Source organism: Ruegeria sp. AP11, assembly GCF_056535865.1.
Genome location: NZ_JBQFJB010000001.1, coordinates 1,596,396 through 1,652,920 on the forward strand (window position 1 = coordinate 1,596,396; position 56,525 = coordinate 1,652,920).

A 56,525-nucleotide genomic window follows, 5' to 3' on the forward strand; every position below is an offset into this window, starting at 1 on the left:
GAGCGGGGCCAATCTGCTTGCAGGGGCCGCACCATTCGGCCCAGAAATCCACCACAACGGGGATGTCAGAGTTCTTGACTTCGGCGTCAAAGGTATCGTCGGTGACGGCAACGGTCGACATATTCTGTCTCCTGAATGGGGAATGCTTGGGAACAGAACCTAGGTGCGGTGTTCGGTGAGGTCAAGATATCGGGTGGTGGGTCAGCGCATCCGTCACAAGATCGTGTGGCAGCCACATCAACTGCGCCGTGCGGGTCCACAGGATCGCAGTTCGGATGCTGTGATTCGGGTAGATCTGCGCCAGCGCATGCGCATAGGCCCCCATCTGCCGCAACAGGCCGTCCGGGCAGGTTTCGGGGGTTTCCGGGACGGTTGCATTCGATTTGAAATCAACGACATGGACCTCGGTATCCGAGACGATCAGCCGGTCGATGACGCCATGCAGTCTTGTGCCGTTCAGATCGGCCGAGACGGGAACCTCGGCCAATGCCTCAGGCGCGAAGACCGGTTTCAGGTGATCTGCGGTCAGCACTGTTTCTGCTTCGCGCAGTATGTTCTGCCTTTCGACGTCATGCATATCCGGCAACAACCGGACGCAAAGCTGCGGCCATTGGCCTCGGTCAACGGCGGGCAGATGTTCAAGCAGCAGGTGCAGACGTGTTCCGCGCAGCTTGGCGGCCTCTTCGTCCTGCCCCGCATCGCCGGGCAACGCCTTTGCGCCGCCCAGATCGGACGGGCTGAGCGTTTCTGCGGGCGCAGGCGGTTCTTTCGCATCTTGGTTGAACATCTCAGGCAGGTTTAGTGGCTCGGGTGCATCGGCGTGGCGTTCGACCAGGGGCAATGCGTCCCAATCACCATGCGCCAGCCTTTGGGTGTGCGTTCCGGGTATCTGCGTTGCTCCGGCGCGGGCCATTGCGGCCTCAACCATCTGATACCAGCTGTTGCCGTCCTTTCCGACATCCCCCGCCGCCGCGACGATCAACCACTTTTCTGCTCGTGTTAGAGCCACATATAGCAGGCGAAGCCGTTCATTTTCTTCCCTCTGGCGCGCCTCTTCCCGCGCCGCCGCAACCAGGGCGGGCGATGCGTCGGCGGACACTTTCCACAGCGGCGTCTCTCCGGCCATCATGATCTCGGCATCGCGCTGCGGCTGCCGTTTGCCTGTGTCTGGCAGAATCACGATCGGCGCTTCCAACCCTTTCGAGCCATGCACGGTCATCACCCGGATCATGTTGCCGACACCGCTCATCTGCCGCTTGATCTCCAGATCATCGGTCTGCATCCAGACGAGGAAGCCGGTCAGGCTGGGAATATCCGTGCGCTCATAAGCCAGTGCCTGCGACAGCAATGCGTTGATCCCGTCCTCGGCCTCCGCCCCCAGCCGGCCCAGCAGTTTCCGGCGCCCGTCGTGCCGGGTCAGAATCCGTTCGATCAGATCGTAAGGACGCAGAAAGTCGGTTTGCCCGCGCAGATCGTTCAAAATCGCGAGCGTATCGGGGAATTCCTCGGCCCGGTTGCGCAGCGCCGCCCACAGGAACCCCTCTTTCCGCCGGTGCGCCAGATCGAACAGTTGCTGTTCCGACCAGCCGAACAGAGGGGACTTGAGAACCGTCGCCAGCGACAGGCTGTCTTCGGGTGTGGCAAGGAAGCCGAGCAATGCGGCCAGATCCTTGACCGCCAGCTCTGCGCCCACCTTCAGACGGTCGGCCCCGGCAATCGGCAGATTGGCCGCCTTGCAGGCGCGGATGATTTCGGCAAACAGGTCCGAGCGGCGCTGGACCAGAATCAGGAAATCCCCCGGTTGCACCGTTCGACGCACGAATGCACCGGGCGTGTCGCCGTCTTCCGGGATGGTCTCGCCCCGCTCGATCATGTCCTTGATCGAATGCGCCACCTGCTCGGCCAGAACGACGGTGTGGTGCCGTGCTCCGGGCCGGTCCACGGGGTCGGTCCAGTCGCCCTCTTCGTTGTCTTCAACCTTCTCGACCACCGGCCACAGATCGACACGGCCCGGAAGATCGGCCTTGAATGCCCGGTGCAGCGCTTCCTTGTGGAACCCGGCATCCGTGCGGTTTTCGAACAGGATATCGACCAACCCGAGGATCGCGCTAGAGGATCGGAATGAATATTCCAACGTTGAATCCCACAGTTTAGAGCCTGATTCCTCCAATTTCCGCCCAAATTCCAACTGCATCCGATCAAAGGCCTGGGGGTCGGCGCCTTGGAAGGAATAGATCGACTGTTTCTTGTCTCCGACCACGAAGATCGTGCGCTCGACCTCAGATCGCGCCCCTTCTCCGCTGGTGAACTCCTGCGCCAGTTTTTCGATTACGTCCCACTGATCCGGGCTGGTATCCTGCGCCTCGTCCACCAGAATATGGTCGATGCCGCCATCCAGCCGGTACAGCACCCATTCCGCCACCGCCGGATCGTTCAGCACCTGACGCGCTCGCAGGATCAGGTCATCGAAATCGAGCCAGCCACGCAGTTGTTTGCACCGTTCGTATTCCGGCAGGAAGGCCGTGGCAAATCGGTGTAATACATGCGTTTTCTGCGCTGCAACCAGCGCCAGCCGCTGTTCCCGTGCAGCTTCGACACGCAGCATCAGCGCTTCGAGTTGGGGTATTCGATCCGCCAGCGCGCCTTCGCGCAGGGCTTTGGTGGGAAAGCCATTGATCTTGGCAGTGAACGGCTCTCTCGCACCTTTTCCGGTCAGGAGTACGCTTTCCAACAGCGGTAGATGGCCAAGCCGCGCTTCGGTGAACGCCGCCAGTTTGTCGGCAGCCTTGGCGTTGTTGCCGCCGCTTTCGATCAGGACGGGCAGCATGGATTGGATCAGTTCAACCTCGCCGCCCAGAAAAACCCGTTCCAGTAGTGCGCTTTCGTTAAAACCTGCGGGCAGTTCAAACAAGTGCAGCAGATCATCCCATTGCAAGGACTGCGTAAAATGGCTGCGTTTCTGGGTGATAGCGGCGGTCAGTTTTTCGAATCCGGTATCGGTGACGAAGCGGGCGACATCCTCGACCAAAGCGGCCTGCATGCCTTCGGCAAAATCCTCGACAATCTCTTCGCGCAGCAGCGCGGCAGCGCGGTCCTCCATTTCAGCGAATTGAGGGCTGACCCCCGCTTCAAGCGGGAACCGCCGCAGCAGCGCGGCGCAGAACGAGTGGATCGTCTGGATTTTCAACCCGCCCGGCGTTTCGATCGCGCGGGCAAACAATGTTCTTGCTTGTGCCAGACGGTCGGCACTGATGAGGCCTTCGACCCCCAGATCAGTGAGCTGCGCCAACAATGGCGCGTCGGCCAGCATGGCCCATTGTCCCAATCGCTTGAACAACCGGTTCTGCATCTCGCTGGCGGCGGCTTTGGTATAGGTCAGACACAGAATGTGTTGCGGCTGCACTCCATCCAGCAGCAGCCGCGCCACCCGGTCAGTCAGAACTCGCGTCTTTCCCGAACCCGCATTCGCCGCCAGCCAGGTCGAGGCATCCGGGCGCGCCGCCTGCACCTGTCGTTCGGTGGCGTCATTGCGCAGGCTCATCTCAGGTCCTCCGGTACGGTTTCGGCGGAACGGTCCCATTCGCCGAACCGGGCCAGATGGTCATAATCGCCAATATCCGTATCCTTGTGCAGCATCCGGCGGGATGAGAAGCCCTGATCAGGCTCTAAATAAGCGGAAATGAGTTGTTTGAGTTCGTCCATAACCTTGTCCGCCGGTTCCTTCGCCAGCGGCGCGCCGACCTCTTTATAGCTGCCGCCCATACCGATGAAGACGGCCTGTGCGACAGGCAACGGGTCGAAGCCTTCGATCCCGCCCTGTTCGGCAATGGCGGCTTCGATCAGCAGTTGTTTGTCGAACTTGGCCTGCTGACTTTCGGTTGGGGGCGCTCCGGTCTTGTAGTCGATGATCCGCATCGCGCCCCGGCTGTTCAGGTCGATCCGGTCCGCGCGGCCCGAGATGGTGAAGTCCAGCGGCGCAAGCACCAGTTTCATCATCACTTCGAAGGCCACGGGCCCTCCATCGGCGCGGCGCTGGATTTCGGCGGACAGAAAGCTGTCGGTGATCCGTTCCAGCCGCGCCAGCCAGAGTTTTCGTGCCGTGGGCCATGCGACATGCTCCTCCAGCAGCGCCTCGGCCCGTTTCAGGAAATTTTCGCGGGTCAACAGGGCCGGGTCCAGCACGCTGTCACGCACGAACTGCTCCAGCACTTCGTGAATAACGATCCCGCGCAGCAACGCGTCCGGCGCGTGGACCAGAGGGTCCAGCGGTTTCAGGCGCAGAACGTAGCGGGCATAGATGGAGTAAGGATCGCGGATCAGGCGCTTGATCTCGGTGACGGACAAGCGCCGGGGTCGGGAGGCCACAGGCGGCCGCGGCGAGGGGCGATGCGCGGCGTCAATCCGGGGGGCGTGTTCCAGCGCCTCTGCCCAACCCAACAACCTGGACCCGCGCGCGCGCATCGTTGCAAGCGCATCGGTGCCGCCCTGATCCGGCAAGCCTTGCAGCAGGTTTGTCAGGCGGTTTAACCACCGTGACGGCACGGTTTCCGCGTCATCCGAGCGGGTGGCCCGGGAAAGAACGACCTCGGTCGCTCCCACCGCTTGTTGAAAGTCATGGGCAGACAGACCAATGCGGCGTTCGGGCAGCAGCAGCCCGGCAGCATTGCGCATCTGCCGATTCAGCCACGGATCAGGCGCGGGGGCCTCGGGCCAGCTGCCTTCATTGAGGCCGCCGAGGATCAGCAGATCAGCGCCCTGAACCCGCGCCTCAAGCGTACCCCAGATCATCAGGTGCGGATGGGGTGCATCGCGGTCGCGCACCTCTTCACCGGCCAGCAATGCACCCAGCAGATCTGCGAAGTCATGCGCCGTCATCGCGCCGCCATTCTGCGCCTCGGCTTCCAGAGCGGTCATGACCGCCAGTGCTTTTTGACCGGCGTTCTTGTCCCAAAGCGTACCGGGCGCACCGGTTGATCCGGCCGATATCGCCTCGGCCAGCGCGCGCAATTGTGCGACCCAATCGGCCAGAGGGCGCTCCGCGGGGCTGTGTTGATCGCAGAAAGACCGGATCACCCAGCGAACCCAATCCTCGGGCGCTTCAGAGCGGATGGCAAAAGCAGTCAGGCTGGCGCTGTCGGGGAAGGGCGGGCCGTGGCGGCGCAGGTCGAGTTCCAGATCACGGGTATGCAGCAGATGCGCCCCGCGATCCGCGCCGTCATGGCAGAGCGGGTGCTTGAGCAGGGTCAGCAGCGCCTCGGCATCCAGACGGCGGGCAAACAGGCCAGCCACATGGCGCAGAAACCGCCCCGGAGGCGACAGTTGCAGCGGCAGGCCGGCGCTGTCATCGGGCAGGATGTTCCAGCGATCCAGCGCGGCGCTGACCTGACGGGTCAGCATCCGGTCAGGCGTGATCAGCGCGGCGGTCTGGCCGGTCTCGGCGGCCTGACGCAGACGCAACGCAATCGCCAAGGCCTCGGACCGGGGCGAGGAGGCCTCGATCAGCGTCACGTCTTTGGTTGCGCCTTGCAGATCGGTCAGGTTTGGCCCTTCGGACATCCACGCATCGGTGACCGGCGCAGGGCGTAAAGCTAGCGAAATCAGTTTGTTGCGTGCGGGCGAGGGGGGGTGATCCTCTGTCCACGGCAGAATCTGGTCTGGTGTCAGATCAAGTTCGTACATCAGCTTGCGAAAGCGATACTGCGGATGATCTTCCGAGGTCAGGGCATCATCGAGGCTGTGCCAGACGTGCTGAGGCTGGTCGAAATCGTAGCCGGGCAGAACCAGCGCCCCCTGCGGCAGGCGCGCGACGGCTCGCATCAGCATCATCGTCGTGCCGCGCGATCCGGTAGACCCGGCAAGGATGATCGGGTGCGGCGGCGGGGCCTCGTGCCAGCGTGTGATAAGGTTTTCGATCACGCGCCGCTGCCGCGCCTGCGGGTCCATCGCGTCGGGGCCGGTTTGCATGAAATGATCGGCGATCCCGATAAAGGCCTGCGCCCGCGCCCAGTGGCCCGATAAATCGCTGACATCCAGATTGCGGATCGCATCAGGTGAGACGCCTTCGCCCTGCATCTCGTCAATCAGCGCCGCCAGACTGTCGGACAAATCGAACAGAGACGACCGTGCGGCCAGATCGGGTTGCTGATCCAGCAGCTTGGCGATCAGTTGGGTCAGTTCCAGCCGTCGTCGCAGCGGTGGAATTGCGGGCGGCACCTGTGCCAGATCAGCGCCTTCGCCCAGATCGGTGACCAGCGACAGCTGCGGCAGCAGGCAGGGCGGTCCCTGATCAAACAGCTCGCGAACACGGCGTGCCATGCGGCGGGTGTTGACCACCAGCTGAACCCGCGCCAGCGCCTCGGGCGGCTGGTTTGCAAATCGATTCCGCAGCCCGTTGACCAACACTTGCGGAAAGTCCGCGCCCGGTGGAACGGCAAAGACCCGGGGCTGGGGGCTGGGCTCAAACATCCGCGATCAGTCCTTCGGCCAGAGCGATCCCCTCGGGACGTCCGACATCACACCAGCGACCGGGATACGAAAGCGCGAACAGGCGTTTTTCCTGCAGTATTCGATCCCACAGAACGTTCAGCGAGAACGCATCCTCGGCGATGTCATGCAGGCCACCGGTCTTCAGGATTTGCGCACCGCCATAGATCAGACCAGCACCACGAGTGATCCGGCCGGAGTCGTCCTGCGTGAAATCACCCGATCCCGTGTGCCCAAGCGTCTGACCTGTCGGGATGCACATCAGCAACGCATCCATCTGGCCGGGGTCCCAATGATCTTGCAGCATTTGCAACGGGTTGGGCCCAGCCCAGATCGCGTCGCTGTTGAGGGTGAACACCGGATCCGATCCAAGCATCGGCAGCGCGGCCTTTAGCCCGCCTCCGGTTTCCAGAATCTTTGGGGACTCATGTGACAGCAGCACGCCTTTCGGGGTCAGATGTCTGGCCATTTGATCCGCATGATAATGGGTGTTGGCGACGATGCGTGAGGGTTGCAGCGGCGCGGCAAGATCCAGCGCGTGGTCGATCAGAGGCCGCCCGGCCACTTCGATCAGCGGCTTGGGGCGATCCTTGGTCAGGGCACCCATGCGCGTGCCGAAACCGGCAGCGAACAGCATCACGGCCTGTGGCGTACCGGTCATTGCGGCCTCAGCTTGTTAAGGTTTTCGGGGCTGGGGGCAGGCAGGGCCTCGCGCAGCAGATCGGCCACCGGGACAAGCGCCGGATGTTCCAAATCGCGCATCAGATGGGCCCAGGCGGCCGGGATCAGATCAACGTAGTGCGGCTTGCCGTAATCCGTCGCCAGCCGCGCGAAACCGCCCAGAATACGCAGGTTCCGCTGCGCACCCAACACCGCATAGGCGGTGCGGAAATCGTGGCCGTCCACGCCGGTGGCCGAGATATAACGGTCGATCATCCGCATCTCGATCCCGGCGGGTACGTTGCGGCGCACATCCTGCAGAAGGGACATCAGATCATAGGCGGGATGACCCAGCATCGCGCTTTGAAAATCCAGCAAGCCAACCCGCGCCAATCCTTCGCGATCAGGCAGCCAGATCAGGTTTTCGGCGTGATAGTCGCGTTGCACCACCACCCGTGTACCGCCGGTTTCCCGGTGCAGGATATCGGCAAAACGCTGCTCGAACCGGCCGCGTGCCTCGGTGTCATGAGACCCGAGAATGCCCTGCGCATATTTGGTGAAAGACAGCGCTGCATATTCGGTCATCAGGGCAGGGTCATAGCTGTCGAGTGACAGGGTTGCAGCCTGGTGAAGATGCACAAGAACATCCGTCGCCGCGTCATAAAGCGTTCGTTCTTGCGAGGGGTCATCGCGCAGAACGCGGGCAAACAGCGCATCGCCAAGATCTTCAAGCAGCAGGAATCCGAATTCGGTGTCTTCGGCATAAATCTCCGGCGCGCTCAGGCCCAGCGACCGCAGATAGTTCGCCATGCGCACAAAGGACCCGATGTCTTCGCCCTTGTCGGGTGGGGCATCCATCAGCACGGCGGTTTGGCCCGTCGCGGGATCGGTCAGCCGCTCGTACCTGCGGTTCGAGGCATCGCCGGCCAGAGGCGCGTGCTGTGCGTCACACCACGGCGTCCGGGCAATCAGGGCTTCGGCCAGAACGGCGCGGTTTGTCATCTAAGTCCCTCCAGTCTGGGGTTCCATTTCGGGTCTGTCCAGCCGAATTCCAGATGCCTTGTGTCCTGGCTGTCTGTGTCGGTCGAGAACCGGATCAACAGGGCCGATTGCGGTGTCAGCGCGTCCAGCTTCCCGGGCCACTCGATCAGACAGATGCTGGTCTCAAACGCTTCGGTCAGCCCCAGCTCTTCGATCTCTTCAACCGACGAAAGACGGTAGAGATCAGAGTGCCAGACCTCGCCAATTCGGGTGTCATAGACCTGCACAAGTGTAAACGTGGGTGAGGGGACGTCCTCGGGCATGGCCAGAACGGATTGTATCAGTGACCGTGCGAAATGGGTTTTGCCGCTGCCGATCGTGCCCTCCAGCAAAATGGTGTCACCCGGCTGCAGCGCGCCTCCCAGATGGGCGGCGAATGAGGCTGTTTCTTCGGGGGAATTCACGGTCAGAGTCAACGGCGCAGTCATGGCGCCACAATGAACCCGCGCCCGGTCGGCTGCAACCCGGTTCAGGCGCTGATTTTTTCAGGCACCAAACGGTTTTCGAACAGATCGGGGGCGCTGAACCGAACGATGGTCGCGCCGTTTTGCATCGGGTCGACCGTGCAGGTCATTTTGGTGCCGTTTTTCAGGGTCAGCTCAGCTGACCAGTCGGCGCGATTTTCGCGTGAATGCACGAAATCTCGAATTTCGCCCAGAACCGGAGTGGCGGTGCAATGTTCCTGCCATTTACGTGTCACCTCCAGCACGGTTGCGGACTCAAGCCCGGCCTCGCCCGTGTCGCCCCAGAGCATCTGATAGGCGTAGTTTGTGAATGCGAGCGTTCCGTCATCCGCAAAAACCGCGATTCCATCGGCGAGTTTGTCGAGGATGGATTGCATCAGGTCCATCTCGGACCGGAACCGCCGGGTCAGAGTGATTTCGGCGGTAATGTCTTCGAACAAAAACGCAACCGCGCCGTCCGGGTGCGGGCGGCCGCTGACGGAATATACAGACCCCGAAGGCAGCGACCATGTTTCCTGATAATTCCCGTCCTGCGCGGCTTCGATCAGGTCATTCATCTGCCGCCGCCAACTGCGATAGTTCTTGGGTTCGGGCATCATGTGCTGATCGCGAAGCCGGTCAAAGAAACTGGACAGGCTGGGCCGGCAACTCAGGAAGTCGGGTGGCAAAGTTGTCAGATCGATCAGCGCGGGATTGAACAGGGCGAGCTGCCGGTTGCGGTCGAAGATGGCCAACCCCGTCGACAGCTGGGCAAAGGTTTTGGTCATGGTCTGAACGAATTTGCGTTGGGCGGTTTCGGCCTCGACAATCGCATTGATATCGACCGCATAGCACAGATGCCCTTCCTCACGGATCACACGGGTCAGATCGAACCAGAGCCGCGCATCACTGTCCTTCACCACCACAGAGACACGGGATTTGCGGCCCAGCTGCGCTTCATCTCCCAGCGTGGGGATAAGCGGCTCAGTCAGGTCAGCGTCGGGGCCGCCGACCTTGCGCACCAGCGCGACATAGGCCGCATTGCACCAGCTTACCTGATTGGACGCATCCAGCAGCCAAACCGGGTAGGGTGCCTGATCCATCGCCAGTCGGATCGGATCATTCACGTCCCGGCGCAGGCCCGGCGCTTGCCCGGTCAGGTCGCGCAGCTCGACCCGAATGACCCCGTCGATCCATTCGCACCGAACCTCGCGATCAACGGTGCAATCAATCGCCGAAACCACGAGGCTGCGCTTGGCGCGGACCAGATCCGGGGTTTCGGGAAAGGCCGGGAAATCCCGTTGCAGCAAGCGCCTGAGATCGCCCCAGGTGTTGACGGTTTCGAAGCCGTTCAGAGCGATGTCAGAGTGACTGATCAGACGGCTGCCATCGAACAGAAACACCGCGTAGGACAGTGCGCCGGGGCAGCACAACTCATAATCCTTGGGCACCGAGACACGGCTGGGTGTCAGCCAGCGAATCGCAAAACCCGCCGAAACCAGGCTGATTGCAGCCAGTATTATCCAGTCGGCCATCGGTTCATTGCCTCAGTTGCCTCATCCGGACCTGTATGCCGGGCAAGTGTTAACGGGTTGTTAACTCAGATCTGAAACGGCTGGTTGGCCCCTGAGGGAACCGGGGTGTCGCCGATTTGTGCGTCGATCAGTTTGCGCGGCCAGACCACCTTGACGATCGCTCCGATCCTTTCGGACTGATCGGTCAGCGTCTGATAGGGATCTGCACCATTGGCAAAGTAAAGCTGCGCTCCGCTGCGTTCGAGCAGGGTCTTGGCGATAAACAGACCCAGTCCCATACCTTCGTATTCCGGTCGGCTGCTGCGATCCACGCGCCGTCGGCGCATGAACGGATCACCAATCCGCCCGATCATATGCGACGGATATCCGCGCCCGTCATCCATGATCAAGACGATGATCTGGTCTGTGGTCCATTCGGCCTCGACCCAGACCGTGTGGCGGGCGAAATCCACCGCGTTCTGGATCAGGTTGCGCAGCCCGTGAATGATCTCGGGCTTGCGCAGGATTGAGGGTTGTTGCACGTCGCCGTCCAGTACCGGGCCTTCGGCAAAATATACCTCTTTGCCGCGGTTGATATGAGGTTCCGCCGCTTCATGTATGACCGTCGACAGCGGTGCCTGACGCAGATGCAGGTCGTCTTTGCCCGCCCGGCCCATATCGCGCAGGATATCCCGGCAACGATCGGCCTGTTCGCGGATCAGAGCGGCATCTTCTTTCAGGTCCGGCCGATCCTCTAGCTCTTCGATCAGTTCGGAACTGGCCAGTTTGATCGTGGCCAAAGGTGTTCCCAGCTCATGCGCCGCAGCGGCCACCACGCCACCCAGATCGGTCAGTTTCTGTTCGCGCGCCAGGGCCATATGCGTGGCCGACAGCGCTTCGGACATGGATTGAACCTCGGAACTGATGCGATGGGAATAGGCGCCGATGAACACGATGGCGATGATTATCGCGGCCCAGTTGCCGAACAGCAGGATGGCCGGGATATCCAGAACCAGCCCCAGATTGGTGCGCAGCGGCAGATGAAACTGCGCCAGCAGCGTGGTCAGGATCACCGCGACTGCACCGATAATCAGGGTCGAGCGTGTGCTCATGACGCTGGCAGAGATCGTCACCGGGCCAACCAGCAGCAGCGCGAAGGGGTTGTTCAGCCCGCCGGTCAGATACAGCAGGATCGACAGCTGCAGCAGATCGAACAGCACCATCAGGAAGTTCTCGAACTCCGACAGGCGCTTGTTTTCCGGAAACAGAAGAATCGCCGTCAGGTTGCCCATCACCGAAACACCGATGGCGAAGTAGCAAAGCCCAAGTTCCAGCTGCACATGATAATATTGCTGGGCAACGGTAATGGCGGTGAACTGACCGATGATGGCGACCCAGCGCAGCAAGATCAGGGTGCGCAGCCTGATCCAGGTGCTGCGTTCCTGTCCGCGCCAGAGGCTGATATTGGAATCCGTCATCTGTCGATTATGTCCTATTGCGTCCGCCCATCATGTTGATAGGAGTGCGGGCCGAACCGATCAACATCCTTCATGTGGGGAAAACCGCCATGATCCGCCTTTATGCCGTCCTCGCAACCGTTGTTCTGGCCATTGGTCTGGGTGCTATGTGGCTGCTGACGCGTGGCGGGTCGGGCGACAAGTTCGCGCAATGCCGGTCTAGCCAGATCGCTGGCGGTGCTGCTGCCATTGGCGGGCCGTTCGAACTGGTCAACGGCAAGGGCGAGACCGTGACCGACAAGGATGTGATCACGGAACCGACGCTGGTTTACTTCGGCTATACGTTCTGCCCCGATATCTGCCCCTTCGACATGTCCCGCAACGCCGAAGCCGTCGACATTCTGGCCGAGCGCGGCCAGTCCGTGACGCCCGTGTTCATCTCGATCGACCCGGACCGCGACACCCCCGAGGTGGTGGATGACTATGCTTTCAACCTGCATGAACGCATGATCGCGCTGACCGGTTCACCCGAGCAGGTCAAGGCGGCCAGCAAGGCTTACAAGACCTATCACAAGGCCCAGGACAAAAGCGACGAGTATTATCTGGTCGATCATTCCACCTTCACCTATCTGGTCACGCCCGAGGATGGATTCCTTGAGTTTTTCAAACGCGATGACACGGCTGAACAGATGGCGGACAAGGTTGGCTGCTTCCTCGATCAGGTCTGAGAGGCAACGGGTTGTTTGACCTTTGGAATGGCGCTGCTATTACTCATGCTCAAGCCAAAGGCATGAAATAGCGGAAAGACCAACATATGGCAGACAGTTCCCAGCTTGATATCGGCCCTGATAAATCCCTGCTTCTGGTGGATGATGACGAGCCGTTCCTGAGACGTCTGGCCAAGGCCATGGAAAAGCGCGGGTTCGAGGTTGAAACCGCAGGCTCCGTCGCTGCAGGCCGCGCCATTTCCACCGCCCGCCCGCCGGCCTATGCGGTGGTCGATCTGCGGCTTGAGGATGGCAACGGGCTGGACGTGGTCGAAGTGCTGCGTGAAAAACGCCCCGACAGCCGGGTTGTGGTTCTGACCGGCTACGGCGCGATTGCCACCGCCGTGGCCGCGGTCAAGATCGGCGCAACGGACTATCTGTCGAAACCGGCGGATGCCACCGACATCACCAACGCTCTGCTGGCCAAGGGCGACGAACTGCCCCCACCGCCGGAAAACCCCATGAGTGCGGACCGCGTGCGCTGGGAGCATATCCAGCGGGTCTATGAGCTGTGTGATCGGAATGTTTCTGAGACGGCGCGGCGCCTGAACATGCACCGCCGGACTTTGCAGCGGATCTTGGCGAAGCGTAGTCCGCGGTAAGAAACCGCATATAAGCGATGCACTAAAACTCAAAGCAAGTTAGGAAAAATCAGCAAGGTCCGCTGAGCGGACAAAACTGCCATTGCCACGTTGGATCAGATTAAAAAGTTTACAGTGCCGAGCTCTAATCAGAACAGATGCCCATACGTGCGAATTGCATGCTGCCTGTTCTGCAATTCAAGTTTTGCGTAGATTTTACTTGTATGGTTTCGAACGGTTTTCTCACTCATTTGGAGACTGTTAGCAATTTCTTTACTACTCTTTGCCTGGCAGACGAGTCTCAGCACGTCCTGCTCGCGCTTTGTCAAATCGCTAAAGTCCGTCGTTTGACCGGAAGATGTAAACTCAAGCAAGCTCTTGGAAAAAGCGCGCCAAGCAGGTTCATCGCGTTGGATAATGTGATTTTTTCCCTCTAAAGCAGACATTGTCGCTCCAGGAATTTTCTGAGCGAGACGTTGCCCTTCTTCAAACGGAATAACCTGATCGTCCCTTGAATGGATCACCAGTGTTGGAACTGAAACCTTTGGCAATAGACTTTCAACATTCACGTCGGCTCGCGCCATAAGCAGGTCGGCCCCTGTCTCAGGCAAAACGGTCTTTTGGCAAAGATCTGTAAACCAAGAGCGCTGCTCGACTGGCGCACCAGGAAGAAATCTTGATGTAAATACATCTTGGAACGCTGGGTTGTCATTCTCCCAACCCAGGCGAAATACATCGATAACAGTCTTGTAGTTTTTGGCGGCAACCGATCCGCGGTGGTTACTGCCCCTTGCATAGCCGCCAACTAGTATCATCCCTGCGACTCTGCCGGGATGCCTCAGCGAATACGTGATAGAAGTCGCAGCACCCTGAGAAATACCCAGAAGATAAAATGGATCATCTATTTCAGCGGCGTCGATTACAGCTTCGAGATCGTCAACCCAGTAATCAATACTCAGATTCTCAACTCGCTTGTCAGATAATCCGCAGCCTCGCTCATCATAGCGAACAAGGGTGAATTGGCTTTCCAGCATTTCGATCCAGTGAGACCAAATTGGACTGTCGAGATCATAACTGAGATGCGTAAGCCAGTTAGCCGCCTTTACCATGGGCAGGCCGTTTCCGGATTTGCTCCACGCCAGCGACGTACCATCGCTTGAGGAAGTGTATCTAACGGTTCGCATGTCTTTTTTTAGTCAATTTGGGGCAAATGTCCCATCAATTTCCCGTCGTTTTGAGTCTAGCTGGGACATGTGTCCGATAGGTTGAGGGCCAGATGAGTGACACCATTGTGAAATTAAGATTGGAGGTCCTCACATGGATAAGCAATTTGACGCATCACTACACGCTTCGCCGTCCCGGTCCCAAATTTCGCCCGCTCCCTGCGTGGGGCTACATTGTTCTGGTGCTGACGGAAGCCAGTGGCGCACTCTATTTGCCCGGATGAGCAATGGAACCAAAACCTTAGCGCCCGACCTAATAGGAACCGAGTCTCGGGATCATAAAATCCCGGACGGGCCGTTCACATTGGAACACGAAGCTGCTTCGATTATCACCGAGATTGAGAAGCTTGGCAGGCCCGCTCACTTGATTGGACACTCCTATGGAGGAGCGTTGGCATTGCATATCGCCAGAGCTCGACCCGACCTTGTTCGATCACTCTGTCTCTATGAACCAACTTTGTTCAGCCTACTGAAAGCCGGAGGTGCGACTGACGGATCATTGTATTCCGAAATTGTAAGCCTCACAAACGCAATACGAACTGGCATAGAAGAGGGATGCGAAGAGTTCAGCGCACAGGTTTTTACTGATTTTTGGGGAGGACTTGGCGCGTGGCAGGCCCTAAGTCGTGAACGCAGATGCGCAATGATTGATTGGGTTTACAAAGCACCAAGCGATTTCGATGCGCTTCTGAATGAACCTGATCCAGAAAACATTCTTTCTGAGGGAATTCCCTCCACGATCATGCTCGGATCGCAGACTCATGCGCACACGAAGCGCATCGCAGAAATTCTGGCAACCCAAAGTAAGCTTGTTGATCTAAAGGTTCTGAAAGGTGCCGGCCATTTGGGGCCCTTTACCTTCAAGGAAAGTTTCGAGATGGAGGTGCTATCGCATATTAGAATTGTGGACCGTTGTGACATGGTTTCAATGGAAATCAAACGATCAGTAGATCGTGAGCCAGGGACACTGGGAACCCAGGATAAACGACCGACCACTTTGGGCTCAGAGCCGACATTGGAAGAAACTGGTTTTCTATATCAGAGTTAACAACGCTTCGTGCCGCGCTAAATACGCCTCTCGAACTTCAACCGGAGGGCGTAGCGTGATCGTCAAACCCTCTATTACCGCCTTGTCCGGACGCCCAAAAAACTTCGTCGCCTCAGCCTCCGAAAACCCCGCGATCTGCGTTGCCTCCATCCAGGCGCTGATCTTGTCGGCCTTTTTGATCTGACGTTTCACCGTTTTCGGCACATCGGCGGGCAATCCGAACCGGATGTGAATGGCGGCGGCAAGCCGATCATCCAATGCGCCGTAATCCGGGCCAACGGCGGATTTGACGGGGGATATCATATCTCCGATCACATATTCCGGCGCGTCGTGTAACAGGGCCGCCAGCCGCCATTTCACCAGTGCTTTCGGCGCAATCCGGCCAAAAAGCTCTTCGACCAGCAGCGAATGTTCGGCCACGGAATAGGCGAAATCGCCCGCTGTCTGCCCGTTCCAGCGCGCCACAAAGGCCAGACCATGGGCGATATCTTCGATCTCGATATCCACCGGCGTCGGGTCCAGCAGGTCCAGCCTGCGGCCTGACAGCATCCTTTGCCACGCTCTGGGTTGTGTTGCCATTCTGCCATACCTTGTGAAGTTGAACACATTAAAAACTAAATTTTGTGCTAGGATGTACCTGTCAGGATCACCAGCTGCCAACGTTTTCTTGAGCATTCGTGCTTTGAAACAGAACCGATCGATCCCGACATCAAGGACTGAGGGGGGTGCTGACTCCTTTCAGTTGCGCCCCTCTCGAAACGAAACACGTATCGAAAGGAGCTTGCTATGTTCAAGCGTTTGTTTGCAATCGCCCTGACCTTTGGAATGGCTGCCACTGCGCCGCCCGCCTTTGCTCAGAATAACTGTGCCGAACGAGAGCACCTGATTTCCAAACTGCAGGATAACTATGCCGAGGAATTGGCCTTTGGCGGCCTGCAGAAATCTCGGGGTGCGCAGTCTGTGATGGAGGTCTGGACCTCAGAGGAAACGGGAAGTTACACCGTTCTGGTCACGCAAGCCAACGGCATCAGCTGTATTGTCGCCGTTGGTACGGATTTTTTCCAAGCGATCCCGAAGATCAAGGTTGAAGGTACGCCAAGCTGATTTTTAAGGCGTAGATTCCCGTTTCCGGCCATCCACATTGCCACCTGCCCAAAGGAATGCTAGGGGCAGCCCGGATCAAGATTTACCGGAATGGAGCACCTGATGGCCGGGGACTATATCGTTAAGGACATTTCGCTGGCCGGGTTCGGCCGCAAGGAACTGGATATCGCAGAAACGGAAATGCCGGGCCTGATGGCCCTGCGCGCCGAATACGGCGAAGCTAAGCCGTTGAAAGGCGCGCGCATTGTCGGTTCGCTGCATATGACCATCCAGACAGCCGTTCTGATCGAAACGCTGGTCGCGCTTGGCGCGGATGTGCGCTGGGCGTCGTGCAACATCTTCTCGACCCAGGATCACGCCGCGGCGGCGATTGCCGAGGCCGGCATTCCGGTCTTCGCCATCAAAGGCCAGACGCTGGAAGAGCACTGGGATTACCTGGACAAGTCCTTCCTGTTCGACGAAGGCCCGAACATGATCCTGGACGATGGCGGCGACGCCACCCTGTATATCCTGCTGGGTGCTCGTGCCGAAGCGGGTGAGGACATCATCCCCGTTCCCGGTTCGGAAGAGGAAGAGGTGATCAAGGCCCAAATCGCCAAGCGCATGGAAGCGAGCCCCGGCTGGTTCACCAAGATGCGTGACCAGATTCAGGGCGTGTCCGAGGAAACCACCACCGGTGTGAACCGCCTGTATCAGCTGGTGAAAGACGGCCACCTGCCGTTCCCGGCGATCAACGTGAATGACTCGGTCACCAAGTCGAAATTCGACAACAAATACGGTTGTAAGGAATCGCTGGTCGACGGTATCCGCCGCGCCACCGACACCATGATGGCCGGTAAGGTCGCTGTGGTTTGCGGCTATGGTGACGTGGGCAAAGGCTCGGCGGCCTCGCTGCGCGGCGCAGGTGCCCGTGTGAAAGTCACCGAAGTTGACCCGATCTGCGCGCTGCAGGCGGCCATGGACGGGTTCGAAGTCACCCTGCTGGAAGACGAAGTTGCCAGCGCCGATATCTTCATCACCACCACCGGCAACAAGGACGTGATCCGCATCGAGCATATGCGCGAGATGAAGGACATGGCCATCGTTGGTAATATCGGTCACTTCGACAACGAAATTCAGGTGGCCAGCCTGAAAAACCACAAGTGGACCAACATCAAGGAACAGGTTGATATGATCGAGATGCCCTCGGGCAATCGTCTGATCTTGCTGTCCGAAGGCCGCCTGCTGAACCTCGGCAACGCCACCGGGCACCCTTCGTTCGTGATGTCGGCATCCTTCACCAACCAGGTTCTGGCGCAGATCGAGCTGTTCACCAAGGGCGATGAATACGAGAACGAAGTCTACATCCTGCCCAAGCATCTGGACGAAAAAGTCGCTCGTCTGCATCTGGACCGGATCGGCGTGAAGCTGACCCAGATGGACAGCGAACAGGCGGCCTATATCGGGGTGAAACCCGAAGGCCCCTATAAGCCCGAGCACTACCGCTACTGATCGCGGAACCGGGTATGACCGAACCCTCTGGACGCCGCCGGTTTTCGCAGCTGGCGGCGTCCTTTTTTTCGCTTCTTGTTTTTCTGTTTGTCGTTGGCGCTGGTGGCTACTGGCTGTTGGCGCATCCGCAATCCCCGGTGCCGGCGCACTGGAATCCGTTGCGCGACCTGCGCGTGACGGCCCCGGTGACACCGGTGACTGCACTCCAGTTGAACCGAGCGCTGGCGGATGAAGCACAGTGTCGGGCAGCTTTGTCCGGCGCGGGGGTCGGGTTCACTGAATTGGAGGATATGGTCGTCGACCAGAACTGCGGTATCGCCGGTCGGGGTGTGCTGACTGGACTGGTGACTGCCAATATTCGACGGGTCGAGACCCGCTGCACCACCTCTCTGCGTCTGGCCATGTGGGAACACCATGTGGTGCAGCCTGCCGCACGGGATATTCTGGGCACCGACGTGCGGTCGTTGCGGCACATCGGCAGTTATAACTGCCGACGAATGCGTACCGCACAGGGCGCGCGCAACGGCTGGAGCAGCCATGCCACCGCAGATTCGATCGACATTGTGGGGGTGGAACTGGGGGATGGGCGGAGCCTTATGCTGATTGATGACTGGTCCACGCCCGGCCCCGAAGCAGAGTTTCTGCACCGGATCGGGCAGGGTGCCTGTGACTGGTTCCGTGTGGTGCTTGGCCCTAACTTCAACCGCCTGCATGCCGATCACTTCCACCTGCAGGGCCCCGGCTGGGGCTATTGCCGGTAACAATCAGCCAACGGCCAAATCCGCTTACGGGGAATGTACGGGATTTTTCCCTTTGTCCGCTGTCTTCATATGGCTAGGCTGCGGGCACCTGTTTCAAGGATTTGAACATAACGCCGCAACATCTGTTTTTACGGGAGACTGCTTAATGGGAAAACGCGACGAACTGATCGCCAAATATGCCGAGGATCTGAAATCCAAATGCGGCATCGATGCTGATATGGACCTGCTGACCAAGGTCACCATCGGCTGCGGTCCGGCCATCTATGATGCCGACGCATCGACAGTGGCAGCCAGCCAGGAAGGTGAGCTTGAGACGGTCAAGAACAACTTCCTGATCAAAAAGCTGGGCCTGTCCGACGGTCCGGAACTGATGGAGGCGATCAACAAGGCCATGGAAACCTATGGCATGTCCGAGCGTAACAAGTACCGCGCCGTCGTTTATTACATGCTGACCAAGCATTTCGGCAAAGAATCCGTCTACGGTTGAGCCCGGCACCAGATTTGGAGCGCCCGTCGAACCCGGCGGGCGTTTTGTATTTGAGACGTAATTTAAGGACTTGGCGTTTGAAACGCAGGTCGAAATTCGGCTAGGGTGAACCTGTGACCAGGACGGTCAGAACCAGAGAATTCTATACACGTGTGGTGAGTTGGGAGCACGTGGGGTAGGGAGGGTTCTGCACTGTCAGGGCCTTCCCCTTTATCTGCTGCTTTCCTAGTCCGCCGCAGTTTCGCCCATGGCGCAGATCAACGCCCATTCCGCATCACTGACGGGCTGCACCGAAAGGCGCGAGTTTTTGACCAGCACCATCTCATCCAATCGCCCTTCGGCCTTGATCTGATCCAGCGAGACGGGCATGGTGAACGGGCGCACCGCCTTGATATCCACGCATTCCCAGCGTTCATCATCGGTGGTGCTGTCGGGATGTGCCGCGGCACAGACTTCGACAATGCCGACAATCGCCTTGTCTTTCTGCGAATGGTAAAAGAACCCGCGATCCCCGACCTGCATCTGACGCATGAAATTGCGCGCCTGATAGTTGCGGACGCCATCCCATTCCTCACCCGCATCGCCCTTGGCAACCTGCTGGTCCCAGCTCCAGGTCGAGGGTTCGGATTTGAACAGCCAGTACGCCATCAGCCTATGACCTTCTTCCACGGGATCAGCTCAACCGATTGGAACAGCCCCGCCTTGGCATAGGGATCATTGTCGGCCCAGCCCTGCGCAGCGGCCAGATCTTCGACCTCGAGAATGACCAGAGAGCCGATCATGGCATCGCCATCCAGCAGCGGCCCGGCCTGCGCCACAACGCCGGTTTCCTCGATATAGGCCAGATGAGCGGCGCGATTGTCCAGCCGGGTCTGCAACGCACCGGGTTTATCTCGGGCGATCAGGGCGATGAGCATTTTATTCCTCCTTGAGTGGGCGACCCAGCAGGGCCTGAATCGCGTCGGTCACACTGTAGGCGCCGCTGCTGAGTTTCGCCACTGTCGTACTGATAGGCATATCCAACCCCTCAGAGGCGGCGATGTCTGACATGGCTTGCGCGGTGGCGACACCTTCGACGGTGGTCGCAGTGTCAAAGGGCTGATTTAGACCCAAAGACAGGCCAAAACGGTAATTTCTGGACAATTCGGATGAGCATGTCAGGACCAGATCACCCAATCCGGACAGCCCCATCAACGTCTCCGGCTGGGCACCGCGCAGGGCCGCAAAGCGCTGCATTTCAGCAAATCCGCGTGTAATCAGGGCGGCCCGGGCGCTGTCGCCAAGGCCCGCCCCAATTGCGGCCCCGCATCCGATCGCCATGACGTTCTTCAACGCGCCGCCAAGCTCGGCCCCAACCGTGTCGGAGGTGCGATAGAGGCGCAGATTGGCGGTTGTCAGCTCTTGCTGAAGGGAAGCGCCCAATGCGACATCCGCACAGGCAAGCGTCAAGGCAGTCGGCAGCCCCCGGGCGATATCGTCGGCAAAACTGGGGCCGGTCAACAACGCCGGATGCGCATCCGGGATTGTCTGGGTGATCACCGAGATTGGCCCAAGCCCCGAGGATTGCTCGATCCCCTTGCAACAAGCCACAAGAGTCTTGCCCGAGAGTGTATCGGTGTGACCTTGCAGCGCCGCGCGCAGCTTTTGCATCGGAACGGCCATGAGCAGAACGTCACTCTGCGCGGCGTCCTGCATGTCAGATGTCACGCGGATCGCATCCGGCAGAGGGACGCCCGGCAGCCGCGCCCTGTTCTCGCGATTCGCAGCCATCGCTTGTGCATGTTCCGTGTCGCGGGCCCACAGGGTGACGGGTCCGTTGCCGGCAAGCGAGATTGCCAGAGCCGTGCCAAACGCCCCCGATCCCAGAACAGAAACGCTCATGCCTTGGCCCCTTTTTTGCCACTGCCCAGCATCGCCGGGCTGGTCTGGTCCAGTGGCCAGCGGGGCCGGGCGGTCAGGTCCAGCCCATCCCGCGCGCCGGTGCGAAACCGCTCGATCCCTGCATAAGCGATCATCGCGGCGTTATCGGTGCACAAGGCTAGAGGCGGGGCCGTAAATCGGGCTCCGTTTTCTGACGAAACAGTCTCTAACGCAGCACGAATCGCGGTATTGGCCGCCACGCCTCCGGCCACGGCAATGACCGGATCTGAAGGGGCCTGCTCAAGATAAAGCGCAATCGCGCGTCGGGTTTTCTCGGCCAGGGTATCCACGATGGCCTGCTGAAATCCTGCGCACAGATCGGCCCGGTCTTGCCGGGTCAGGCCGCCCTTCTCAGTCACGATCTGGTCCCGCATCCGCATCAGCGCGGTCTTGAGCCCGGAAAACGACAGATCGCAACCGGGGCGATCCAGCAGAGGCCGTGGGAAGCGAATCCGCTTTGGATCTCCGGTTCGGGCTTCGGCCTCGACGGATGGTCCACCCGGCTGAGGCAGACCCAACAGGCGCGCCGTTTTGTCGAACGCCTCGCCGGGTGCATCATCGATGGTGCCGCCCAATCGCGTGAAGTGGTCCGGGCCATGAGCGATCAGGTATTGGCAATGCCCGCCTGACACCAGCAGCATGAGATAGGGAAATGCAATGCCGTCGGTCAGGCGCGGGGTCAAAGCGTGACCTGCCAGATGGTTCACACCGACCAGCGGCAGGCCGGTTGCGGCGCTCAGACCTTTGGCACACATGACGCCCGACATCACCCCCCCGATCAGGCCGGGCCCGGCGGTGACGGCGACAGCGTCCAGATCACCAAGGTCAATATTAGCCTGTGTTAGAGCCTGTATAACGCAGATATCCAGCTTTTCCGCATGTGCCCGCGCCGCGATCTCAGGAACCACACCTCCATAGGCGCTGTGCAGGTCGGTCTGCCCATGCACGACCGAAGACAGGATCTGAGGCAGCGCACCCCGGCTCTGGCGCACGACTGCTGCGGCTGTATCGTCGCAGCTGCTTTCCAGTCCCAGGACTGTAAGTGTTTGCACCATTGGTCCGATCCGTTGCATCATGATTGGCAAGCGGGGTATCACCCTGCGCAGATGCAAACAATCCCAAGGCCGAAGGCGCCGATAGTTGTATTTGTTGATGATCCGCCCTCGCGCCGCCTCTGACAGGTTTGTCGCGCAACTGCCGGACCGCGTCAGATCGCGGGTCACGCCCCTCATTTCACCGTTGTTGGAGATCAAACCCCTGGCGGTTCCGGTTGAAACCCACGATGTCGGAGGCTTGATCTTTACCTCGGCCAACGGTGTCAACGCAGCAGCGGCACTGAATGTGGATCGGGATTTGCCTGCCTGGTGCGTGGGCCCGGCGACAACCGAAACCGCCAGCTCCGCCGGTTGGAGGGCCCAAATGGCAGGCGCAACCGCCGAGGAACTGATCGCCAGCCTGCTGCGTCTCAGGCCGCGCAGCCCGCTGCTGCATCTGCGCGGAGAACACAGTCGCGGCAATATTGCCGAACGGCTGACCGGCTCGGGCCTGACCACCCGCGAACAACCGGTTTACCAGCAGCACCTGCTGCCGTTGAGCGATGAGGCATCTTTGGCCGCCGAGGGGGACCAACCGGTCATAGCGCCGCTTTTCTCGCCCCGCTCGGCGCGACATTTTGCCGATGTCTGGGCAGGATCAGCCCCCCTTTGGCTGGCGGCGATCAGCGAGGCAGCGGCGGAACCCCTTAAATCCTTGGCTTTCGAACGGTTGAAGATTGCAAGTGAACCGAACCCGGACAAAATGCAGAAAGCCGTTAAAAAACTTGTGAAACATGCGATGCGGGTTGAGGGCGCGCCGGGTGCGGATTAACTTGGGTGGGTCTGTTGTTCATGTGTATTTGGAATCGATAAGGGGAATAAGGCGGTGGCTGATAAGAAAAAACCCGATCAGGAACCGGTCGAAGACCCCAGTGTCGAAGAAGTGGCAGAGGCCACCGATGCCGAGAGCACGGCTGTTTCGGATGACAATCCCGTTGACGCCGAGAGCCCAGCAGACGAGGTGACTTCCGAAGCCGAAGCCGAAGCCGAAGCCGAAGCCGAAGCCGAAGCCGAAGCCGAAGCCGAAGCCGAAGCCGAAGCCGAAGCCGAAGCCGAAGCCGAAGCCGAAGCCGAAGCCGAAGCCGAAGCCGAAGCCGAAGCCGAAGCCGAAGCCGAAGCCGAAGCCGAAGCCGTCGAAGAGAAAGTGATCGAGCGCACCGTCGAAAAACGCGGCGGGTTTATTCCCGCTCTGATCGGTGGAGTTGTGGCTGCGGGGATCGGGTTTGTCGTGGGCAATGGCGGGCTTTCGCCAAAGGGGACGGACAGCTCAGATGCTATTGCCGCGCTTGAGGCCAAGCTGACGGATCAATCGGACCAGATTGCCAAACTGGCCAAATCCCTGAGCGACAGCCCGGATATCTCGGGTCTGACGGATCAGATCAAGGCGCTTTCGGACAAGCTTTCGCCTGTTGAAAACGAACTGAGCACGGTCAAATCCAGCGTCGATTCGCTGTCCGGTCAGGTCGGACCGTTGGGCGACCGGCTCTCGGCACTTGAAGCGAATCCGATCGAGGCTGGCGTTTCGCCTGAAACCGCCGCCGCCTTTGAGGCTGAACTGAAAAAACTTCAGGACTCGCTGGCGGCACAGCGCAGCGAAGTAGAAAAGATGGTTGCAGATGCACAGGCGCTTGAGGCCAAAGCCTCGGCCGAGGCGCGTGCGGCGACCAATGCCGCAATCCTGTCGCGGTTGCATGGCCAGTTGGACGCAGGCCAGCCCTATTCAGAACTGGTCAGCGAGCTGAAAGCAGGTGGCGTTGAAATACCTGAGGCGCTGGCCGCAGCTGCCGATAACGGGGTTGAAACGCTCTCGGCCCTGCGGGCCTCTTTCGCGCCGGCTGCGCGCTCGGCGTTGGCGGATGCCCGCGATGCGGATAAGGGCACAGGACTGGTTGCGTTCCTGCAGCGCCAGACCGGCGCCCGCTCGGTGACACCGCAAGAGGGCGACGACCCGGATGCCATCTTGTCGCGTGCCCAGGCGGCGCTTGCGGATGGTGATCTGTCCAAAGCGCTGAGCGATTTGAACTCTTTGCCCGAAGCGGCGCAGACCGCGTTGGCGGATTGGACGCAGGCGGCACAAACGCGGCTTTCGGCTGTTGAAGCTGCGAATACGCTGGCGTCTAGCCTGAACTCGAACTGAAGGACCTGCCATGCTGTGGTCATTGTTAAAGATCCTTGTTTTTGTTGCGATTATCGGCCTGCTGGCCATAGGCGCCGGGTATCTGATGGAAACCAGCGGCGGGGTGCAGATCACCGTCGCGGGCACCGAATACACGCTGGGGCCGCTGCAATCGGTGATCGCGCTGGGCGTGCTGGTGTTTGCGGTCTGGCTGTTCTTCAAGCTGCTGACGCTGCTGGTGGCGACGCTGAAATTCCTCAACGGCGATGAAACCGCCCTGTCGCGATATTTCGACCGCAGCCGCGAGCGGCGCGGCTATCAGGCGCTGGCTGATGGGCTGATGGCGCTGGCCTCGGGCGAAGGGCGTGTGGCGATGACCAAGGCCAGCAAGGCCGAGAAGCTGTTGAACAAGCCCGAATTGACCAACCTTCTGGTGGCGCAGGCCGCCGAGATGACCGGCGACACCAAGAAGGCGGAAGAGACCTACAAGAAACTGGTGACCAACAACGCAACCCGGTTCGTGGGTGTGCGCGGGATCATGAAGCAAAAGCTCGCCTCAGGTGATGACGACACCGCGCGCAAGCTGGCCGAAAAGGCGCTGGCGCTGAAACCCCGCCATGAAGAGACGCAGGATATCCTGTTGAACCTGCAGACCAAGGCGCAGGATTGGGCCGGCGCGCGCTCGACTTTGACCTCGAAGCTGAAAGCGGGCCATTTGCCGCGCGATGTGTTCAAACGGCGTGATGCGGTTCTGGCGCTGTCGGAGGCCAAGGAGATTCTGGCAGAAGGTGCTACTGTCGAACAGCAAGAGCACGCGATCGAAGCCAACCGCTTGTCACCTGATCTGGTGCCTGCCGCGGCGATGGCGGCACGGGCCTATATCGAAAAGGGTAAGGCGCGTGCGGCGACCAAGATCCTGAAGAAAGCGTGGGAGGTGCAGCCGCATCCTGATCTGGCCCATGCCTTTGCCGAGATTGCGCCCGAGGAATCGCCGGAGCAGCGGATCAAGCGTTTCACAGCGCTGACGCGCATTCACCCGGAAAACATGGAAACCCGCCTGATCGTGGCAGAACTGAACATCGTGGCCGAAGACTTCCCCGAGGCGCGTCGTGCGCTGGGCGATGTGGTTGAAACGCAGGGCGATGCACGTGCCTATACGTTGATGGCGGCGATTGAACGGGGCGAAGGTGCCTCGGACGCGGTGGTGCAGGGATGGCTGGCCAAGGCGCTGAACGCGCCGCGCGGGCCGCAATGGGTTTGTGACAATTGTCATGACATTCAGCCCGAATGGGGTCCGGTCTGTCAGAACTGTGGCAGCTTCGATACGCTCAGCTGGCAAACGCCGCAGACACCTGAAATCGCCAGCGCGACGGGTGTGCATATGTTGCCGTTGATTGTCGGCGCGCTTGAGGATCAGTCTGAAGTCGAAGAAGAACCGGGAGACGCCGAAGAGCCGGAGGCGGAAGAGGTGATCGAGGTGCAGGCTGAGCCGGTTGAGGTTGAGGACGAGAAGCGGGCTTAACACGCCACGACAGCCTCACTCATATAATTCCCTCATGTTTCAGGACATCGATATCGGCGTCCGACAAGCCAAGCTCGGACCAGATCGCCGCATTGTCGGCTCCGAGCGGGGGTGGGGCGGTCTGTGGCATCCTGCGCGCACCATCCATGACCACCGGACTACCCGTAAGACGCATGTCTTCACCGTGCACGGAAAGGGCACCAATCAGTCCCCGCCCGGCCAGTTGCGCGTCCGACAAAGCCTGTGGTACCGTCAACACCGGCCCTGTTGGAACGCCAAGCGCGTTCAGTTCACGGACCCAGTCAGCGGAGGGACGGGTGGTCAGCGTGCGCTCAAGCTCGTGCCTCAGGGCATGACGGTTTTGCTTGCGATCTTCGCGGGTTTCATAGTCGGGATGGGTCAGCAAATCGGCGCGGCCCAGATGTTTTGCCAAAGCTTGCCATTGCTCATCCCGATTGGCCGCAATGTTGATTGGGCTGTCAGATGTGGCAAAGGTTCCCGAAGGGGCCGAGGTGGTGTTTTCGTTGCCATGGGCACCCGGCAGAACATCCCCCAGAAGATAGTTCGACACGACCCATCCCATGGTCGAGACAACGGCTTCGGTCATGGCAATGTCCAGAAATGCTCCGCGCGGATTGGCGTTCAGCGCCGCGCTGATCGCAAAGGCTGCAGTCAACCCGCCAACCGTATCGGCCAGAGGATAGCCAACCCGGTAAGGTGCCGTATCGGGCGCGCCAGTGATCGACATAGCGCCGCTTAGGCCCTGAACAATCTGGTCATAAGCCGGATCGTCGCGGCGCGGCCCGGTCTGACCGAAGCCGCTGATCGCGCAATAGATCAGGTTGGGGTTTTTATCGCGCAATGCCTCATAACCCAGCCCCAGCCGTTCCATCACGCCGGGGCGAAAGTTCTCGACCAGAACGTCGGCAGTTCGCACCAGCTTTTTGAGCAGCTCCTTGCCCTGCGCGGCCTTCAGGTTCAGAGTGACCGAATTCTTGTCGGCATTCTGCGCTAGAAAGCTGATACCCATTCCGGCCTTGTTGCGCTTGGGGTCCGCGCCCAGCACACGGGCCAGATCACCGCTGCCGGGGCGTTCGACCTTAATGACTTCGGCGCCCATCAGCGCCAGTTGATAGCAACAATAGGGGCCCGCCAGAACATTGGTCAGGTCAAGGACGCGGACCCCTGAAAGTGGCTCAGTCGCCATCTGCGATCCCGGTCGCCCGTGCCCGTGCGCGACGTGCGCGGTAGCTTGGCAGCAGAACCAGCAGCACTGCAATGACCAGCAGGCCCAGCGTCATCGGACGTTCCCAGATAAACGCGATACCGTCATAAAGCTGCATGGAGCGCGCGAAATTGTCCTCCATCATGCCGCCAAGGATAAAACCGATCAGCAAGGGGGCGAGCGGGTAATCCGCGAATTTCAGCGCCGTCGCACAGACCCCGAAGCCGACCAGTATCAACAGTTCGGTGGCGTTGTTCTGGCCGATATAGGCCCCCATCAGGGTGAAGAACAGGATGAACGGGATCAGATAGTTGCGCGGAACGGCCAGCACTTTGGCGATGTAGGGGATCAGCGGCAGGTTCAGGATCAGCAGAACCAGGTTGCCTATGAACATCGACATGATGACTGCCCAGAAAATCTGCGGCTCATCAATCATCAGGCGCGGGCCCGGTGTGACGTTCAGAGCGATCAGCGCACCAAGCAGGATGGCGGTGGTGCCGGAACCGGGAATACCCAGAGTCAGCAGAGGCACAAAAGACCCGGTACAGGCCGCGTTATTCGCAGCCTCAGGCGCGGCAAGGCCTTTGATCGACCCCTTGCCGAACTCTTCTTGCTCTTCTTTTGGGGCAATGTTGCGCTCGACCGCATAACCGAGAAAGCTGGCGATGGTCGCGCCGGCACCCGGCAGGACGCCGATGAAGAAGCCCTGCGTTGACTGGCGTCCTATGACCGGCGCGATGGCTTTCGCCTCTTCTTTCGTGATGCGCAGGTCTTTGATTTCACCGTCATCCCCCTGCAGGTCCTTGGGCTTAAGGACAAGGAACAGCGCCTCGGGCAGGGCGAACATTGCCATCGCCAGTGTGATGAAGCCAAAACCGGATTGCAGGTCCATGATGCCCATGGTGAAGCGCGGCAGGTTGAACAGCGCACCCTCGCCAACGGTGGCCATGATCAGGCCGAGGATGGTCATGATCAGCGCCTTGGCCACCTGACCCGAACCCGCGAAGGCGGCGATGGCAGACAGGCCGACAACCATCAGCGCGAAATATTCGGCGGAATGGAACAACAGCGCGACCGAGGACAGGGCGGGGGCGAATACCATCAAAAGGATCGCACCCAGCGTACCACCGGCGAAACTGGCAATTGCGGCAATGGTCAGCGCCTTACCGGCCTTACCTTGCCGCGCCATCGGATAGCCGTCAAAGCTTGAGGCCACAGTACCTGCGACCCCCGGCGCGTTCAGCAGGATGGACGAGGTCGACCCCCCGAAAATCGCGCCGTAATAAACCCCGGCCAACAGGATCAGCGCCGCCGAGGGGTCGCCCATCGAAATCGCCACCGGGATCATGATCGCGATAATCGACATCGGACCCAGTCCGGGCAACATGCCGATAAACGTGCCGATCAGGCAGCCCGCTACCACCATCAGTAGGTTTTGGAGTGAGAATGCCGTTTGCAGGCCAATCAGAAGTCCTTCGAGCATGTCAGCCTCCGAAAATGCCCGGCAGGGGGCGCATGTAAATTCCAAGAACTTGCTGAACCAGATACCAGACTGATCCGGTCGCGATCAGGGCGACGGGCAGCATGATATGCCACTTGCGCTCACCCAGAATGTAGGACCCGATGATCAGGAAGGCCGAGGTTGCGATCAGAAAGCCGACCGGGCGCAGGCACAAGGCGTAGACGACCATCAATACAAGCAGCGAAACCGCCTGGCCCAGATGGTATTCGCCCAGACGTCGGTAATCGATCTCTGCCTCTTTCAACTCGCTCTTCTCAAAGCCCAGCAGGATGATTGTTGTGGCGATGATCCCCAGAATGGACAGAACCTTGGGGAAGGTGCTGGGCCATATCGGGTTTCGTTGCATGAAAGGGGGCAGGCTGCCGTCCATGGTGAACCAGGCCGCATAGCCATAGGTCAGACAAATCCCCAGCAGAACAAGCGCGATCCAGCGATCCAGCGCCATGGCGTCCCCTCCCATATTGTGGTTGTTTGTGGGGGCAGAGCGGTTGTCCGCTCTGCCAAAGCCGCCTTTAGAGGAAGCCCAGTTTCTTCATCAGATCGCTGATCTGCTTTTCCTGATCTTCGAGGAAAGCCTCAAAATCAGCGCCCGAGTTGTGGATGTTCACCCAACCATTGCGGGCGCGCACCTCTTCCCATTCGGGCGTGTCGTACATCTTGGTGATGGCGTCCTGATATGCGGCCAGCTTGTCTTCGGGCAGTCCGGGGGCGGCGAAGAACCCGCGCCAGTTGACGAAGGTGGTGTCGATCCCCTGTTCCTTCATGGTCTGGGCATCGGGTGCTGCATCCACACGCTCTTCGGCGGTGACGCCGATGATCTTCACCTCACCCTGATTGGCCAGATCGACCGCCTCCGAGAAACCGGTCGACAGGGCCGCGATTTCGCCGGACAGCAGCGCCGCCATGGCTTTTCCGCCCGCATCATAGGGGATGTATTTGACGCCCAGCGCGTCCTTGCCAGCCGCTTCCATCACCATGGCCGCAACTAGATGGTCCATGCCGCCCGGGACCGAGCCGCCGCCGATTGCGGTGGCACCCGGATCCGCGTCATAAGCTGCCAGCAGATCTGCCATCGAGTTGATCGAGCTGTCCTTGCCAACTACGATGGCCGCATAGTCGCCGATGGTGCCCGACACCAGGGTCAGGTCGCGGAAGTTATGCGGGAACACGCCTGTCAGCGACCGGATCACGATGGGCGTTGAGTTCACCATCAGGGTTCCATGGTTGCTGTCGGCGTTTTCGATCAGATAGCCGATGGCCTTACCGCCACCGCCGCCTGACATGTTCTCGTAAGAAGCGGTGCCGACCAGCCCTGCGTTGGTCAGGGCCTCTCCGGTGCCGCGCGCGGTGCCGTCCCAGCCGCCGCCAGCGCCGCCGGGGATCAGAAAGTGGATGCTGTCCATCACCTGATCCTGCGCCAGTGCAGGTCCGGTCAGGCCAATAGCAGCCACCGCTGCGATCAGGGCGCGACGGCCCAGTGTGAATGTAGTCATGATGTCCTCCCATTTGACATCCGGCCGCGGGGCGGCTCAGATTACTCCGAAGTTTAAACACACGAACCTGACATCAACCTGTCACGCGTTAGGATACGCCCCGGCCCTCATGAAATTCCTTTTGGTCGAAGATAACCTGGATCTTGCAAACGCCATGTGTACACGTATGCGTCAGGACGGCCATGTTGTTGATCACGCAGCGAAATTGGACGATGCGACGGCTTATGCCGATATCGAAGAATATGATCTGATCCTGCTGGACATCATGCTGCCCGATGGCGACGGGCGGGACTTTCTGCAACGTCACCGGGCCCGTGATCCAGACACTCCGGTCATCGTTCTGACCGCGCGCAGTCAGGTTTCGGATCGAATCGGATCGCTGGATCTGGGGGCGGATGATTATGTGACCAAACCCTTTGATCACGCCGAGCTTGAGGCCCGCTGCCGCGCTGTCCTGCGCCGCAAATCCGGTATCGCCAGGTCACGGATCGAGGTTGGCGGGATCGTGTTCGACCCGGTGGCCGGTCATCTGAGCGTCCGGGGCGAAACGATATCCCTGCGCAATCGCGAGCTGCGGATGATGGAGCTTTTTATCAACGCCCCCGGTCAGGTCTTTTCGAAACAGAAGCTGGCCGACAGGTTGTTTTCTTACGACGACAACGTCTCGGACAACGCGATCGAGGTCTATGTGGGCCGGTTGCGCAAGCACCTTGAAAAGTCCGAGTTGAAAATCACCACCCTGCGCGGGTTGGGCTACAGGCTGGACCATGACGGTTAGCCCGGCAGTTTCAGGATCGCTCAGAAATCGTCTGGTGCTGGCACTGATCAGCGGCGCGGCGCTGCTGGCCGTTCTATTGTTCTTCGCGGTCCGAAATTATGCAGCACAAGTGGCGCAGCAGGGGCAGGACAACATCCTTGGTGCCTCGGCGGCGTCGATCCTCGACGCGGCGGCGCTGCGCGACGGGCAGTTGGAGATCGATATCCCTTATGCCGCATTTTCCATGCTGGCGACCCCATCGGATGACCGGGTTTTCTATGCGATCTTTCAGGATGGCGCGTTCATATCGGGATATGAGGACCTTCAGCATGCTCAAGACGCAAACGATGGCAACTGGACCTTTGGCGCCGGCGAGCTGCGGGGCGAGCGCATTCGTCAGGTTAACGCCAGCCGCACTCTGGTCGGTCTGGGCCGTCAGACAGAGATCGAGGTTGCGCTTGCGCAGACGCAGGATGCGCTGGCGGAAACGCTGGATCAGATTTCGCGCAATGCGGCGTTTCTTGGGATCGGGTTTTTTGTGCTGACAGCAGCCCTGTCTTTCTGGGTCACAACCGCAACCATCGGGCAGCTAAACAAGCTGACGACATCGGTGACCCGTCGCGGTCCGCAGGACCTGAGCCCATTCCGAAAACCGGTGCCCAAGGAAATGGCACCTTTGGTGTCTTCGCTGAATTCCCTGATGGGGCGGCTTGATCAGTCGCTCAGCCAGTCCGAGGATTTCATCGCCGAGGCGGCGCACCGGGTGCGGACACCTCTGGCAACCGTCCGGTCCTATGCCGAGGCGACCCTGCAGCGGGTCGAACGCAAGGAAAACCGCGAAGCTTTGCGTGCGATGGTACGAGCCATCGACGAAAGTTCTCGTGCGGCGGGGCAATTGCTGGATCATGCCATGATCACCTTCCGGGCTGATCATCTGGAACGAGAGGAACTTGACCTTATCGCCCTGACCCAAGAGCTTGTGCAGCGCCTGACGCCCATCGCCGAGATGAAAGACCTGTCACTGTCTCTGACGGGCGATGCCTCTGTGCGGTATTCGGGCGACCCGATCCTGCTGCAGAATGCGGTGCGCAACATGGTCGACAACGCGTTGAAATACGCACCCCCCGACAGCACGGTCGAGATCAATGTCTCGGCGAACCCTCAGATTCAGATCAGCGTCATGGACTCGGGCCCCGGGTTTCCGCCCGATGAGATTGGCATGCTGACCCGCCGGTTTGAGCGCGGCCAGAACGCCGCTGGGACCATCGGCTCGGGCCTTGGGCTGACCATCGTGCAGGACGTGGCAACCGCGCATGGCGGTGCGCTTGTTCTGACCAACCAACCAGAGGGCGGCGCATGCGTTATCTTATCGCTCTGATCCTGTTGCTGCTGCCGCATGTGGGAACAGCCGAGGACTGGGAGGATCGTCAACTGTTCAATGACAGTGCCGATGGCGTACCGTTGCGCGTCATTTCCAGCACCGACACCATTCTGTTCGCGCCGTTCATCGAAGCATTTATCGTAGAGAATCCCCAGATTAGTGTCGAATATTTGGTGTCTGGCACTGCAGATATCTATGAACGCGTGCGCGCAACACCCCAAGAGTTCGATGTCGTCATCTCAAGCGCGATGGATCTGCAGTTGAAACTGGCCAATGACGGTTACGCGCTGCCGCTGGACGGTATGCCCGTCCCCGCATGGGCGCAGTGGCACGACAGCCTGTTCGCCTTCACCTCTGAACCTGCCACCATTGTGGTCAATCGGGCCGCCTTTGCGGATCAGCCTGTTCCGCAAACACGTCAGGGCCTGATCGAAGCGCTGCGCGAACGGCCCGAGACGTTTCGTGGCAAGGTCGGAACCTATGATGTGCGCCAATCCGGACTGGGTTATCTGTTCGCCACGCAAGATGCCCGCGCGTCAGAAACCTATTGGCGCCTGATGGAGGTGATGGGCAGTCTGGGTGTCCGGTTGTATTGCTGTTCCGGCGACATGATCCGCGACCTCGCAGACGGGACAATACTGGTCGCCTATAACGTGCTGGGCAGCTATGCGGCGGTTCAGGCCGAAGGCAAGGACACGCTTGAGATCGTATTACCGTCTGATTTTCAAACCACGATGATGCGCACCGTCATGGCCCTTGATGCCACGCAGCAACCCGATGTTGCTGAGTTGTTTGTTCGCTCCCTGATAACCGGTATGGCGCAATCCCCCAAGACGACGCCGCTGCCTGTACTTTCGCAATCGGGTGAGGGCGAGCAGGAGGCGATCGGCCTGAACCCGGCTTTGCTGACCTATCTGGATGATCTCAAACGCAGAAAGTTCATCTCGGCCTGGGAAAATGCGGTTATCCAATAGTGATGTCTGCCCTGATTGTCCCGTGCGAACCGGTTTTCTGACGTGCGACGTGTCAGAGCACCTGGTCCTGTTCGGGCGGGTTGGGGATGGCGAGGTATCGAGCTTTGGGTATGCGCACGATCCCGCACAGCCCCAGCGCCGTCCGGTCTGGCGGCTCCAGTTGATCAATCGCAGATTGGACCGCAGCAAAGATGGCGACTGCGTCGTTTCGCTGCGATGTGATCAGGGGAAGCCCGGGTGTGGGATTGGTCCAGTCCAGCACGCGCAGGCCTGCTGCCCAATCCTCATGCGCGCAGATCAAACGCCAAGATACCGCATCCAGCGCAGCGATGTCGGCCCGGCCCTCGGCAACTGCGCGGGCCGAGTTCAGATGGCCTTCGGTCTGCAGGCGGTTGCTGAACCAGAACCCGTGCGGGGCAAGGTGCCAATAGGGCGCAGCATAGCCTGATTGCGAGAAAGTTTGATTGTAGGCGAACTTTGCGTCCCGAAACGCAGTCAGATCGTCGCGCGGATCATCTGCGCGCACGACCAAAGCGCTTCGGTAATAGCCGGGCGAGCATCCTTCAAGGCCGTAATCCGGTGTGCCGATAAGCTGCACCTTGTCATGCAGCCACAAGCGATAGGGCATGCCACAGGTCTGGCTGAGCACCAGATCGGGGTGCCGCCACACAGAAAATTCATCGGCCTGTTGTGACAGGTGCTGGGGGCTGTCGATGCCGGCATGGCTCAGGTTATTGCGGATCAGGGTCCAATACCGCTCATGCGCGCCTTCAAGCTGCGGGCGGGCATACATCATCAGGTTGGCGATCATTGCATATGCCCGAACAACTCATAAAGCTCGATGGTGGTTTTTACCCCGACCTTCTGCTGAATACGTCCACGATGTATCTCGACCGTGCGCGGGCTGATGCCCAGTTCGGCGGCGATCTCTTTGCTTGAGGTGCGGGCAGGATGGGTCAGGATATGCTGCAGCACTTCCTCTTCCCGTTCGGTTAGCAGGCCGCGCTTGTCCTCCAGCGCCTGCCGCCGCGCCTTTTCCGCACGCAGGTCTTTGCCTACCTCCCAGGCGGCTTCGATGCGTTCGATCAGCACGCTCAGGTCAAACGGCTTGACCAGAAAATCAATCGCCCCTGCTTTGGTGGCGCGCACCGATTCAGGAATTCCACCGTGCCCCGAGATAAAGATGATCGGAAGGGTCGAGTTCTGCCGGACCAGATGATCCTGCAACTCCAGTCCGTCCATCCCAGGCATACCATAGTCCAGGATCAGGCAGCCCGCAGCATCTTCGTCAACCTGATCCAGAAAGGACTGAGCGTCGGGGAAATGCGCCACCTTCATGCCGCGCTTACCAAGCGAGCGGGACAGGGCGATGCGCACATCGTCATCGTCGTCCACAATGAAAACGATAAGAGGTTCTGCTGTCATGACATGCCGTCCTCGGCCCGGTCGCTGCGACGCAGGGTAAAACAGAACCGCGCACCGCTGCCTTCGGTCGGGTCGTGCCAGATACGGCCACCATTGGCTTTGACGATGGTTCGGCAGATCGACAGGCCCAATCCCATCCCGTCGGTTTTTTGGGTATCAAACATATTGAACAGGGTTACATCCTCGTTAACACCAGGCCCGTTGTCCTGGACCCGGACCTCGACACATTCTTCGCTGACCAGCGTGGAGATTGTGATCCGGCCCGCCCCACCCGGAACACGGGCCAGCGCATCGATAGCATTTCGCAGCAGATTGACCAGTACCTGCGCGATCTGGGTCCGGTTGCCGATGACCTGAGGCAGGGCGGTTTCGGCGTAGGTCAGTCTGATGTCGTGCAGCTTGGCCTCAGCCTCCATCAGCGTGACAGTTTGCCGGATCAGCCCGCCCAGCTCGAATGCGGTCTGCCGACCGCGATCTTTACGCACCACCTCGCGCAGTGCACGGATAATGTCGCCCGCGCGGCGCGACTGGCGGTCTATATCGGACAGGATCTCGTTCAACTCGGGATCAGGGTCACCGATTTCATCGAGCGTGATCTTCGCCGCATCGACATTGTAGGAAATCGCGCTGAGCGGCTGGTTCAGCTCATGCGCCAGCCCCGAGGCCATCTCGCCCATCAGATTGACCCGCGCCACATGGGACAGGTCGCGGCTGAGACGGCTGGCTTCGTCCTCGGCCTGCTTGCGGTCGCTGACATTGTCGATGATGGCAACCGCGTGATCCGGCACACCGTTTTCATCGCGGATCAGGATTGCATTCACGCGCAGCCATATGGTCGATCCGTCTTTGCGGATGAACTGGTTTTCCGCGATGAACTCGGAATCCTGCAGCAGCGTTTCGCGGAACTTCACCGCGATCTGCTGGCCGTCTTCCGGCAGGATGTCCGCCAGTGTAATCTTTTCAAGCTCGTCCGGGCTGTACCCCATAATGTCGCAGAGCTGTTCGTTCACCCGCTGGAACTGTCCGGTTTCGGGTGCAATCTGCGCCATCCCGCGCGAGGCCAGATCGAAGGTGCGGCCATAAGCAGTTTCAAAGCGTTGCCGTTGCCGAACTTCCTGCGCCAGCGCTGCGCCGGTATCTTCAAGTTCGCGGTAGGGGCTGTGCAAGCCCTCATCGGGTGTGATTTCGCCGCTGGACAGGCGTTGGGTCTGACTGGCAAAGGTGCGTACCGGGGCATAGATCCGGTCGGCCAGTGCCAGACCAACGGCCCCGGTCAGGATGGCGATAGATATGGCGATCCAGATACCCTGCACACGGTTTTTCTTGATCTCACCGATGAAATTGTCTTCGGCGGCATAAAGCCCGATCAACCAGCGCAAGCCGGGCTCAGACACTTCGATCAGCATGGCAACATAATCCTGCCCACGCAGTTCGAAATCCGTATGAACGGGGCCTTCGACCCCGGCCATGCTGGTGTGCGGCAACGTACCGAAGGCCGCGCGGGCCAGCGGGTCGTCGATCTGGTCCACCATCGGCAGTTCCAGGGTGTCCAGCCCCCCGTTCTGTTCAATCAGAACCAGCGTCGGATGGGCCAGAACCGAGCCGTCTTCGTTCAGCACCAGCGCCGCACCGCGCCGTTCCGACCAGATATCCAGCAAAAAGCCCGACAGCGCGTCAATCTGGATATCGACCCCCAGAATGGCCCGGATGTTTCCGGCCTGATCCAGCACCGGGACCGCATAGGTAATCCCCGGCTGGCGCGCTGAGTAGAAAATATAGGGCTGAGTCCAGATCGGCGCCTTCGTCTCGCTTACCATTCTGAACCACGGGCGGGTGCGGGCCTCATAAGTGTCGGTCTGCGTTTCTGCGGTCTCAAGCAAAGTGAAACGATCATTGCGCCACTGGAAGTCGGCGGGATGTTCGCTCAGCCCGTATTCAAAGGGCGGGATCACCTTGGTCCGATAGCGCCCCGGCTCTTCGGTGCGCATGACATAGACGAAACGACCGCTGTCGTCGGCCAGATACAGCCCTGCCAGCTGCGGTGCGACCTGCAATTGCTGGAAAAAGTGGCTTTCCAGCCCAGCGGTATCATTGATGTTCAGCACATCGTTTTCCGCCAGACGCCGGGTTGCATCCAGCGCCTGCCGTGCCGGGTTCAGGAAGTTCTTAACCTGACCGATGACATTTACACTGACCTCGTTCAGTGAGGTGCGCGATTGCCGCAGCAGCGCGTTTTCCGAGCTGACAAAGGTCGACAGCGTTACAGTCAAAACAGCAATGAACTGCAGCCCGGCCAGACACAAGGCCAGTGTGGCGCGCAGCGACCTGTGCCTGCGCGAAGACCCGGCTTGATCCCGACGTATGTCCTGTTGCGCTGTGGTGTCCAATCTTCAGTCCGGATCGTCTCTGCAATTGGGCGGGGACCCCGATGTGAACCCCATTTAACCCAACACTATACGTAATCTACCGTATAGACACCTGCTGTTTGGTTTCGCTTTCCTCTTTACCATCCGGGGGGCCTGATTCCAGTGCGATTTTTTCTGTTGTGTTCTGAACGGTTTCAGGCGCCCCAACAGATCAAAAAAGACTGACAACAGGAGTGTCAAAGTGTTCAAGAAATCCTCAATTACCGCATTTGCCGCGGCGGCCCTGATGGCACCAGCGGCATATGCAGAAGAGTTTATCACGATCGGAACCGGCGGCGTTACGGGTGTGTATTACCCGACGGGTGGCGCGATCTGCCGTCTGGTCAACAAGGGCCGGAAAGAGCACGGGGTCCGGTGTTCGGTGGAATCGACCGGGGGGTCGGTTTACAACATCAACACCATTCGCGAAGGCGAGCTTGAGTTTGGTGTGGCCCAGTCGGACTGGCAGTACCACGCCTATAACGGCAGCTCGAAATTCGAAGAGGCCGGCCCGTTTGAGAATCTGCGCGCCGTGTTCTCGGTCCACCCGGAGCCGTTCACGGTAGTGGCGCGTGCCGATGCAGGCATAACCAACTTCGAAGACCTGAAGGGCAAGCGCGTCAACATTGGTAACCCTGGTTCCGGTCAGCGCGGCACCATGGAGGTTCTGCTGGGCGAAATGGGCTGGACCACTGGTGATTTCGAACTGGCGACCGAGCTGAAAGCGGCTGAACAGTCGGCAGCCCTGTGCGACAACCAGATCGATGCGATGGTGTATACGGTCGGTCACCCCTCGGGTTCGATTCAGGAAGCAACCACTGCGTGCGACTCGGTTCTGGTGAATGTCAGCGGCGATGCGGTCAGCAAGCTGGTAGACGACAACTCGTTCTACCGTACCGCAACCATCCCCGGTGGTATGTACCGTGGTTCGGATGGCGACACCCAGACCTTTGGTGTGGGCGCGACCTTCGTGACCTCGGCGGATGTGTCCGAGGATGCGGTCTATGCGGTTGTGAGCTCGGTCTTCGAAAACTTCGATGACTTCAAAAAGCTGCACCCGGCTTTCGCCAACCTCAAGCCTGAAGAGATGATCGCGGATGGCCTGTCGGCTCCGCTGCATCCGGGTGCCGAGAAATACTACAAGGAAAAAGGCTGGATTCAGTAAGCCAGACCTGACGCGGGGCGCCTTCAGGGGCGCCCCGGTTCATATCCGGGAGAAACCGGTGACAAGACGGCCATAAAAACCAAGGCTGCAGGACGGGGAGTTTTTAATATGAGTTCCGACACACAGGGCAATCGCCCTTTATCCGAAGAAGAACTTCAGGATCTGGTCGCTTCATCCGATGCGGGTGGGCGTAATCCAGCAGGAAATGTGGGGCTTTTTCTGGCGATTGTAGCTGTACTGTGGTCGGTGTTTCAGGTGGTGCTCGCCTCGCCTTTGTCGAACTATCTGCTGCCGGGCAGCGTGGTGAACAACTCGCGCCAGATCCATCTGGCCTTCGCGATGTTCCTGGCCTTTGCGGCCTATCCGGCGCTCAAATCCAGCCCGCGTAACTATATCCCGGTTCAGGACTGGATCATGGGTATCGTGGGTGCGTTTCTGGCGCTCTATGGTTATTTCTTCTACCAGAAAATTGTCGATGCCGGTGGCCTTGCGGACGACACCGACAAGTGGTTCGCGCTTGCCGGTCTGCTGCTGCTGTTCGAAGCCGCACGCCGCGCGCTGGGTCCGGCGATGGCGATCATCGCAACGATCTTTCTGGCCTATGTCTTCTTCGGCTCGTCCGCTTGGGTGCCCGAGGTTATCCGCTGGAAAGGTGCCAGCCTGCAAAAGGCGATGAGCCATATGTGGATCACGTCCGAAGGTGTCTTTGGCATCGCGCTGGGCGTTTCAACCAAGTTCGTTTTCCTGTTCGTGCTGTTCGGAGCGCTGCTGGATAAGGCGGGCGCGGGGAATTACTTTATCAAGATGGCCTTTGGCGCGCTGGGTCACCTGCGCGGCGGTCCGGCCAAGGCGGCTGTGGTGGGGTCTGCGGCGACCGGCCTGATTTCGGGTTCGTCGATTGCCAACGTTGTGACCACCGGCACGTTCACCATTCCGTTGATGAAGCGGGTGGGCTTTTCAAGCGAACAAGCGGGCTCGGTCGAGGTCGCCTCATCCGTGAACGGCCAGATCATGCCGCCGGTGATGGGCGCTGCGGCCTTCCTGATGGTGGAATATGTGGGCATTTCCTATGTCGAGGTGATCACCCACGCGTTCCTGCCTGCGGCGATTTCCTATATCGCGCTGGTCTATATCGTCCACCTTGAGGCGGTGAAGCGGAACATGCCGACGCTGGGCGACCGTGTCGTCTCGATGGGTCGCACGATTGGCGGCATGGCGCTGTTCTTTGTGGGCTTTGCCGGGCTTTGCTATGGCGTACAGTACCCGATCAAGGCGATCATCGCGATCGTGCCAGAGGGTTCGGGGCTGGTTTTGTCGGCGCTGATCGTACTGGCCTATCTGTTCCTGCTGAAACTGGCGGCGGGGGTCGAGGATCTGGTCCCCGATGATCCCAATGCCAAAGAGGTCGAACTGCCGGTGATCGCCGAGATCTACAAGGCCGGTCTGCATTACCTGCTGCCAATCATTGTGCTGGTCTATTTCCTGATGATCGAGCAGAAATCGCCCGGTCTGTCGGCCTTCTGGGCAACCTCGTTGCTGTTCGTGATCCTGCTGACACAGAAGCCGCTCAAGTCGATCTTCCGCGGCGAAAGCGACACCGCGAACGCCTTCATGGCCGGTGTCACCGACCTGTGGAACGGCTTGATCGACGGGGCGCGCAACATGATCGGCATCGCGCTGGCCACCGCCACCGCGGGTGTGATCGTGGGCACGGTGACCCTGACCGGCGTGGGTCAGGTGATGGCCGATCTGGTCGAGTTCCTGTCGGGCGGCAACCTGATCGCCATGCTGGCACTGGTGGGTCTGCTCAGCCTGATCCTGGGCATGGGTCTGCCGACCACGGCGAATTATATCGTCGTCAGCTCGCTGATGGCCGGTGTGGTTGTAGAACTGGGCGCGCAGGACGGTCTGATCGTGCCGCTGATCGCGGTTCATCTGTTCGTGTTCTATTTCGGCATCATGGCCGATGTGACACCGCCCGTGGGCCTGGCGAGTTTTGCCGCCGCCGCCGTCTCGGGCGGGGATGCGATCCGCACGGGCTTTACCGCGTTCTTCTACAGCTTGCGCACCGTGGCGTTGCCGTTCGTGTTCATCTTCAACACCGATCTTCTGCTGATCGACGTGGGTTGGGTGCAGGGCATCTTGGTGGCCGTCTCTGCCACCATCGCGATCCTGATCTTCACCGCCGGCACCATGGGCTGGTTCCTGACCAAGAACCGCATCTATGAAAGCGTCGCGCTGATCCTGATCGCCTTTGCGCTGTTCCGTCCCGACTTCTTCATGAATCGCATCGCGCCACCCTTCGCGCAGATCGAACCGGCGCAGCTGACACAGGCCGTTGGTGATGCCACACCGGGCAGCACCATGCGGATCGAGGTCGCAGGCCCGGATTTCGACACCGGCAACATGACCGAAACCACCGTGGTCCTGACAATCGGAGACGAGGCTGATGGTGCTGCGCGCATCGACGCTCTGGGTCTGATGACGCTGGAAGAGGACGGGCTGGTCAAGCTGGACGAGCCGCTGTTTGGCACGCCGGTAGCGGATGAGTTGGATATGTTCGACTATTACGCCGACGAGGCGGTCCGCATCACCAGCATTCAGGCTCCGCAAAGCCAGCCCCCGAAAGAGCTGATCTTCATCCCGGCGCTGCTGTTGCTGGGGCTGATTGCCTTCCTGCAACGCGGCCGCGCCGCCCGCACCAATGAACAAGAGGTCGTAACATCATGATCAAATCTGTCCTCTGTGCCGTAGATATCAGCAACGACAATCTGGATGCGGGTGTTCTGGAACGGGCAGCGGTGCTGGCCGATCTGGACGGCGCGCAGCTGGATGTGGTGACGGTTCTGCCGGATTTCGGCGAAAGCTGGGTCTCGGGCTTCTTTCAGCCCGAGTTCCACGAAAAGGCGGTGGAGGCGGCGCATGAAAAGCTGATCGCGCTCTGCGCCGACACTCTGGGTGAAGACCGCAATGCCGGCATCCGCCACGTCGTTGCCACCGGTACCGCCTATCAGAAAATCCTTGAGACCGCCGAAGGCGCGGGCTCTGACCTCATCGTCATCGGGGCCCATAAGCCGGACCTCAAGGACTATCTTCTCGGTCCAAACGCATCACGGGTCATCCGACATTCAAACGCGTCCGTTTACGTCGTCAGATAGTGACAATGGCGGTTTGAAAGTGGTTTTGTAACGAGTGCCTCGGTTTCCAGAACTCTTTCAAAGGTGGATCGCTATGAAAACCCTGCTGAAGACAACAGCGGCGCTGGCCTTCGGGGCCATCGCCAGCATCGCCAGTGCGCAGGACCCTGCGCCGGAACTGGGCTATGGCTGGGACGAAAAGGACCCGGTCACCGGCACCGAATTCATGGTGTCCGCCGCCAACCCGATTGCCGCGAAAGCCGGGTATGATGTGCTGGCTGCGGGGGGCACGGCTGCGGATGCGATGATCGCCGTGCAATTGATGCTGAATCTGGTCGAGCCGCAATCGTCAGGCATCGGCGGTGGCGCATTCCTGCTCTATTGGGACGCGTCCTCGAAAACGCTGACAACCTTTGATGCACGGGAAAAAGCGCCTGCAAAGGCCACGCCCGAGCGGTTTCTGCTGCCCGATGGTGAAAAGATGCCGTTTGGCGAGGCGATCTCGGGCGGTCAGGCCGTCGGCGTGCCGGGCATTCTGCGCCTGATGGAAGTGACCCATAATCTGTATGGCAAGACAGACTGGGCCTCGCTGTTTCAGTCGACCATTGAACAGGCCGAAAACGGGTTCGAGGTCTCGCCGCGTATGGCGAACTCGATCAAATCGACCGTCGACCGCAATTGGGGGCTGGATGTTTTTCCCGGTGCCAAGGCGTACTTCTTCAATGAAGACGGCAGTCCGCTGGCGGCGGGCACCTTGCTGAAGAACCCCGATTTTGCCGAGACCCTGCGCATTCTGGCCGATCAGGGTGCGAATGCGTTTTATAACGGCCCGATTGCCGAGGATATCGTGGCCGCTGTCGACGCTACATCGAAGGTGGAAAACAACATCACGCTTGAGGATCTGGCTGCCTATCGCGTCAAAATCCGCCCCGCTGTCTGCGCCGATTATCGCGGTTATGACGTCTGCGGCATGGGGCCGCCGACCTCGGGTGGTCTGACCGTGGGGCAGATTCTGGGCATTCTGAGTAACTTCGACCTCAAAGGCACTGGCTGGAACGCCGAGATGGCGCATCTTTATGCCGAGGCGGCCAAGCTGGCCTATGCAGACCGCGCGCTTTACATGGCTGACAGCGATTTTGTTGATGTGCCGGTCAAGGGCCTGCTGGATACGGATTACCTGAAATTGCGCGCCGGAATGATCGACACAGCAGCAGCTGGTGAGAAGCGCCAGGCGGGTGAACCGCCGCGCGACCACACCGTGCTGTTTGCGCCGTCGCAGAACCCCGGCCGACCCGGCACCAGTCACATCGTGATCCGAGATCAGTACGGCAATGCGCTGTCGATGACGACGACTATCGAAACCGCCTTTGGCAGCCGCGTCTTTGTGCGGGGTTTTCTGCTGAACAACGAACTGACCGATTTTGACCGCGCGCCCAAAGATGGTGACCGTCTGGTGGCCAACCGTGTCGAAGGTGGTAAACGCCCACGCAGCTCGATGTCGCCGACCATCGTGATGAAAGAGGGTGAGCCTTATTTGCTGATCGGTTCACCCGGTGGCAGCCGCATCATCAACTATGTGGCCAAGACCATCATCGCGATCCTCGATTGGGACATGGATCCGCAGGATGCCGTCGAAACGGGGCATTTCGTGCATCGCAACGGGTCGTCGATGGATCTGGAGCAAGGCACCGCCGCCGCCGAATTCGCCGATGCGCTGACCGGCAAGGGGCATGAGGTCAAGCTGGTCGACCTCAACAGCGGGTTGCACGCGATCCTGATCAAGGATGGGCAACTGATCGGCGCTGCGGATCCGCGTCGTGAAGGCGTGGCGTTGGGGCAGTAGCGCTGATACCAGGAAGGGCTGCCCGACGAAGGCGCAGCCCTTTTTCCTTGCTTTAGGAACCTGCCCATCCGATAGGGCGGTATGTTCAAAAGCCGCGCGATAACCTTCATCCTGATCACCCTGATGATCGACGCCATCGGCATCGGTATCGTGTTCCCGATCATGCCCGATCTGATGAATCGCGTTGGCGCGGGTGATACCGGGCAAGGGGCCTTTTGGGGCGGGCTGCTGATGGCCGCCTATGCCGGGGCTCTGTTCCTGTGTGGCCCCATTGTCGGCAGCATTTCAGACGCCGTCGGTCGCAGACCGATCCTGATTGCAGCGCTGGTCATGCTGGCGCTGGATTATGTAATCATGGCGCTGGCTGATACGTTCTGGCTGCTTCTGCTCGGGCGCACGCTTGCGGGGCTTGCGGGGGCGACCTACATCACCGCGACGGCCTACATCGCCGACATATCCTCACCCACCGAGAAGGCCGCGAATTTTGGCCTCATCGGTGCGGCCTTCGGGATCGGGTTCGTTCTTGGCCCGGCCATCGGCGGCATCGCTGCCGAGGTCAGCATAACCGCGCCCTTCTGGATCGCGGCGGCTTTGTCAGCGGCGAATGCTCTGTTCGGTGTGTTCGCACTGCCCGAAAGCCTGACGCCCGAAAAACGCCGCCCCTTCGGCAAGCGCGACCTGAATCCGTTCAAATCGATCTTTGACGCCTTCCGCTTTCCGGGTCTGGCGGTGCCGCTGCTATGCATTTTCATCTTTGAGTTCGCCAACATGGTTTACCCGACCCTTTGGGCGTTCTGGATTCGCGAGGTCTTTGGCTGGTCGACGCTTTATATCGGTCTGTCCCTGGCCGCATACGGGGTGCTGCTGGCGGCGGTTCAGGGCGGGCTGATGCCCCTTTTCATCAGATGGATTGGCGATTACCGCACCTTGATGATGGGTATGACGTCCGCGTTGATTGGAATGATCGGATTTGGCTTCACGGCAACGATTACTGCGCTTGTGATCTTTCTTCTGCTGGCCGCGCTGTCGGATCTTGTACCTGCGCTGATGACGGCAATGGCCTCGAACCAGGCCGATGAAGACCGGCAGGGCGTGGTACAGGGGGTCATCGCCTCGCTGTCGTCTGTCGCGGCAGTGCTGTCACCTTTGGTGATGACCGGGCTGTTTCAGGCGTCGGTCGATGGTGAAGGTATCTATCTGCCCGGCGCACCCTTCTTCTTCTCAGCCGTTTTGGTGTTGGCGATGATGCCGCTGGTGGTTCGCTTGCGCGGACACGCTTCGGTCTGAAAAAAACGCACCCGCAGATTGCGGGTGTGTTAGAGTTTCAAGGTATTGGGAGATTACTGAATCTCACCCATGCAGAGATACTTGATCTCAAGGAAATCCTCGGTCCCGTATTTCGAACCCTCACGACCCAGACCGGACTGTTTGACGCCCCCGAACGGCGCGACCTCGGTCGAGATCAGGCCGGTGTTAATGCCCACCATGCCCGATTCCAGCGCCTCGGCCACGCGCCAGACGCGCGCCAGATCACGGCTGTAGAAATACGAGGCCAGACCGAACTCGCTGTCATTGGCCATCGCGACCACGTCGTCTTCCTCTTCAAACTTGAACAGGGGCGCGACAGGGCCGAAGGTTTCATCCTTCGCCACCACCATGTCGCGGGTCACGCCGGTCAGAACGGTGGGTTCGAAGAATGTCCCGCCCAGATCCGAGCGTTTACCGCCCAGCGTCACGGTTGCACCTTTGGACACCGCGTCCGAGATGTGTTCCTCGACCTTGGCGACGGCTGCGTCATTGATCAGCGGGCCTGTGGTGATACCATCGCCGAAGCCGTCACCGACGTTCAGGGATTTGGTCTTTTCAGCCAGCTTGGCGGCGAATTCGTCATAGACACCCGCCTGTACATAGATGCGGTTGGCACAGACGCAGGTCTGACCGTTGTTGCGGAACTTGGCGATCATTGCGCCGTCGACGGCGGCATCCACATCGGCGTCGTCGAACACAATGAACGGTGCATTGCCGCCCAGTTCCAGCGACATTTTCTTGATCGTGCCCGCCGCCTGACGCATCAGAATTTGACCCACGCGCGTCGAACCGGTGAAGGTGATCTTGGCCACCTTGTCATTGGTGCAAAGCTCATTGCCGACGCCCGAGCTGTCAGTGCCCGGGATTACGTTGAACACGCCTGCCGGAATGCCCGCACGTTCGCCCAGCACCGCCATCGCCAAAGCGGAAAGTGGCGTCAGTGTTGCGGGGCGCGCCACAAAGGTGCAACCCACCGCCAGCGCCGGGCCAACCTTGCGGGCGATCATCGCATTGGGGAAGTTCCATGGGGTGATCGAGCCCACCACACCCACAGGCTGTTTCAACACAACGATGCGCTTGTCGCGCTGATGGCCGGGGATCACGTCGCCATAAACGCGCTTGGCCTCTTCCGAGAACCACTCGATGAAGGACGCACCATACAGAATTTCTCCGCGCGCTTCGGGCCAGGGTTTGCCCATCTCGGCGGTCAGAATCGTGGCCAGATCATCGGCGTTTTCGACCATCAGGTCGAACCACTTGCGCAGGATTGCCGCGCGCTCCTTGCCGGTCTGGGCAGCCCAGTTCTTTTTCGCCGCATAAGCCGCATCGACGGTCTGCGCGGTGCCCTCGACGTTGACATCGGTCACGTTGGCGATCAGATCGCCGGTAGCGGGGTTGTGAACCGGGAAAGTCACCTCGCCCTCAACCCATGCGCCGTTGATATAGGCGCGGGTTTCCAGAAGGCTGGGATCTTTCAGCTCCAGCTTGGTCACTTTGGTATCCAGCATGTTCAGGCTCCTTTGGCAGCGTCGATCGAGGCTTCGAGAATATCCATTGCCTCGGCGAATATCTCATCCTGCACCGTCAGCGGTGCGAGGAAACGGATTACATTCCCATATACGCCACATGTCAGCAGGATCAATCCGCGCCTGAGTGCCTCGACGCGCACCGCGTTGGCCATGTCCGGATTCGGGGCGCTGCCATCGCTGGTGTTGAATTCAGCCGCGACCATAAAGCCCGGGCCGCGAATGTCGACGATCTCGGGCGTGCGGGAACGGATCGATTCCAACCGCTGTTTCAGGCGCGAGCCCAGCTCGTTGGCGCGCGCGCACAGGTCTTCTTCGTCGATCACATCCATCACCGCATGAGCGGCGGCGATCCCCAGCGGGTTGCCGCCATAGGTGCCGCCCAGACCGCCCGGATGCGCGGCGTCCATCAACTCGGCGCGTCCGGTGACAGCGGCCAGAGGCAGCCCGCCCGCCAGACCTTTGGCCATGGTGGTGATGTCGGCGGACACATCATAGGCGTCCATCGCAAACAAATTGCCCGTGCGGGCAAAGCCGGTCTGTACCTCATCGGCAATCAGAACGATGCCATGTTCGTCGCAAAGCGCACGCAGGCCACGCATCAACTCGGCCGGAGCGGGGTAGAAGCCACCTTCACCCTGTACCGGCTCGATGATGATCGCGGCCACGCGACCCGGATCCAGATCGGCCTTGAACAGCTTGGTCAGCGCACCCAGCGAATCCTCGGTTGAGGTGCCGTGCAGTTCAACCGGAAACGGAACGTGATAGGTGTCGGGCATCATCGCACCAAAACCCGCCTTGTAGGGCTGAACCTTGCCGGTCAGCGACATGCCCATGAAGGTGCGGCCATGGAAAGCGCCACCAAAGGCGACGACAGCCGGACGCCCGGTGGCGGCGCGGGCGATCTTAACGGCGTTTTCCACCGCTTCGGCACCTGTGGTGACAAAGACGGTCTTTTTGGTGAAATCGCCGGGAACCTTCTCGTTCAGGCGCTCGGCCAAACGGATGTAGTTCTCGTAAGGCAGAACCTGATGGCAGGTATGGGTGAAATTGGCGGCCTGTTTTTGCACCGCCTCCATCACCTTGGGATGGCAATGCCCGGTATTCACAACGGCAATACCTGCGGCGAAATCGATATAGCGCTTGCCCTCGACATCCCAGACTTCGGTGTTCACGGCGCGGTCGACATAGACCTGCGTCTGCATTCCCACACCCTGCGCGATCGAGGTGTTGCGGCGTTCAGCAATCTGAGCATTCAGCATCTTGCGTCCTTTCCGGTTATGGGGCGCGGCGCCCGCATGTCTGACCGCGTGACTGTAGTGGCTGGGTTGGCGGGTGAAAGCCTGTTTCTTGTGAATCATAAGCCCTTGATTTACGGTCCCGGCACCCTCGAAGTGTTGCGGATACTGAACATGAAAAACACCAGTCAGGATGATCTGACCCTTGGATTGCGCCTGCGCACCCTGCGTGAACGGGCGGGCCTGTCGCAGCGGGCGTTGGCCAAGAAATCGGATGTTCCGAACTCGACCATCTCGCTGATCGAGTCCGGCAAGATGAACCCTTCGGTCGGTGCGTTGCGCCGGATTTTGCAGGGCATACCGATTGGCATGTCTGATTTTTTCTCGTTCGAGATCGAGCCGGAACAAACAGTGTTCTACGCCGCCGAAGAGCTGACAGAGATCGGTAAGGGCGGGCTGTCGCTGCGGCAGGTTGGATCAAACCTGCACGGGCGCGCGATGATGATCCTGCAGGAAACCTATGATCTGGGCGCCGATACTGGCCGTGTGATGTACGGTCATGAGGCGGAAGAGGGCGGCGTCGTGATCTCGGGCCGGGTCGAGGTGACGGTGGGCGATCAACGCAAGGTTCTGGGGCCGGGTGATGCCTATTACTTCGACAGTCGCACGCCGCACCGGTTCCGGCAGGTCGGCCCCGAGGTCTGCCGGATCATCAGTGCCTGTACACCGCCAACTTTTTGAGCATTGAGAGTGAAAATTCAGCACTATGCATCATAGTGTTGCAGAGTCCTTCGGAATGAGACACAGTATGGTGCATAGTGCGGGAATTTCCTGCAAGTCATTCAGGGCGACCGTCGCCCAATTCGGAGAGGACCGGAATGAAGAAGAAGCCTGCCACGCTGCCCCGTGGCTATCGTACCTGCACCGCGTCGCTTGCCGTTGTTGACGTACCCGCAGCGCTGCGGTTCTACGAAAGCGCCTTTGGCGCGAAGGTTCAGGCCTGTGACGTGGAAGAGGCTCCGGGATTTGCCACCATCAAGATCGGCAATTCGATGCTGTTTGTCACCGCCGGTTGGGGTGCGCATGGTCCCGCCATTCCGGGCACGGTCGCATCGGTTGGGCATCACATGTATGTCGAAGACACGGACGCGACCCTCGCGACCGCGCTGGAAAGCGGCGCCAGCCTGATTGCCGAGGCGACCGATACCTATTGGGGTGAACGCTGCGCCACTATCGCCGATCCCTTCGGCCATGTCTGGACGCTTGCGACCCGCATCGAAAACCTAAAACCAGCGGAGATCAATGAACGGCGCAAGGCGCTGCTCGATGCCGCACAGACCGAGGCTGCATGAGCGTCGCCCCGTTCCCCACATTCACGATCCGTCAAAACGATCTGGCGATTCTTGCGGCTGAAAACCGCATCGGAGACTACCCTGTCGCGGTGCGCACGGCGCGCGAGGTGGTCAGCGGCGGCTTTGCCAACCACTCGACGCATCCCAACACCTGGACGGTGTATTTTCTGGTCGATGGCCAATGGGCGCTGGTCGAATCCACCCGCGGGCTGCGGCGGGAATGGTCCAGCCTGGACCGCCTTGAAAAATGGCTGCGCAGCTGCGGCTTCCGGTTCTTCTGGGTCCGCAACGATATCGATTTTGTGGAACAACTGGCGGAAGATACAGCCGAGGAAGAGGCTCTATGAGCTTGGAATCTTACGAAAAACATGGCCTGAGGACAGCGGGCTTGCGTGAATACACGATTTTGTGTTCCGATGAAGAGCGCCGGATCATAGCGGCGGTCGCAATCGGCGAGAAAATGAGAAGAAACGAAAAATGACCCCCTTTGCGATAACCGGAATCCAGATGCATGTCGGCGCGCTGCAGTCGAATGTCGACGCTATGTTGCATCGGATCGACATCATGATGGCTCGGTTTCCCTGGACCCAGATGGCCTTGTTCAGCGAGCTGGCACCTCATGGTCCGCTCGACCGGTTTGCCCAGCCCTTTCCCAATGACGACCTGTCGCGCTTTCAGGACGCGGCGCGGCGCTACGGGATCTGGCTGATCCCCGGCTCGATGTTCGAAAAGCACGAGGACGGGCGGATTTTCAACACTTCGGTGGTGATCAACCCGGATGGTGAGATCGTCTCGAAATACTCCAAGATGTTCCCGTTCAAACCCTATGAACAGAACGTCGCTTCGGGCACCGAGTTCTGCATCTTTGACGTGCCGGATGTGGGCCGGTTTGGCCTGTCGATCTGCTATGACATCTGGTTCCCCGAAACCACCCGCCACCTGACTAGCCAAGGCGTCGAGGTTCTGCTGCACCCGGTTCTGACCGGCACCACTGACCGCGAGGCCGAGCTGTCGATCGCCAAGGCCACCGCTGCACAGTTCCAATGCTACGTGTTCGACGTGAACGGGCTGGCCGCCGGGGGCGTGGGTCGCTCGCTGGTCGTTGATCCATCGGCCACTGTGCTGCACCAATCCGCGGGGCAAGAGGATATCTTCCCCATCGAGATCGATCTGGATCAGGTTCGCCGCCAGCGTGAGGTCGGGCTGAAAGGTCTGGGCCAAGTCCTCAAAAGTTTCCGCGACCGCGAGGCTGACTTCCCGGTTTATGACCGCACCAGCGGCGCGGATGCCTATCTGCACACGCTTGGCCCGCTGCGCATTCCGCAAAAAGGTGACGTTGCAGGAGTTGCCGCATCCGACCCCAGAACGGCGCTGGGATACAGCGAAGACGCCGCGACCAAGCCCGACAATCTGTATCTCTACAAAGGGCGCTCTGGCACAGACTGATACCGGCCCAGCTTTTCGGTATCGGCAGAAAGGAAAAAATTTCATGCACGGCATTTCCGACAGCGAAAAGCTCCACACCATCTCGGATTACTACAGCGCCTCGCAGCTGAGGGCAGACCGATGGAGCGTGCTGCGGGAAACGGCCGAGTCCCTTGATCAGGGTGCCAGCGAAAAGGATCGGGACCGGGCACGGCAGTTGCTGCAGGCGCTGGCCCCGATCGAAGTGTATTTTGCGTTTCCGGGCGGTTCTGCATTCGATTATCTGCGCCGCTTGCTGGACCATGGCAACTTTGGCGATTTCTCAACCGCCGTGCGCCGGGTGTCGCGGGCGCTGACATCGGGGGCGTATCGTCGCCGCTCGATCCCGCTGATTGCGGATGAGACCGAGGTTGACGAGTTCGAGGACGAGTCCACCCAAAGCCACGAAGCCCGGGCGCTGGGCCGTCCTTATTTCGAAGTAATGATCGTCGACAATGTCAACGAACATCAGGAGCGGTTCCTGCAATCCAGCCTGCAACGGATGCGCCGCAGCGAGGACCCGTTCATCTATGAAACCGTTGTGGTTCCCAGTGTCGAGGACGCGCTGATCGGGGTTCTGTTCAACCAGAATGTGCAGGCGGTCATCGTCCGCCCGGGCCTGAGTCTGAAATCCAAGAACGAAACCAATGTTCTGGGACGGTATATCAGCCTTTATGGTGAAGGCGCTGATCTTGATGCGCTGTCACCCTCGGAATTTGGGCCAGAGACCTGCCGCCGGATCGGAATGCTGCGCCCGGAACTGGACGCTTATCTGATCACCGATCGTTCGGCCGAGGATATCGCGGGGCTTGATTTGGGTCTGTGCCGGCGGGTGTTCTATAATCAGGAAGATTTCCTGGAACTGCATCTGAACATCCTGCGAGGGGTGCAGCGGCGCTATAAAACGCCGTTTTTTACGGCGCTCAAGGAATACTCCAAACAGCCCACCGGCGTGTTCCACGCGATGCCGATCAGCCGGGGCAAGTCGATCAGCCGCAGCCATTGGATTCAGGACATGGGGGCGTTCTACGGATCGAACATCTTCATGGCCGAAACCTCAGCCACATCTGGCGGGCTGGATTCACTGCTGGAACCCAAAGGCCCGATCAAAGAGGCGCAGGAGGCTGCAGCCCGGGCCTTCGGCTCTAAACAGACGTTTTTTGCCACCAACGGCACGTCGACCTGCAACAAAATCGTGGTGCAGGCGCTGGTGCGGCCCGGTGATATCGTGCTGGTCGACCGTGACTGCCACAAATCGCATCACTACGGCATGGTGCTGGCCGGGGCGAGCGTGGTCTACATGGACAGCTATCCGCTGCACGATTACTCGATGTACGGCGCGGTGCCGATCCGAGAGATCAAGCACAAGCTGCTGGCCTTGCGCGCCGAGGGCAAACTGGATCGGGTGCGTATGGTTCTGCTGACCAACTGCACCTTCGACGGCATCGTCTACAACGTACAGCGGGTGATGCAGGAATGTCTGGCGATCAAGAAGGACCTTGTGTTCCTGTGGGATGAGGCGTGGTTTGGTTACGCCCGCTTTGCGCCCAATACCCGCGTACGCACCGCGATGCGTTCAGCGAATATTCTGCGAGAGGAATTCCGCACCACCGAACATGCCGAGGCTTATGCGGCGCAGCAAAAGGAATTGGAGGGCAAGGGCGATGACGCCTGGCTCGATACCCGTCTGATCGCGCCGCCGGATGCGCGGGTGCGGGTCTATGCGACGCAGTCGACCCATAAGACGCTGACCGCATTGCGGCAGGGCTCGATGATTCACGTCAACGATCAGCAGTTCAAGGGCGCGGTGGAGGAGGCCTTTCACGAGGCTTACATGACCCACACCTCGACCTCGCCCAACTATCAGATCATCGCCTCGCTGGATGTGGGACGCAGGCAGGTCGAGATCGAAGGATACGAGTTCGTCCAGCGGCAGGTCGAAAGCGCCATGGCGATCCGCCGGGCGGTGACGACGCATCCGTTGCTGAGGAAGTATTTCAAGCTGGTCACGGCGGGCGACATGATCCCCGAACAGTACCGCGAAAGCGGCATGACCAGCTATTTCGATCCCGATCAGGGCTGGGCCGACGTCTGGGATTGCTGGGCCAAGGACGAATTCGTTCTGGATGCCACCCGCATCACCCTGCATGTGGGTGCGACCGGTTGGGATGGCGATACGTTCAAGACCAAGATCCTGATGGATAAATACGGCATCCAGATCAACAAGACCTCGCGCAATACCGTGCTGTTCATGACGAATATCGGCACCACGCGCAGTTCGGTCGCTTATTTGATCGAGGTGCTGGTCGAGATCGCCAAGGAACTGGACGACCTGATGGACGACGCGTCCAAGATGGAAAAGCGCGCCTTTGAGAAACGCGTCAGGAACCTCAGCGAACATGTCCCTCCGCTGCCTGACTTCAGCCGCTTCCACGACGCGTTCCGCTGCGAACAGGGCACCGAGGCAGGGGATATCCGCACCGCGTTCTTCCTGTCTTATGACGAAGACAATTGTGATTACGTTGAGCCCGACAAGGACATGCTGAACCGGCTGGAAGCGGGCGAGGAGATGGTCTCGGCGACCTTTGTGATTCCGTACCCGCCGGGCTTTCCCATTCTGGTGCCGGGGCAGGTGATCAGCCCCGAAATCCTCAAATTCATGCAGGAACTGGACGTCTCGGAAATCCACGGATTCCGCGCCGATCTGGGGCTGCGCATATTTACCGAAGACGCTTTGAAATCAGTCAAGAAAACATAAGGGACTGGGAGGACCATATGCCAAAGAAGGTGCTGAAGAACATCTCGGAAATCCGTCGGTATTTTCATACCAACACGGACCCGATCTATTTTGTATCGGCGACCAATTTCAACCTGTTGGGGCTGGATGAATGGGTGATGAATTTCACCTACATTTGCTACATGGACTGCTTTGACGGGCGACATCCGAACGTGTTTGTGCCTTCTGAAATGCCGCATGACGAATTCCAGTCCATCGAAGACATCAACAACTATCTGCTGCAGCACAAAGAGGTCATCGATCTGGTCAAACGGCGCGGCGGCAAGCCCAAGTTTGTCTTCCTGATGTTTGATGAAACGACCGAGAAGCTGGTCAAGGAACTGGGCGGTCAGCTGTGGTTCCCCAAGGCCAAGCTGCGCACCAAATGCGACAACAAGATCGAAACCGTCCGCATCGGCAACAAGGCGGGTGTGCCGTCCGTGCCCAACACGCTGAGTGTGGTCAAAAGCTATGATCATTTGAAAAAGATCTGCGACAAGGCGGGTCTGGGTCATGATCTGGTGCTGCAATCCGCCTTTGGCGACAGTGGCCATACCACGTTCTTCATCAAGTCCGAGTCCGATTTCAACAAGCACAAGGACGAGATCGTCGGCGAAGGCGAGATCAAGATCATGAAACGGATCGACTGTCGCGGGGCGGCGATCGAGGCCTGCGCCACATCCGAAGGCACCATCGTTGGCCCGCTGATGACCGAGCTTGTGGGCTTTAAGGAGCTTACCCCCTATCGCGGTGGCTGGTGCGGGAACGAGATTTTCTCGACCGCTTTCCCGCCCAAGGCGCGCGAACAGGCGCGGCAATTGACCTTTCAGTTCGGTGAAGAACTGCGCAAATCCGGTTATCGCGGTTATTTCGAGCTCGACTTCCTGATCGACAAGAAAACCGATGAGCTGTGGTTGGGTGAATTGAACCCGCGCATCACCGGGGCAAGTTCCATGACCAACCACGCGGCCTTTGCGCATGCCGATGCGCCGCTGTTCCTGTTCCACCTTTTGGAGTTCTCAAAGAAACCCTTCGAGCTGGATGTCGAGGAACTCAATGCGCGCTGGGCCGACCCGGACATGATCGACAGCTGGTCGCAGATGGTGATCAAACACACTGATGACAGTGTCGACAGGATTACGCAGGCCCCACAATCGGGCATCTACAAGATGCTGGAAGATGGCCGTGTGGTGTTTGACCGGTTCGACTATCACCGCCGCGCGGTGGGCGAGAATGAGGCGTTCTTCCTGCGCATCTCGAATGTCGGTGACTACCGCTATGAAGGTGCCGATCTGGGCATTCTGGTGACGCGTGGGCGGTCGATGACCAAGGGCTTCAAATTGACCGACAAGTCGAAGAAGTGGATACACGGCATCACCTCGGCCTATACCGCTGAACCGCTGCCCGCCGCGCAGCCGATGCAAGACCCCGCCTTCAAAATCATGTAGAAAGCCCCATGGCGCTTGTTTTTCGCTCAATCGACGAGGCGCAGCCCGGTCCCAAGCTGGCCGGGCTGTTTGCCGAATACTGGCCCGCCTACCGCACATGGTGGGCGCAAGAGGGGTATTCGGCTCGCCCCACCTATCGCGAATGCCTGCGCGCTCTGCAAAAGCATATGCCCGAGATTCTGCCGCTATACGAAGAAGTGGTCGAGCTGGTCGGAGGCAAGGATAGTCAGGCGCGGTTTCTCAGCTTCTACTGCCCGCCGAAATATCTGTCTGGCTGCAGTCAGGCGATCTGGCGCGGCAAAACGCCGATTTTGGTGCGCAACTACGACTACCACCCGAAAACCTTCGATGCGGCACTGCTGAAGACCCACTGGGACGGGCGCGGGGTCATCGGGATGAGTGATGGTGTTCTGGGCCTGCTCGATGGGATCAACGATGCGGGTCTGACCGTCTCGCTTACCTTCGGCGGGCGGCGCGAGGTGGGGGACGGGTTCGGCGTGCCTTTGATCCTGCGCTATGTGCTGCAAACCTGCGAAACCACGGCCGAGGCGGTTGATTGCCTGTGCCGCATTCCCTGCCACATGAGCTATAACGTCACCGTGCTGGATGCGAAACACAATCACAGCACGGTCTATCTGGCACCTGACCGGCACCCGCAAATTTCGGACGTGCCGGTGGCGACCAATCATCAGGGCCATGTTGAATGGTCCAAACATGCGCGGTTTACGGCGACGGTGGAACGTGAACGGTTTCTGCTGAACCGCCTGAATCAGCACCCGGAAAGCGAAAAGCGCTTTATCGACGCCTTCCTGCGCCCACCGTTGTATTCGACCGCTTTCAAATCCGGTTTTGGAACGCTTTACACGGCTGTTTATCGCCCCGCGCGAAAGCAGCTTCAATTGCTGTGGCCCGGGGCATCGTGGGACCTGTCGTTCGATGAATTTCCCGAAGGTGAGCTGAGCCTGTTGCTGCCGGACACGGCAGAAGCCGCGTATTGACCTGCGCCTCTGGCCGAATGTGCCCGATTGTGCAATCCTTGGGATCGAGCGCCGAAAGCCCTTGATTTTCGGCGATTTTAACCTGCTGAACGGAATGTGACCCATGCGCTGCCTGATCGTGACCTCCATGCGCAACGAAGGGCCGTTCATTCTGGAATGGATCGCCTATCACCGTGCCATCGGCGTGACGGATTTCCTGATTTTCAGCAATGATTGCGAGGATGGCACCGACGCGATTCTGGATCGGTTGCACACGCTAAAAATCGTCTGCCACAAGCCCAACCCGCGCAAAGGCAAGAAGACGGTGCAGTGGCGGGCGCTGAACCGTGCGTCGAACCACCGGCTGGTGGAGCAGGCCGATTGGATACTCGTTTCGGACGTGGACGAGTTTCTTTGCATTCACGAAGGCAGCGGGCAGATCGCCGATCTGATTGCCGCACGGCCCGATGCGGACGGGTTTGCGGTACCGTGGCGCATGTTCGGGCATAACCGGCAAGTTGCCTTTCAGGATCAACCGGTAACCGGATTGTTCACCCGAGCAGCCCCCGACACGCTGCTGTGGCCGTGGCGCGCGGTGCAGTTCAAAACCCTGTTTAAGGCCGACCAGCGGTTGGATCGGCTGGGCGTGCACCGGCCCCGGCTGCAGGGCGGCGCGGACTTCAATCTGGTCGACGGCAATGGCGATCCAGCCCCGGCCATACCCGGCACAGTCATTCCCAGCGTCGTGCCCAGATACGGGATGGCACAGTTGAACCATTACGCTCTGGGTTCGGTCGAGAACTATCTGGTCAAGGCCGAACGGGGCCGTCCCAATCATAGTGAAGACCCGATTGATCTGGCCTATTGGATCGACCGCGATTTCAATCAGGTTGAAGACACCGCAATCCTGCGCCATGCCGATGCAATTGCCCAAGGCATGGCCGAGCTGCGCGCCGATCCCGAACTGGATCAGCTGCACACCCGATCCGTCGCGTGGCGGCACCAACGCATCAAAACGCTGCTGCAGGATTCAGAGATGTTCTACACCCACGCGCGCCTGTGTCAGATCGGCCCCACGCAGGTCCTGCCGATGACTGCCCAGCGTCAGATGTGGAGCCAGCTCATGTCGATCCGCCGCGCCATCCATGCCGAGAAACAGGCACGCAAGCGGGATGGCTAGTCCGCCACTTCGGCTTCGGTCCGTTCGGGCATGAAAATCGCATCCGGCTGATCCGGCGCCGAAATCTTTTCATAAAGGTGCGCATATTCGGGCAGGGCCTTCAACTCAGCCACCTTGCGTTTGTGTGTCTCAACCGCCGCTTTGTGCAGCGCCGCAATTTCGGCGTCCGCCATCATCTGGTCCAGTTCGTCCCGGGCCCGAGGCACCCATTGCTGGA

51 protein-coding genes (2 of these 51 cut by a window edge) are annotated in these 56,525 nt (G+C 59.7%); 27 read left to right on the forward strand and 24 right to left on the reverse strand.

Going from position 1 to position 56,525, the window contains the following annotated elements:
- The 8 genes from trxA to regB all read right to left on the reverse strand — a co-directional run.
- Positions 1 to 121, reverse strand: partial view of a thioredoxin gene (gene trxA, locus ACR3E4_RS08265; RefSeq protein ID WP_480471313.1) — the 5' end (the start) only. The gene continues 200 nt to the left of window position 1, outside the view; only the first 121 of its 321 coding nucleotides appear in the window; the start codon lies at positions 119 to 121; its stop codon lies off the left edge, out of view.
- A gap of 60 nt (positions 122 to 181) precedes the next feature.
- Entirely contained in the window at positions 182 to 3,541 is a 3,360-nt protein-coding gene (gene addA, locus ACR3E4_RS08270) for a double-strand break repair helicase AddA (RefSeq protein WP_480534876.1), read from the reverse strand.
- A complete protein-coding gene (addB, locus tag ACR3E4_RS08275) occupies positions 3,538 to 6,465 on the reverse strand; it encodes a double-strand break repair protein AddB (RefSeq protein WP_480534874.1) in 2,928 nt (975 codons plus the stop codon). Before addB ends, addA begins: the two co-directional genes overlap by 4 nt.
- On the reverse strand, positions 6,458 to 7,144 hold the full coding sequence (locus ACR3E4_RS08280) for a nucleotidyltransferase family protein (protein ID WP_480534872.1): 687 nt from the start codon (positions 7,142 to 7,144) through the stop codon (positions 6,458 to 6,460). The genes addB and ACR3E4_RS08280 overlap by 8 nt, the downstream gene beginning before the upstream one ends.
- Complete coding sequence (locus ACR3E4_RS08285; RefSeq protein WP_480534870.1) at positions 7,141 to 8,145, reverse strand: aminoglycoside phosphotransferase family protein; 1,005 nt, start codon at positions 8,143 to 8,145, stop codon at positions 7,141 to 7,143. The genes ACR3E4_RS08280 and ACR3E4_RS08285 overlap by 4 nt, the downstream gene beginning before the upstream one ends.
- Positions 8,142 to 8,612, reverse strand: coding sequence for a tRNA (adenosine(37)-N6)-threonylcarbamoyltransferase complex ATPase subunit type 1 TsaE (tsaE, locus tag ACR3E4_RS08290; RefSeq protein WP_480534868.1), 471 nt, complete (start codon positions 8,610 to 8,612; stop codon positions 8,142 to 8,144). The genes ACR3E4_RS08285 and tsaE overlap by 4 nt, the downstream gene beginning before the upstream one ends.
- Before the next feature lie 41 nt (positions 8,613 to 8,653).
- The gene (locus ACR3E4_RS08295; RefSeq protein WP_480534866.1) at positions 8,654 to 10,162 is read right to left on the reverse strand and encodes a PAS-domain containing protein; all 1,509 of its coding nucleotides are present in this window, start codon (positions 10,160 to 10,162) and stop codon (positions 8,654 to 8,656) included.
- 65 nt (positions 10,163 to 10,227) lie between these two features.
- Positions 10,228 to 11,619, reverse strand: a complete 1,392-nt coding sequence (gene regB, locus ACR3E4_RS08300; protein WP_480534864.1) for a sensor histidine kinase RegB — start codon at positions 11,617 to 11,619, stop codon at positions 10,228 to 10,230.
- 89 nt (positions 11,620 to 11,708) lie between these two features.
- Here regB and ACR3E4_RS08305 point away from each other — a divergent pair, with 89 nt between their 5' ends.
- Entirely contained in the window at positions 11,709 to 12,326 is a 618-nt protein-coding gene (locus tag ACR3E4_RS08305; RefSeq protein ID WP_480534862.1) for an SCO family protein, read from the forward strand.
- A gap of 86 nt (positions 12,327 to 12,412) precedes the next feature.
- Positions 12,413 to 12,967: an ActR/PrrA/RegA family redox response regulator transcription factor gene (locus ACR3E4_RS08310; RefSeq protein WP_050604676.1), complete on the forward strand. Its 555-nt coding sequence runs from the start codon at positions 12,413 to 12,415 to the stop codon at positions 12,965 to 12,967.
- Positions 12,968 to 13,095: 128 nt separating this feature from the next.
- Here the strand turns inward: ACR3E4_RS08310 and ACR3E4_RS08315 are convergent, their stop codons facing one another.
- Positions 13,096 to 14,055, reverse strand: coding sequence for an alpha/beta fold hydrolase (locus ACR3E4_RS08315; protein ID WP_480534860.1), 960 nt, complete (start codon positions 14,053 to 14,055; stop codon positions 13,096 to 13,098).
- Positions 14,056 to 14,263: 208 nt separating this feature from the next.
- Between ACR3E4_RS08315 and ACR3E4_RS08320 the strand changes: the two genes are divergently transcribed.
- On the forward strand, positions 14,264 to 15,217 hold the full coding sequence (locus tag ACR3E4_RS08320) for an alpha/beta fold hydrolase (protein WP_480534858.1): 954 nt from the start codon (positions 14,264 to 14,266) through the stop codon (positions 15,215 to 15,217).
- On the opposite strand, the gene ACR3E4_RS08325 is transcribed toward ACR3E4_RS08320, so the two are convergent.
- Positions 15,203 to 15,796 (reverse strand): HD domain-containing protein, encoded by a 594-nt coding sequence (locus ACR3E4_RS08325; protein ID WP_480534856.1) that lies wholly within the window; start codon positions 15,794 to 15,796, stop codon positions 15,203 to 15,205. The two genes, ACR3E4_RS08320 and ACR3E4_RS08325, sit on opposite strands and share 15 nt — an antisense overlap.
- A 207-nt stretch (positions 15,797 to 16,003) precedes the next feature.
- Here ACR3E4_RS08325 and ACR3E4_RS08330 point away from each other — a divergent pair, with 207 nt between their 5' ends.
- The 4 genes from ACR3E4_RS08330 (at position 16,004) to ACR3E4_RS08345 (ending at position 19,060) form a co-directional block, all read left to right on the forward strand.
- Positions 16,004 to 16,321 (forward strand): hypothetical protein, encoded by a 318-nt coding sequence (locus tag ACR3E4_RS08330; protein WP_480534854.1) that lies wholly within the window; start codon positions 16,004 to 16,006, stop codon positions 16,319 to 16,321.
- A 102-nt stretch (positions 16,322 to 16,423) separates the two neighbouring features.
- Positions 16,424 to 17,812: an adenosylhomocysteinase gene (gene ahcY / locus ACR3E4_RS08335; RefSeq protein ID WP_480534852.1), complete on the forward strand. Its 1,389-nt coding sequence runs from the start codon at positions 16,424 to 16,426 to the stop codon at positions 17,810 to 17,812.
- A gap of 14 nt (positions 17,813 to 17,826) precedes the next feature.
- Positions 17,827 to 18,573: an extensin-like domain-containing protein gene (locus ACR3E4_RS08340; RefSeq protein WP_480534850.1), complete on the forward strand. Its 747-nt coding sequence runs from the start codon at positions 17,827 to 17,829 to the stop codon at positions 18,571 to 18,573.
- Positions 18,574 to 18,718: 145 nt separating this feature from the next.
- A complete protein-coding gene (locus ACR3E4_RS08345) occupies positions 18,719 to 19,060 on the forward strand; it encodes a DUF2853 family protein (protein ID WP_480534848.1) in 342 nt (113 codons plus the stop codon).
- A gap of 225 nt (positions 19,061 to 19,285) precedes the next feature.
- Here ACR3E4_RS08345 and ACR3E4_RS08350 read toward each other — a convergent pair whose 3' ends face one another.
- From ACR3E4_RS08350 to tsaD, 4 genes are read right to left on the reverse strand one after another with little or no spacing between them, the layout of a single operon-like run.
- Positions 19,286 to 19,708, reverse strand: a complete 423-nt coding sequence (locus ACR3E4_RS08350) for an EVE domain-containing protein (protein ID WP_480534846.1) — start codon at positions 19,706 to 19,708, stop codon at positions 19,286 to 19,288.
- Positions 19,708 to 19,977, reverse strand: a complete 270-nt coding sequence (locus ACR3E4_RS08355; protein ID WP_480534844.1) for a YciI family protein — start codon at positions 19,975 to 19,977, stop codon at positions 19,708 to 19,710. Before ACR3E4_RS08355 ends, ACR3E4_RS08350 begins: the two co-directional genes overlap by 1 nt.
- A gap of 1 nt (position 19,978) precedes the next feature.
- Positions 19,979 to 20,941 (reverse strand): NAD(P)H-dependent glycerol-3-phosphate dehydrogenase, encoded by a 963-nt coding sequence (locus tag ACR3E4_RS08360; protein WP_480534842.1) that lies wholly within the window; start codon positions 20,939 to 20,941, stop codon positions 19,979 to 19,981.
- Positions 20,938 to 22,035: a tRNA (adenosine(37)-N6)-threonylcarbamoyltransferase complex transferase subunit TsaD gene (gene tsaD, locus ACR3E4_RS08365; protein ID WP_480534840.1), complete on the reverse strand. Its 1,098-nt coding sequence runs from the start codon at positions 22,033 to 22,035 to the stop codon at positions 20,938 to 20,940. Before tsaD ends, ACR3E4_RS08360 begins: the two co-directional genes overlap by 4 nt.
- A gap of 97 nt (positions 22,036 to 22,132) precedes the next feature.
- Between tsaD and ACR3E4_RS08370 the strand changes: the two genes are divergently transcribed.
- From ACR3E4_RS08370 to ACR3E4_RS08380, 3 genes are read left to right on the forward strand one after another with little or no spacing between them, the layout of a single operon-like run.
- Positions 22,133 to 22,846, forward strand: coding sequence for a uroporphyrinogen-III synthase (locus ACR3E4_RS08370; RefSeq protein ID WP_480534838.1), 714 nt, complete (start codon positions 22,133 to 22,135; stop codon positions 22,844 to 22,846).
- Between the two features lie 54 nt (positions 22,847 to 22,900).
- Positions 22,901 to 24,211, forward strand: coding sequence for a COG4223 family protein (locus tag ACR3E4_RS08375; RefSeq protein ID WP_480567074.1), 1,311 nt, complete (start codon positions 22,901 to 22,903; stop codon positions 24,209 to 24,211).
- Between the two features lie 10 nt (positions 24,212 to 24,221).
- On the forward strand, positions 24,222 to 25,712 hold the full coding sequence (locus tag ACR3E4_RS08380; protein WP_480535767.1) for a heme biosynthesis HemY N-terminal domain-containing protein: 1,491 nt from the start codon (positions 24,222 to 24,224) through the stop codon (positions 25,710 to 25,712).
- 19 nt (positions 25,713 to 25,731) lie between these two features.
- On the opposite strand, the gene ACR3E4_RS08385 is transcribed toward ACR3E4_RS08380, so the two are convergent.
- The 4 genes from ACR3E4_RS08385 to ACR3E4_RS08400 all read right to left on the reverse strand — a co-directional run bounded on the left by ACR3E4_RS08385 (position 25,732) and on the right by ACR3E4_RS08400 (position 29,952).
- Complete coding sequence (locus ACR3E4_RS08385) at positions 25,732 to 26,919, reverse strand: CaiB/BaiF CoA transferase family protein (protein ID WP_480535765.1); 1,188 nt, start codon at positions 26,917 to 26,919, stop codon at positions 25,732 to 25,734.
- Entirely contained in the window at positions 26,909 to 28,420 is a 1,512-nt protein-coding gene (locus ACR3E4_RS08390) for a tripartite tricarboxylate transporter permease (RefSeq protein WP_480535763.1), read from the reverse strand. Before ACR3E4_RS08390 ends, ACR3E4_RS08385 begins: the two co-directional genes overlap by 11 nt.
- Position 28,421: 1 nt before the next feature.
- A complete protein-coding gene (locus ACR3E4_RS08395; RefSeq protein WP_480535762.1) occupies positions 28,422 to 28,904 on the reverse strand; it encodes a tripartite tricarboxylate transporter TctB family protein in 483 nt (160 codons plus the stop codon).
- 67 nt (positions 28,905 to 28,971) lie between these two features.
- Positions 28,972 to 29,952: a Bug family tripartite tricarboxylate transporter substrate binding protein gene (locus ACR3E4_RS08400; RefSeq protein WP_480535761.1), complete on the reverse strand. Its 981-nt coding sequence runs from the start codon at positions 29,950 to 29,952 to the stop codon at positions 28,972 to 28,974.
- A 109-nt stretch (positions 29,953 to 30,061) separates the two neighbouring features.
- Here ACR3E4_RS08400 and ACR3E4_RS08405 point away from each other — a divergent pair, with 109 nt between their 5' ends.
- The 3 genes from ACR3E4_RS08405 to ACR3E4_RS08415 are packed head-to-tail and all read left to right on the forward strand — an operon-like array spanning position 30,062 to position 33,064.
- Entirely contained in the window at positions 30,062 to 30,730 is a 669-nt protein-coding gene (locus ACR3E4_RS08405) for a response regulator transcription factor (RefSeq protein WP_480535759.1), read from the forward strand.
- Positions 30,720 to 32,087: a sensor histidine kinase gene (locus ACR3E4_RS08410; RefSeq protein WP_480535757.1), complete on the forward strand. Its 1,368-nt coding sequence runs from the start codon at positions 30,720 to 30,722 to the stop codon at positions 32,085 to 32,087. The genes ACR3E4_RS08405 and ACR3E4_RS08410 overlap by 11 nt, the downstream gene beginning before the upstream one ends.
- On the forward strand, positions 32,066 to 33,064 hold the full coding sequence (locus ACR3E4_RS08415) for an ABC transporter substrate-binding protein (protein WP_480535756.1): 999 nt from the start codon (positions 32,066 to 32,068) through the stop codon (positions 33,062 to 33,064). The genes ACR3E4_RS08410 and ACR3E4_RS08415 overlap by 22 nt, the downstream gene beginning before the upstream one ends.
- A gap of 52 nt (positions 33,065 to 33,116) precedes the next feature.
- Here the strand turns inward: ACR3E4_RS08415 and ACR3E4_RS08420 are convergent, their stop codons facing one another.
- From ACR3E4_RS08420 to ACR3E4_RS08430, 3 genes are read right to left on the reverse strand one after another with little or no spacing between them, the layout of a single operon-like run.
- Entirely contained in the window at positions 33,117 to 33,875 is a 759-nt protein-coding gene (locus tag ACR3E4_RS08420) for a phosphate/phosphite/phosphonate ABC transporter substrate-binding protein (protein WP_480535754.1), read from the reverse strand.
- Positions 33,872 to 34,489 carry a response regulator transcription factor gene (locus ACR3E4_RS08425; protein ID WP_480535753.1) on the reverse strand — a complete coding sequence of 206 codons (618 nt, stop codon included), beginning with the start codon at positions 34,487 to 34,489 and terminating at the stop codon, positions 33,872 to 33,874. The genes ACR3E4_RS08420 and ACR3E4_RS08425 overlap by 4 nt, the downstream gene beginning before the upstream one ends.
- Positions 34,486 to 36,876 carry an ATP-binding protein gene (locus ACR3E4_RS08430; protein ID WP_480535751.1) on the reverse strand — a complete coding sequence of 797 codons (2,391 nt, stop codon included), beginning with the start codon at positions 36,874 to 36,876 and terminating at the stop codon, positions 34,486 to 34,488. The genes ACR3E4_RS08425 and ACR3E4_RS08430 overlap by 4 nt, the downstream gene beginning before the upstream one ends.
- A 220-nt stretch (positions 36,877 to 37,096) precedes the next feature.
- Between ACR3E4_RS08430 and ACR3E4_RS08435 the strand changes: the two genes are divergently transcribed.
- The 5 genes from ACR3E4_RS08435 to ACR3E4_RS08455 all read left to right on the forward strand — a co-directional run bounded on the left by ACR3E4_RS08435 (position 37,097) and on the right by ACR3E4_RS08455 (position 44,326).
- The gene (locus ACR3E4_RS08435) at positions 37,097 to 38,059 is read left to right on the forward strand and encodes a TAXI family TRAP transporter solute-binding subunit (protein ID WP_480535750.1); all 963 of its coding nucleotides are present in this window, start codon (positions 37,097 to 37,099) and stop codon (positions 38,057 to 38,059) included.
- A 108-nt stretch (positions 38,060 to 38,167) separates the two neighbouring features.
- Positions 38,168 to 40,789 (forward strand): TRAP transporter permease, encoded by a 2,622-nt coding sequence (locus ACR3E4_RS08440; RefSeq protein WP_480535748.1) that lies wholly within the window; start codon positions 38,168 to 38,170, stop codon positions 40,787 to 40,789.
- Positions 40,786 to 41,217 (forward strand): universal stress protein, encoded by a 432-nt coding sequence (locus tag ACR3E4_RS08445; RefSeq protein ID WP_480535747.1) that lies wholly within the window; start codon positions 40,786 to 40,788, stop codon positions 41,215 to 41,217. Before ACR3E4_RS08440 ends, ACR3E4_RS08445 begins: the two co-directional genes overlap by 4 nt.
- Before the next feature lie 73 nt (positions 41,218 to 41,290).
- On the forward strand, positions 41,291 to 43,039 hold the full coding sequence (gene ggt, locus ACR3E4_RS08450; RefSeq protein ID WP_480535745.1) for a gamma-glutamyltransferase: 1,749 nt from the start codon (positions 41,291 to 41,293) through the stop codon (positions 43,037 to 43,039).
- 81 nt (positions 43,040 to 43,120) lie between these two features.
- Positions 43,121 to 44,326, forward strand: a complete 1,206-nt coding sequence (locus tag ACR3E4_RS08455; protein WP_480535743.1) for an MFS transporter — start codon at positions 43,121 to 43,123, stop codon at positions 44,324 to 44,326.
- A 53-nt stretch (positions 44,327 to 44,379) separates the two neighbouring features.
- Here the strand turns inward: ACR3E4_RS08455 and ACR3E4_RS08460 are convergent, their stop codons facing one another.
- Positions 44,380 to 45,855, reverse strand: coding sequence for an NAD-dependent succinate-semialdehyde dehydrogenase (locus ACR3E4_RS08460; RefSeq protein WP_480535741.1), 1,476 nt, complete (start codon positions 45,853 to 45,855; stop codon positions 44,380 to 44,382).
- A 2-nt stretch (positions 45,856 to 45,857) separates the two neighbouring features.
- Complete coding sequence (locus tag ACR3E4_RS08465) at positions 45,858 to 47,135, reverse strand: 4-aminobutyrate--2-oxoglutarate transaminase (RefSeq protein ID WP_480535740.1); 1,278 nt, start codon at positions 47,133 to 47,135, stop codon at positions 45,858 to 45,860.
- 150 nt (positions 47,136 to 47,285) lie between these two features.
- Here ACR3E4_RS08465 and ACR3E4_RS08470 point away from each other — a divergent pair, with 150 nt between their 5' ends.
- The 9 genes from ACR3E4_RS08470 (at position 47,286) to ACR3E4_RS08510 (ending at position 56,308) form a co-directional block, all read left to right on the forward strand.
- Positions 47,286 to 47,852 (forward strand): cupin domain-containing protein, encoded by a 567-nt coding sequence (locus ACR3E4_RS08470; protein ID WP_480535773.1) that lies wholly within the window; start codon positions 47,286 to 47,288, stop codon positions 47,850 to 47,852.
- 137 nt (positions 47,853 to 47,989) lie between these two features.
- Positions 47,990 to 48,463, forward strand: a complete 474-nt coding sequence (locus ACR3E4_RS08475) for a VOC family protein (protein WP_480535739.1) — start codon at positions 47,990 to 47,992, stop codon at positions 48,461 to 48,463.
- The gene (locus tag ACR3E4_RS08480) at positions 48,460 to 48,810 is read left to right on the forward strand and encodes a hypothetical protein (protein ID WP_480535738.1); all 351 of its coding nucleotides are present in this window, start codon (positions 48,460 to 48,462) and stop codon (positions 48,808 to 48,810) included. The genes ACR3E4_RS08475 and ACR3E4_RS08480 overlap by 4 nt, the downstream gene beginning before the upstream one ends.
- Complete coding sequence (locus ACR3E4_RS08485) at positions 48,807 to 48,944, forward strand: hypothetical protein (protein WP_480535736.1); 138 nt, start codon at positions 48,807 to 48,809, stop codon at positions 48,942 to 48,944. Before ACR3E4_RS08480 ends, ACR3E4_RS08485 begins: the two co-directional genes overlap by 4 nt.
- Entirely contained in the window at positions 48,941 to 49,909 is a 969-nt protein-coding gene (locus tag ACR3E4_RS08490) for a carbon-nitrogen hydrolase family protein (RefSeq protein ID WP_480535735.1), read from the forward strand. The genes ACR3E4_RS08485 and ACR3E4_RS08490 overlap by 4 nt, the downstream gene beginning before the upstream one ends.
- 43 nt (positions 49,910 to 49,952) lie before the next feature.
- The gene (locus ACR3E4_RS08495; RefSeq protein WP_480535734.1) at positions 49,953 to 52,685 is read left to right on the forward strand and encodes an aminotransferase class I/II-fold pyridoxal phosphate-dependent enzyme; all 2,733 of its coding nucleotides are present in this window, start codon (positions 49,953 to 49,955) and stop codon (positions 52,683 to 52,685) included.
- Between the two features lie 17 nt (positions 52,686 to 52,702).
- Complete coding sequence (locus ACR3E4_RS08500) at positions 52,703 to 54,151, forward strand: biotin carboxylase (RefSeq protein WP_480535733.1); 1,449 nt, start codon at positions 52,703 to 52,705, stop codon at positions 54,149 to 54,151.
- A gap of 8 nt (positions 54,152 to 54,159) precedes the next feature.
- Complete coding sequence (locus ACR3E4_RS08505) at positions 54,160 to 55,149, forward strand: C45 family autoproteolytic acyltransferase/hydolase (RefSeq protein WP_480535732.1); 990 nt, start codon at positions 54,160 to 54,162, stop codon at positions 55,147 to 55,149.
- A gap of 103 nt (positions 55,150 to 55,252) precedes the next feature.
- Positions 55,253 to 56,308: a glycosyltransferase family 2 protein gene (locus tag ACR3E4_RS08510; RefSeq protein WP_480535730.1), complete on the forward strand. Its 1,056-nt coding sequence runs from the start codon at positions 55,253 to 55,255 to the stop codon at positions 56,306 to 56,308.
- Here the strand turns inward: ACR3E4_RS08510 and ACR3E4_RS08515 are convergent.
- Positions 56,305 to 56,525: the 3' portion of a glycosyltransferase family 2 protein gene (locus tag ACR3E4_RS08515; protein ID WP_480535729.1), read on the reverse strand. The gene runs 2,962 nt beyond the window's last position; 221 of the gene's 3,183 nt are visible here — the last part of the coding sequence; the start codon falls outside the window, past its right edge; its stop codon occupies positions 56,305 to 56,307. The genes ACR3E4_RS08510 and ACR3E4_RS08515 overlap by 4 nt on opposite strands.

What these genes read in the sequence shown, in the direction of transcription:
- addA (WP_480534876.1), bottom strand. Translation starts at nt 3,541, where the DNA reads ATGAGCCTGCGCAATGACGCCACCGAACGACAGGTGCAGGCGGCGCGC.
- addB (WP_480534874.1), bottom strand. Translation starts at nt 6,465, where the DNA reads ATGTTTGAGCCCAGCCCCCAGCCCCGGGTCTTTGCCGTTCCACCGGGC.
- ACR3E4_RS08280 (WP_480534872.1), bottom strand. Translation starts at nt 7,144, where the DNA reads ATGACCGGTACGCCACAGGCCGTGATGCTGTTCGCTGCCGGTTTCGGC.
- ACR3E4_RS08285 (WP_480534870.1), bottom strand. Translation starts at nt 8,145, where the DNA reads ATGACAAACCGCGCCGTTCTGGCCGAAGCCCTGATTGCCCGGACGCCG.
- tsaE (WP_480534868.1), bottom strand. Translation starts at nt 8,612, where the DNA reads ATGACTGCGCCGTTGACTCTGACCGTGAATTCCCCCGAAGAAACAGCC.
- ACR3E4_RS08295 (WP_480534866.1), bottom strand. Translation starts at nt 10,162, where the DNA reads ATGGCCGACTGGATAATACTGGCTGCAATCAGCCTGGTTTCGGCGGGT.
- regB (WP_480534864.1), bottom strand. Translation starts at nt 11,619, where the DNA reads ATGACGGATTCCAATATCAGCCTCTGGCGCGGACAGGAACGCAGCACC.
- ACR3E4_RS08305 (WP_480534862.1), top strand. Translation starts at nt 11,709, where the DNA reads ATGATCCGCCTTTATGCCGTCCTCGCAACCGTTGTTCTGGCCATTGGT.
- ACR3E4_RS08310 (WP_050604676.1), top strand. Translation starts at nt 12,413, where the DNA reads ATGGCAGACAGTTCCCAGCTTGATATCGGCCCTGATAAATCCCTGCTT.
- ACR3E4_RS08315 (WP_480534860.1), bottom strand. Translation starts at nt 14,055, where the DNA reads ATGGTAAAGGCGGCTAACTGGCTTACGCATCTCAGTTATGATCTCGAC.
- ACR3E4_RS08320 (WP_480534858.1), top strand. Translation starts at nt 14,264, where the DNA reads ATGGATAAGCAATTTGACGCATCACTACACGCTTCGCCGTCCCGGTCC.
- ACR3E4_RS08325 (WP_480534856.1), bottom strand. Translation starts at nt 15,796, where the DNA reads ATGGCAACACAACCCAGAGCGTGGCAAAGGATGCTGTCAGGCCGCAGG.
- ACR3E4_RS08330 (WP_480534854.1), top strand. Translation starts at nt 16,004, where the DNA reads ATGTTCAAGCGTTTGTTTGCAATCGCCCTGACCTTTGGAATGGCTGCC.
- ahcY (WP_480534852.1), top strand. Translation starts at nt 16,424, where the DNA reads ATGGCCGGGGACTATATCGTTAAGGACATTTCGCTGGCCGGGTTCGGC.
- ACR3E4_RS08340 (WP_480534850.1), top strand. Translation starts at nt 17,827, where the DNA reads ATGACCGAACCCTCTGGACGCCGCCGGTTTTCGCAGCTGGCGGCGTCC.
- ACR3E4_RS08345 (WP_480534848.1), top strand. Translation starts at nt 18,719, where the DNA reads ATGGGAAAACGCGACGAACTGATCGCCAAATATGCCGAGGATCTGAAA.
- ACR3E4_RS08350 (WP_480534846.1), bottom strand. Translation starts at nt 19,708, where the DNA reads ATGGCGTACTGGCTGTTCAAATCCGAACCCTCGACCTGGAGCTGGGAC.
- ACR3E4_RS08355 (WP_480534844.1), bottom strand. Translation starts at nt 19,977, where the DNA reads ATGCTCATCGCCCTGATCGCCCGAGATAAACCCGGTGCGTTGCAGACC.
- ACR3E4_RS08360 (WP_480534842.1), bottom strand. Translation starts at nt 20,941, where the DNA reads ATGAGCGTTTCTGTTCTGGGATCGGGGGCGTTTGGCACGGCTCTGGCA.
- tsaD (WP_480534840.1), bottom strand. Translation starts at nt 22,035, where the DNA reads ATGGTGCAAACACTTACAGTCCTGGGACTGGAAAGCAGCTGCGACGAT.
- ACR3E4_RS08370 (WP_480534838.1), top strand. Translation starts at nt 22,133, where the DNA reads ATGATCCGCCCTCGCGCCGCCTCTGACAGGTTTGTCGCGCAACTGCCG.
- ACR3E4_RS08380 (WP_480535767.1), top strand. Translation starts at nt 24,222, where the DNA reads ATGCTGTGGTCATTGTTAAAGATCCTTGTTTTTGTTGCGATTATCGGC.
- ACR3E4_RS08385 (WP_480535765.1), bottom strand. Translation starts at nt 26,919, where the DNA reads ATGGCGACTGAGCCACTTTCAGGGGTCCGCGTCCTTGACCTGACCAAT.
- ACR3E4_RS08390 (WP_480535763.1), bottom strand. Translation starts at nt 28,420, where the DNA reads ATGCTCGAAGGACTTCTGATTGGCCTGCAAACGGCATTCTCACTCCAA.
- ACR3E4_RS08395 (WP_480535762.1), bottom strand. Translation starts at nt 28,904, where the DNA reads ATGGCGCTGGATCGCTGGATCGCGCTTGTTCTGCTGGGGATTTGTCTG.
- ACR3E4_RS08400 (WP_480535761.1), bottom strand. Translation starts at nt 29,952, where the DNA reads ATGACTACATTCACACTGGGCCGTCGCGCCCTGATCGCAGCGGTGGCT.
- ACR3E4_RS08405 (WP_480535759.1), top strand. Translation starts at nt 30,062, where the DNA reads ATGAAATTCCTTTTGGTCGAAGATAACCTGGATCTTGCAAACGCCATG.
- ACR3E4_RS08410 (WP_480535757.1), top strand. Translation starts at nt 30,720, where the DNA reads ATGACGGTTAGCCCGGCAGTTTCAGGATCGCTCAGAAATCGTCTGGTG.
- ACR3E4_RS08415 (WP_480535756.1), top strand. Translation starts at nt 32,066, where the DNA reads ATGCGTTATCTTATCGCTCTGATCCTGTTGCTGCTGCCGCATGTGGGA.
- ACR3E4_RS08420 (WP_480535754.1), bottom strand. Translation starts at nt 33,875, where the DNA reads ATGATCGCCAACCTGATGATGTATGCCCGCCCGCAGCTTGAAGGCGCG.
- ACR3E4_RS08425 (WP_480535753.1), bottom strand. Translation starts at nt 34,489, where the DNA reads ATGACAGCAGAACCTCTTATCGTTTTCATTGTGGACGACGATGACGAT.
- ACR3E4_RS08440 (WP_480535748.1), top strand. Translation starts at nt 38,168, where the DNA reads ATGAGTTCCGACACACAGGGCAATCGCCCTTTATCCGAAGAAGAACTT.
- ACR3E4_RS08445 (WP_480535747.1), top strand. Translation starts at nt 40,786, where the DNA reads ATGATCAAATCTGTCCTCTGTGCCGTAGATATCAGCAACGACAATCTG.
- ggt (WP_480535745.1), top strand. Translation starts at nt 41,291, where the DNA reads ATGAAAACCCTGCTGAAGACAACAGCGGCGCTGGCCTTCGGGGCCATC.
- ACR3E4_RS08455 (WP_480535743.1), top strand. Translation starts at nt 43,121, where the DNA reads ATGTTCAAAAGCCGCGCGATAACCTTCATCCTGATCACCCTGATGATC.
- ACR3E4_RS08460 (WP_480535741.1), bottom strand. Translation starts at nt 45,855, where the DNA reads ATGCTGGATACCAAAGTGACCAAGCTGGAGCTGAAAGATCCCAGCCTT.
- ACR3E4_RS08465 (WP_480535740.1), bottom strand. Translation starts at nt 47,135, where the DNA reads ATGCTGAATGCTCAGATTGCTGAACGCCGCAACACCTCGATCGCGCAG.
- ACR3E4_RS08470 (WP_480535773.1), top strand. Translation starts at nt 47,286, where the DNA reads ATGAAAAACACCAGTCAGGATGATCTGACCCTTGGATTGCGCCTGCGC.
- ACR3E4_RS08475 (WP_480535739.1), top strand. Translation starts at nt 47,990, where the DNA reads ATGAAGAAGAAGCCTGCCACGCTGCCCCGTGGCTATCGTACCTGCACC.
- ACR3E4_RS08480 (WP_480535738.1), top strand. Translation starts at nt 48,460, where the DNA reads ATGAGCGTCGCCCCGTTCCCCACATTCACGATCCGTCAAAACGATCTG.
- ACR3E4_RS08485 (WP_480535736.1), top strand. Translation starts at nt 48,807, where the DNA reads ATGAGCTTGGAATCTTACGAAAAACATGGCCTGAGGACAGCGGGCTTG.
- ACR3E4_RS08490 (WP_480535735.1), top strand. Translation starts at nt 48,941, where the DNA reads ATGACCCCCTTTGCGATAACCGGAATCCAGATGCATGTCGGCGCGCTG.
- ACR3E4_RS08495 (WP_480535734.1), top strand. Translation starts at nt 49,953, where the DNA reads ATGCACGGCATTTCCGACAGCGAAAAGCTCCACACCATCTCGGATTAC.
- ACR3E4_RS08500 (WP_480535733.1), top strand. Translation starts at nt 52,703, where the DNA reads ATGCCAAAGAAGGTGCTGAAGAACATCTCGGAAATCCGTCGGTATTTT.
- ACR3E4_RS08505 (WP_480535732.1), top strand. Translation starts at nt 54,160, where the DNA reads ATGGCGCTTGTTTTTCGCTCAATCGACGAGGCGCAGCCCGGTCCCAAG.
- ACR3E4_RS08510 (WP_480535730.1), top strand. Translation starts at nt 55,253, where the DNA reads ATGCGCTGCCTGATCGTGACCTCCATGCGCAACGAAGGGCCGTTCATT.